We start from the raw sequence: 50654 nt of genomic DNA on the forward strand, positions 1-50654 counted from the left end.
TATTGGTTCTGGGTCCTCAACTAACAACTAACAACTAACAACTAACAACTAACAATGTAAATGTCACAACAATAAGGAGTTTAAATGGACGTGTATATTCAACAGTGTCAACACTGCCGGTCGCGGAATCTGCGCAATATCCTCGTCCGAGATGACGCTCAGCGGGTCTATGTCCAGTGCCGTCAGTGCGACCAGCTGGTGGCGCGCTATATCATCGCCCCAGGCGGATATTTTCACGAAGGCAAGGATTATGAGAGCTTCTTGCGGACCAGGATGCTCGACGGCGGCTTCTTGTCGGGACGCGATTTAAAGGCTGCGTTCCAGGACGTATCTGACAGCTGCGCGAAGGGCTTCGATGAGGCCGTTAGACGTGGTCAAAAAAAATATGGTGATCCATTGCCCTAGCCCTTGTGGCATAGGCTACTAAGGAGAACAATACAAACCATCCGTTTTGCCAGCTGATGCGTAAGAATCGGAATTGTTTTAGGAGACCCGCCATGAAAACCATTGCCCTATTTGCCAGCGCCACCCTGTTAAGTGCCTGTAGCCAGTTGCCGGTCAGTATCTATGCCGACACCCCGATCCAGTTTGATCCGATGAGTTTCTTCAACAATCAGATCCATGCCGAAGGCTTTGTGCGCGATCGCAGCGGCGAAGTCAGCCGCACCTTCACCGCCCAAATCAGTGCCACTTGGGACGAACAGGGCGGAGTGCTCGATGAACTCTTTACTTGGAGCGATGGCGAGATCCAGACACGCGTTTGGCAGTTCCGCAAGACCGGCGAGCAAACCTATGTCGGCACCGCGGCCGATGTCATCGGAGACGCCCAGATGGAGTTTGCCGGCAATGCCATCCATATGAATTATGTCCTCGATGTTCCCCTGGCCTCGGGTAAAAACATCGGCATTCGCATGGACGACTGGCTCTATCAGGTCAGTGACAACTCCATCGTCAATGTGACCTCAATGTCAAAATTTGGTTTTTCGGTCGGCGAAGTGGTACTGACCATGCGCGTGATCGACTAGGTTTTTAAGATTAGCCATAAAAAAACCGCGTAATACGCGGTTTTTTTACTTCTGAGTAAGCCTCAACCCTAGAGGTGTTCGACTTTCTCAATCTCATATTCGACCACGCCGCCGGGCACCTTAACGACAACCGTATCGCCTTCTTCCTTGCCGATCAACGCTCGAGCAATCGGTGAGTTCAAGGAGATCTTGTTGACCTTAACGTTGGCCTCATCATCACCGACGATCTTATAGGTCACGCCCTGATCGGTTTCAACATTAAGCAGACTTACCGTAGTGCCGAAGATTATTTTTCCGGTGACCGGTATATCGTGCACATTGATCACCTGGGAGCCGGATAGCTTACCTTCGATATCTTGAATCCGCCCTTCGATAAAGCCCTGCTGCTCACGCGCGGCATGGTATTCAGCGTTTTCTTTCAAGTCACCGTGCGCGCGGGCTTCGGCGATAGCAATAATTACCGCGGGCCGACGCACAGATTTTAATTCTTTGAGCTCGTTTTGAAGCGCCAATTCACCTTCAACGGTCATTGGATATCGTTGCATGCGATGTTCCTTTCTCATTTAAAAAGGGCGCCAGGCGCCCTTTGATCGTCTGTACTTGACCGTTATTATGACTGACTGAGCATGGCATGCAAGTCTTGCAGGCGGTTTACAGACGGCTCTTGCTGCAACTGGATGGCCATCACGGAGGCCTCGGCACCGGCCAAGGTCGTGGTGTAATAAACCTTATGTTGCAGTGCACCCTTACGGATCTCGCCACTGTCGACCAGCGACTGCCGGCCTTCGGTGGTATTGATCACAAAGGCAACTTCATCATTTTTGATCAGATCGACCAGATGCGGACGGCCTTCCTTGAACTTATTCACCGCCGAGGTCGGCAAACCCTGATCGCTAAAGAACTGCGCCGTACCCCGGGTAGCAACCACATCAAAACCCAGTTCGGTCAGGCTACGCGCCATCACCAACGCCGCGGCCTTATCTTTATTCTTGACCGAAATAATCACCTTACCCGAGGTCGGTAACACCGCACCGGCACCAACAGCAGCCTTAGCAAAGGCTTCAGCAAAGGTCTTGCCGGTGCCCATGACTTCGCCGGTCGATTTCATTTCCGGGCTTAACACCGGATCGACACCGTGGAATTTATTAAACGGCATGACCGCTTCTTTGACCGAGAAATAGCTCGGAATAATCTCTTCGGTAAAGCCCAATTCCAACAGAGTTTTACCGGTCATCACCTGGGCGCCGATCTTGGCCAATGACACACCGATGGCCTTGGACACGAAAGGCACGGTGCGCGAGGCACGCGGGTTCACTTCGATGATATAGAGTTTTTCATCCTGCCAGGCCATCTGGACGTTCATCAAGCCGATTACATTAAGCTCCAGCGCCATCGCCTTGACCTGCTCACGGATCATGTTTTGCGCAGGCATCGGCAGGCTATAGGGCGGCAGCGAACAGGCCGAGTCACCGGAATGGACGCCCGCCTGTTCGATATGTTGCATGATAGCGCCGATAACAACACGTTCGCCGTCGCTGACACAGTCGATGTCCATTTCGATAGCATCATCGAGGAAGCGATCGAGCAGCACCGGCGAGTCATTCGACACCTTGACCGCGTCATTCATATAGCGGCGCAAGTCTTTTTCCTGGTAGACGATTTCCATGGCTCGGCCGCCCAAGACATAGGACGGTCGCACTACCAGGGGATAACCAATGCGGTTAGCGATCAACACGGCCTCATCGAGGCTACGCGCGGTACCGTTCTCCGGCTGCAACAGATTCAGCCGTTCAACCATCACCTGGAAGCGCTCACGGTCCTCGGCTCGGTCGATGGCATCCGGGCTGGTGCCAATAATGGGCACACCGGCCGCTTCGAGGGCACGCGCCAATTTCAATGGTGTCTGGCCACCGTACTGGACGATGACACCCTTGGGTTTTTCCAGATCGATGATCTCGAGTAAATCTTCCAAGGTGACGGGCTCAAAGTAGAGCCGATCGGAGGTGTCGTAATCGGTCGAGACAGTTTCCGGATTACAGTTCACCATAATGGTTTCGTAACCGTCTTCACGCGCCGACAGGGCAGCGTGCACACAGCAATAATCGAATTCGATGCCCTGGCCGATACGGTTCGGACCACCGCCGATGACCATGATTTTCTCGCGATCGGTCACCGCCGCTTCGCATTCTTCATCGTAGGTCGAATACATATAGGCGGTATCCGATTTAAATTCCGCGGCACAGGTATCCACCCGCTTATAGACCGGGCGCACGTTTTGGGCCCAGCGCTTCTTGCGCAGTTCCTGTTCACTGACACCGAGCAGATGAGCCAGACGCAGGTCCGAGAAGCCCTTGCGTTTCAGGCTGCGCATCAGCGCCTCATCGAGGTCTTTCAGGCCTTTGCTGCTGAGGGCTTTTTCATCGGCGAGCAAATCTTCGATCTGTACCAGGAACCAAGGATCGATGCCGGTCAGCTCATTAATATCGGTCACCGACATGCCCGAACGGAAGGCATCGGCGACGTACCAGATTCGGTCAGGACCGGCTTCGCGCAATTCGCGCACGATAATTTCATTGGCATTGTCTGCGTTCAGGTCAACATAGCTGTCAAAACCACAGGCGCCCACTTCCAGACCGCGTAACGCTTTCTGCAAGGATTCTTGAAAATTACGGCCAATCGCCATGACTTCACCGACCGACTTCATCTGAGTCGTTAAGCGATCATTAGCCTGGGGGAACTTCTCGAAGGCAAAGCGCGGTATCTTGGTGACGACGTAGTCAATGCTCGGCTCAAACGAGGCCGGGGTGACGCCACCGGTGATTTCGTTCTGCAACTCGTCGAGCGTATAGCCGACTGCCAGCTTGGCGGCGACCCGAGCAATCGGGAAGCCAGTGGCCTTCGAAGCCAGGGCGGACGAGCGCGACACACGTGGGTTCATTTCGATGATCACCATGCGGCCGGTCGCCGGATCGATGCCGAACTGGACGTTCGAACCGCCAGTCTCGACGCCAATTTCACGCAGCACCGCCAGTGAGGCGTTACGCATGATTTGATATTCTTTGTCGGTTAGCGTTTGCGCCGGCGCAACGGTAATGGAGTCGCCGGTATGAATGCCCATCGGGTCAAAGTTTTCGATGGCGCAAATAATGATGCAGTTATCATTTTTGTCGCGCACCACTTCCATCTCGAATTCTTTCCAGCCAATCAGGCTTTCGTCGATCAGCAATTCATTGGTCGGCGACAGGTCGAGCCCGCGGCGACAGATCTCTTCAAATTCTTCTTTGTTGTAGGCAATACCGCCGCCACTGCCGCCCATGGTAAAGCTCGGACGAATGATCGACGGAAAGCCCAGGCGTTCGGCGATCACAATGGCTTCTTCGAGCGTGTGCGCGATGCCGGATCGGGGGGTATCGAGGCCAATTGACTTCATCGCCTTATCGAAGCGACTGCGATCTTCGGCCTTATCGATGGTGTCGGCATTGGCACCGATCATTTCCACACCGTATTTGGCGAGAACGCCGTGCTTCTCCAGATCGAGTGCGCAATTGAGCGCCGTCTGGCCACCCATGGTCGGCAACACTGCATCCGGACGTTCTTTTTCGATGATTTTTTCCACGACCTGCCAGGTGATCGGCTCTATGTAGGTGGCATCGGCCATGGTCGGGTCGGTCATGATGGTGGCCGGATTCGAGTTGACCAGGATGACCCGATAACCCTCTTCGCGTAACGCCTTACATGCTTGTGCACCGGAATAGTCAAACTCACAGGCCTGGCCAATCACAATGGGCCCAGCGCCGAGGATCAGAATGCTTTTTAGGTCAGTACGTTTTGGCATGGTTTCTCACAAATTCTGAATGCTAGTGTATGCAACTGCCCCAGCAATTGGGGCAGTGTCGGGTCACCTTAGGACTGGCGTTGGCTCATATAATCAATAAATTGATCAAACAAGGGCGCGCAATCGTGTGGACCGGGACTTGCTTCCGGATGGCCTTGGAAGCTAAAGGCAGCCTTGTCAGTATGCCGTATGCCCTGCAGTGACTGGTCAAACAAGGACCGGTGCGTGGCCACCAAATGGCCTGGCAAACTGCTTTCTTCGATGGCAAAACCGTGGTTTTGACTGGTGATCATCACCGTCTGGTCGGCCAGTACCGCGACCGGATGGTTGGCACCGTGATGACCAAACTTCATCTTGCCGGTTTGCGCACCGCAAGCCAGGCCCAACAACTGATGGCCCAAACAGATCCCGAAGACCGGGATATTGGTAGTTAAAATCTCAGCAATGGCGCGAATGGCATAGTCGCACGGTTCCGGATCGCCCGGCCCGTTGGACAAAAATACGCCATCAGGGGCGAGCGCCAGAACATCGGCAGCCGGCGTTTGCGCCGGGACCACGGTGATGCGGCAACCGCGATCAGCAAGCATGCGCAGAATGTTGCGTTTGACCCCGAAATCATAGGCGACGACGTGAAACTTGCTGGTATCGGGTTGGGTATGACCAACGCCTAATTGCCAGCTGCCTTCGGTCCACTGATAGGGCGCCTTAACACTGACTACCTTGGCCAAATCCATGCCTTTCAAGCCGGCAAAACCCTTGGCCAACGCTAAGGCGCGATCGACGTCGATGTTCTCACCGGCCATGATGCAACCGTTTAGAGCACCCTTTTCGCGCAGAATTCGGGTCAGACGACGAGTGTCAATATTACCGATAGACACTATATTGCGTGCTTTCAGGTAGTCGGCGAGCGATTGCTCACTGCGGAAGCTGCTGTGCATCAGCGGTACGTCGCGAATCACTAGACCCGACGCCCAGACCTGATCGGACTCTTCATCTTCCGAGTTCACGCCGGTATTGCCGACATGGGGATGGGTCAGGGTGACGATTTGCTGGGCATAGGATGGATCCGTGAGGATCTCTTGGTAGCCGGTCATGGAGGTATTAAATACCACTTCACCAATGGCTTCACCAACGGCACCAAAGCCGATACCGTTGAAAATACTTCCGTCTTCGAGCGCGAGTATGGCAGGCGTACTCAAGATCCGTTCTCCTATCAGTTGCATGAATGGACGATTGAGAAATTGACCCGTTAGACCGGTTTTACCTCACCCCAATTCGTAAAAAAGCGAGATGAAGATAACTTCATCCCGCTTCGTTATTTGCCGTTGCAGCATAACGCCACGACAAGCTAATTTTTTGGTGCGGTCAGGGTGTAGTTTCTGCTGGTCAAACGTCTCAGCTGGGTGCATTTGCAGCCCAAAATTTCGCGGATATTACAGGATTTTGGCACTTTTTGTCCATTAAATTTTTACGGTATTTAGGTAACGGGCCCTTCTCACACTGCACAGAGCAAATAGTTACCTTTAAGTGGCTCGCCTAATGGACCGATTTAACACCAGGAACGGTGGCCAGACAGAGCATTTTGGCAACCGATCGAGCCACCATTAAATCCTGCTCACCTGTGGCACGGCCTTTAAAAAGCTGGCATTATCAAACTTACATAAGGCCGCCCAACAGGCATTGCCATGTCACAAACTAGCCAATTGATTGACACGCTCAAAAAAATTCTACGTGAGCGCAAAATTACCTATGCCGATGTCGCAACCCACCTAAATCTCAGCGAAGCCAATGTTAAGCGCATGTTTTCCAAACGGCACTTCACCCTCAATCGACTCGAAGCTATCTGCTCACTGGCCAATGCCGATCTGGGTTACCTGATTACCCGGATGCATGAGGGCTCGATGATCATCGACGAGTTAACGCTGGAAGCCGAACAAGATCTGATCGCCAACATCAAGTTATTGTTGATGGCCCAATTACTGATCAACCGCTGGACATTGGACGATATAGTGTCTATCTATAATTTTGACGAACACGAGGCCACTCGCCTGCTGGCAAAACTTGATCGGCTCGGCTTTATCGAACTGCTGCCAGGCAATCGGGTCCGCACACTGGTGTCGCGCAACTTTAAGTGGATTCAGAACGGACCGGTACATAAATACTTCGAAAATCATGTCGCCGGGGAGTTCTTCAACTGCACTTTCAACCCCAAGGCCGGCGAACTACTGGTCTTCATGGCTGGCATGCTAACTCGTCAATCGAACCGCCATATGCAAAACAGCATGCGCCGGCTGGCGCGCGAGTTTGATGACCTCTGTAAGGAAGATGGCAAACTGCCAGTCAGTGAAACCTATGGCTCTGGAATAGTGTTGGCGTTGCGGCCTTGGGAGCTGAGTGTCTTTGCCGAGTATCGCCGAGTACCCAACACCAAAAAATTCTAATGCCGCTACTATCTGGAATGGAATCGACAATGCGCCTTTCGGCCTTACTTTGAGGGGCTTGAACATATTTTGCTGCTGGTCAAATAGGACAAGCTGGGATTAGACGGTGGTATCGAGATTAAAGCCCACAGCTTGTTGCTGCTGGGTCATGTAGGCCGCAGTTTGGGCCATTTGCTTACCGGCCTGACTGATATCTGTGAACACGTCCAACGGTAAGCGCTCGGTGTCAGTGCTAGTGCGCAGCACGTCATCGTTTACCGCCGCGCTGTTGGCTTCGGTTATGGCGACGTCTTCTCTGTTTAATTCGGCCTGCTCGCCACGCTCTTCAGCAGCCTTGATACTTTGTTCGCGATCAACCTGGCGGATCTCAACTTGCGCATCGTGCACCATTTGAGACGCTATGACAGCCACGCGGCGGTCTTGAATCGATGGCTCGGCCGGCGCTAAAGCCGCCCGATGAACCTGCTCGGCTTTTTGCAGTGTCGCTTCTGGGTCGCCCATCACTCGACCGACATTGATGGGCACCTCACCGGCGACAGCATAACGCTTGCCATCTGGGCCAAATTCAAATGTAAAGGCCATGGCGCCGGTGTGCTGACCGCCCACTGATTTATGAGCCTGCTCATGCGCCCGAACTTCGCGATCGAGGCTTGCCAATTCGCGCACCAGATCGACCTCGCCTTCCAGCTTAATACGATCGTGCTCGGCTTGGTGCGACGCCTCTTTAGTTCGCTCCTCTTGGTGCGCTGCCTTGTCTCGATTGTCGACAGAGACCGCGTCAACAGCCTCCCGAGACAGGCTGGGCTGCGCTTCAACCGAACCATTGGTCTTGGATCCGCTCGCCAAGGCGGCCGCAGAGGCCAAGGCCTGTTCTGATTCGAGCCGGCCGGGCTGACTGATAAGCGCGGCCCGCGAGCCCGCCGTGGCGGCAGCCTCGTCAACGGGTGCAAAAACCGCCGCATCATTTTCCCGCCGCAGACGCAGCTGGTTCGCCGGGTCCGCAGACGGGGCAAAAGTCGGGGTTATCGCATTTGGGAACACGCCACTTATGGTCGACATCGAGTCTTTGGTTACCTTTTTACACTTTTATATCAACAAGCGTCCCTAAGGTCTCGCTCGCTGTTTGAATAATTTTGCTACTGCCTTGCACCTGGATTTTTGCCAGAATTTGTTCAACCATAGGAGCGGCCCCCTGTTGCGGGCCACCCTCGATGGGTGCCACACTGGCTTGACCAATCCGCTCGGCGCTTTGGTTCAGCTGATCGTAACCACGCTGAACTCCAACAACTCCGGCATTCATTACTGACGCTATCATATCGCCACCCTATCGCTTTTGACGTAAACCAAGCTAAAAACTAAATAGGTGTCTTTTTGATATAGATTCAGCCCTGGTTATATGTTAACCAATAGCGCGAATTTTGCTGTTACTTTTTGTTAATAAATCTCTTAGACGTCGCACATGCAATTGCTCGCCATCTGGGTTTGCGGGTAGGTTTCAAATTTGATTCCGCCAAATGACGTAAAATTGACTTTTTATTAGCATTTATATGTCAAAAAACCGATCATCGAGCCAGGCTGCTGGGGCTGCTTCACCCACCCCTAAAAATGGCATAGTACCCAGCAGAGGAGCCGGGATGCGACTGATAAGACTCTGAATGTTGGCGTCTAAGCTCGTCATCTGCGGATCAATGCAGTTAGCGACCCAGCCGGCAAGCCTTAGGCCATCGCGCTGAATCGCCTCAATCGTGAGCAAGCTATGATTCAGGCACCCTAGCCGCATACCCACGACCAGAATTACATCAAGATTCAACTCTATAGCCACGTCGGCCAATGTCTCCCGATTATTAAGTGGCACCCGCCAGCCGCCAGCACCCTCGATCAACGTCAGCTGGGCCTGCTGAGTCATTAGCGTGCCACGACAAAAGCCCGCCAAACGCTGCGCCGTGAGCCGGCGCTGCTCCATGTCGGCGGCTAGATGCGGCGCCAGAGCGGCGCGCAACAAGACGGGATTAACCTGCTCATAGGGTAGCTTAAGGGTCGACACCGCCAGCAGGCGCCGGGCATCATCATTCGACCAGTGCCCGTCGATCAGGTCGGCACCCGCCGCCAAGGGCTTCAGACCGAGAGTGGTCAAGCCACGCTGTTGCCCAGCCCGAAGCAGTGCCTCGGTGATATGGGTCTTACCGACGTCGGTATCGGTGCCGGCAATAAAATAACGTTTTTTCATAGGGCTTTTCGCACAATTAGGTAAAAGACATCCCAGGTCGCCGGGTAACGGCCATCAGCACAAATAAATTCTTCATAGGCACGCAACATCGGGCGTAAATGGCCAACCGCTGGTGTATGTTGTCGTTCTACATGGTGCGCGCCGAGGGCTTTGAGCTCTCGCACCAGATTCAGTGGGGCATCATAGCGCACCTCCAGCTGTTCTTCGTGCCAGAGGGTAAGAGTCAGCGATGACGCCGCGATGGCCGCCTGCCAATCGCTGGCCGGCAGGAATCGATTTACATGTGTTGCCTGATCCACTTGCGCCCAGGCTTGACGCAATTCAGCCAAGGTTTTCGGTCCGAGTGTACTCAGGGCTAAATAGCCACCCGGCTTGAGGACCTGGGCCAGCCGGTTGATAAAGGCGTCCGGCCGATCCAACCATTGTACCGCCAAACTGGAGACCGCCAAATCGACACTGTTGTCGGCTAGGGGCGGATTTTCCAGATCGGCCTGCACCGGGCTCACCTGTGCCACCCGCTGTCGAGCGCGCGCCAACATCGGTTCAGCCAGATCCAGCGCGGTCAATAGGCTCGGTTGGAAACGTTGAGCTAAGCTCGGCAGGCAATAGCCGGTCCCAGTCCCCAGATCGACCACATGGCCCGCTTGGCGTAGCGGTAATTCACTTACCTGAGCCATAAGTTGATCTGCGACCCGACGCTGCAGGTGAGCGGCACCGTCGTAATGCTCAGCGGCTCGACCAAAAACCTGGGCGACGGCGCGCTTATCCATGCTCTTTTATCCAGTCTGCAACCCGACGCGGCGCACTCAGCGGCAAGCTGTGATGACCCGCCATGGCCGTGACGCTACTGGCCTTGCCGGCCCAGACTTGGCGCGCGCTGCCGAACGGCACCAACAGGTCGTCGTGCGCCAACAACAGATGCACTGGGCATGCGATGGGCTGCTGACGGAGGTCTATTTCATAAAGCCAATGCAAACTGGCAAGCTGATCGCCGGCCAACAAAAAAGGCATCATAAACCCGCTCCGAACGGGATCGACCAGCTGAGCAAAACGACCCCGAGTGGCCACTGGATTGATCCTGTATCGAGCCATAAAGGCGTCCGCCACGCCCGAGTCCAGGCCAGCGGCCCCGGCAAATTGGAGATTGGCGTTAAGCACAAAGACGGCCTTGACCTTGGCGCTTAGGCTGGCTAACTCACAGGCCAACATCCCACCCAAGGACCAACCGACCAGAGTAACTCCCTCGTCCAAGGCGGCAACTTGCTCGGTCAACCAGTCGGCACGACTCAGTGCTGTATCGGCAAATGACAGCACCCTTTCGTCAGTATCTGCACCTAACTCAGCACGTAATTCGTCAAATATTTGACTATTCGCATGCCAACCCGGTAACCAGACACGATTCATGTAACGTCCGCCAATGCATTAAGCAGTTGATCGACCTGCGCCAGGCTGTGACTAGCACTCAGGGTCACGCGTAATCGGGCGGTATTGACCGGCACCGTCGGGGGGCGGATAGCGGTGACCAGCAAGCCCCGCGCTCTTAGCTGCGCGCTTAACTGCAGCGCGGCTTCATTGGCACCGACCAAAATGGGTTGAATCGCTGTTGCGGAGGGCATCAGCTGGTAACCCAGATGCCTGACCCCTTGACGCAAGTGCCCGATCAGCGTTTGTAGGTGCGCTCGCTCAGCGTCGGCGCCATGCACCAGCGTTAAGGCCATGCGCGTGGCCGCCGCCAAGGCCGGCGGTGTTGCCGTGGTATAGATATAGGGTCGGGCCGTCTGCAATAGATAGTCGATGGTGGTTTTGTCGCCAGCGACGAAAGCACCCGAGGTGCCAAAAGCTTTGCCCAGGGTTCCGACCAATAGCGGAACGTCGGCACTGGTTAAGCCCACGGCATTAACCAAGCCAGATCCATGCGGGCCCAGCACGCCAATGCCGTGCGCGTCATCGACCAACAGCCAAGCGGCATGTTCTGCGCAGAGGCGGGAGACATCCAGCAAGGGCGCACAATCGCCGTCCATCGAAAAAACCCCATCGCTGACCACCAGTTTCTTACCCATGGCCAGGCCGAGCTGACGTCTGAGGTGGGCCATATCATTGTGCCGAAAGCGCAGCATCTTGGCTTGCGAGAGCAGCGCGCCATCGATCAGCGAAGCGTGATTCAGGCGGTCCTGCACGATGGTGTCGCGCCGTGACATCAGCGCCGACATAACGCCGACGTTGGCCATATAGCCGGAACTGAAGACCAGGGCCGCCTCCCGACCGGTAAAGGCTGCCAATTCCTGTTCGAGCAGTTCGTGTTCGCGGTGGTGGCCACTGACCAGATGCGAGGAACCCGAGCCGACGCCATACTGGTCAATCCCTTCTTTCATCGCCTGGGCGATCGCCGGATGATTGGCCAGGCCGAGGTAGTCGTTACTGCAAAAGGACAACAGCCTCTGGCCATCGACTGTCGGGGTAATGCTTTGCGCGGACTGCAATTGCAGCCGGCTGCGCATCAGATGATCGGCTTGTCGGGCAGCCAGATGGACCGCCATATCGGAAAAATTTTTCAATGCAGTTGTCGCGGCCTTGCTGGGCAAGTGCGCTCCGGTTGGAAATTAAGGGGCGATTGTGTCAGCTGCGCTGCGCAATCGATGGCCGTGGCTCTGGGCTATGTCTAGGGGCTATGTCTAGGGACTATGTCTAAGGCCCAAGGCCTAAGGCTCAGACCAGCGTGGCGTCGTAAAAGCGGGCGTTGTTGCGTTTTGGACAGGTCGCCGGGTCGAACTGTTCAACCGCGTCTTGTGCGCCCATATTACGCTGTTCAGGGACGATACCCAGCTTAACGAACAGGGCCTTATCAAGATTCGCTTCGGGGTTGGCCGTAGTCAGTAAGGTTTCGCCATAAAAGATCGAGTTGGCTCCGGCGAAAAACGCCATCGCCTGCATTTCTTCGCTCATCTGTTCGCGTCCGGCTGAGAGGCGAACGTGTGACGCTGGCATCAAGATGCGCGCAACGGCTATGGCTCGTAAGAACTCAATCGGGTCGAGATCTTCAACCTCTGCCATCGGGGTGCCTTCGACCTTAACCAGCATATTGACTGGCACACTCTCAGGGTGCGGATTGAGATTCGACAACTGAATAAACAGCCCGGCGCGATCGGACAGGCCCTCGCCCATGCCCAGGATGCCACCAGAACAGATCTTCATGCCCGAAGAACGCACATTCTGCAGGGTCTCTAGGCGTTCGGAATAACTCCGAGTAGTGATGATTTCGCCATAGTATTCCGGCGAAGTATCGAGATTGTGGTTGTAATAATCGAGACCGGCACCGGCTAATGCCTCGGCCTGCTTGCCTTCGAGCATGCCTAGGGTCATGCAGGTTTCCAGACCGAGCTCCTTGACGCTCTTGACCATATCGAGAATAACAGGAAAATCCTTCTCGCTCGGTGAGCGGTAGGCCGCGCCCATACAAAAGCGGCTCGCGCCGGCGGCCTTGGCGGCCTTGGCCTGCTGAATCACCTTCTCCACCGCGATCAATTTTTCTTTCGCCAGACCGGTATTGTAGTGACCCGACTGCGGACAATATTTGCAATCTTCAGGGCAAGCTCCGGTCTTGATCGAGAGTAGGGTGCTGATTTGAACTTCATTGGGATTGAAATGGGCGCGATGTAAGGTGGCCGCCTGAAACATTAGATCGTTAAAGGGCAATTCAAACAGCTTAACAACTTCGGCAGTTGTCCAGTCATAACGGAATTCGGGGGCAAGGGAGGCAGACATCGGCGTTCTCAAAATCAATGGAATGGCGCCGATAGTAGCGCCATGGCGGCCAAAGTCAATTTACTATATCGACTAACCTTACATCTGGTTAAAAAACAAACAGCTTTGAATTGACTGGGGTAGCCCGTTCACGCGTCCGTCGCCATGACCCCATGCCGAGCGCGAAATGGCCTCAGCCCTGCTCCAAACCCTCGATCAACAGCGCCAGATGGTCGGCCAACTCACGCACCCGCTTAGGCTGGGCACGGCTGGGGGGGAAGAGGATTTGCAAGGGCGCCGGGGGAGGGGCGAAGTCGGCCAACAGTTCAATCAGACGCCCGGCTAGAATATCCGGCCTGACATCCAGTTCTGACTTCAGACTGATGCCGAAACCGGCCAGGGCCCATTGATGGACCAAGGCGCCATCGTTGGCAATTCGATCGCCGCGCACGGTCACAATCTGTTGCAGCGCGTTGGCACCAAAGCGCCAAACATTGTCCAAATTGGCACCAAAGCGCATCACCAGGCAATTGTGTTTTTTGAGATCGACCGGCTTTTTGGGCATCCCGTGTTTTGCCAGATAGGCGGGCGCAGCACAGACCAGTCGCCGCTGCAGGCCCAGGCTTCTAACGCGCAAGGAGCTGTCGGTAACCGAACCAAAGCGCAATGCAATATCCAAACCCTGACCGACAAAATCGACATAGCCGTCCGACAGCACCAATTCGATGGAAATGGCTGGGTGTTTGGCTAAAAAACTGCTGATAGCGGCGGATACATGGGTCCGTCCAATATCACTAGGAGCGCTAATCCGTATCGGCCCGGACAGGGTTTGAGCACCCAAACGGATGCGCGTTTCCAGGTCCTCAACTTCGCCCAGTACCATTTTAGCGCCCTCTAAGAGGGTGCGCCCTTCGTCGGTCAGGCTAATGGCCCGGGTCGTGCGATTCAGCAGCACCACACCAAAATGGGTTTCCAGCGCAGCCAGCCGCTCAGATACCGTTGTCGAGGACAGGCCCACTTCTCGACCGGCCGCAGCCAAGCCGCCTTTTTCGACAATCTTTAAAAACAGCGCGATGTTAGCAAGCAGCATTGTACGACCATGGCGGATTATAATTACGGGTAGCGCTAGTTTATCCGCTTAATCCGATCGGATACAGTTTAGACTTCGTTCTCATACGGGCTGACCCCATGACCCAAATCACCATTGTCGCTAATATCTATGCCAATCTCGGTCAGATCCCCCTCGTTCAAGCCGAATTGGAAAAATTGATTGCCATCACCCTCGGCGAACCGGGCTGCATCCGCTATGAGTTGCATCGCGACAATAACGATCCGGCGCACTTCATGTTTTATGAGACCTGGGCGACCCGCGAGTTATGGCAGGCCCATATGAATAGGCCTCATTTGGCAGCCTATATGCAGGCCACTGACGGTGCTGTAAGCGAATTTACCTTGAATGAGATGACCAGCATTGGCTGATCATTTTAGTATTTTGAAAACCGGAGATTTACCCATGAAAGCCGTAGCCCTGACTCACTATCTGCCTATTGAAAACCCGCAAGCCTTCCTCGACGTGGAACTGCCCAAGCCTACTGCCTTAGGGACTGATTTACTGGTCTCAGTGTACGCCGTGTCGATCAACCCAGTGGATACCAAAGTCCGCAGCCCTAAGGACATAGTAGAGGATATTCCGCGCGTGCTCGGTTGGGATGCCAGCGGCATCGTTGAAGCCGTCGGCCCCGACGTTACTCTGTTCAAGGTCGGCGATGAGGTCTACTACGCCGGTGATATTACCCGGTCCGGCTCCAATGCCGAGTTTCAGCTGGTCGATGAACGCATCGTGGGCTTCAAGCCCAAGAGTCTCAGCTTTGCTGAAGCCGCCGCGCTACCCTTGACCACCATTACCGCTTATGAGGCCTTTTTCGAGCGCTTAGGGATCGACCGCGATGGCGCCAACAAGGGCGAATCGGTGTTAATCATCGGTGCCGGCGGTGGGGTCGGCTCAATCGCGATCCAGCTGGCCAAGGCCGCGGGATTGGTCATCATTGCCACCGCGTCGCGCCCTGAGACGGCAACTTGGGTCACCGAGCTCGGTGCCGACCATGTTGTCAATCATAACCAACCGATGGTCGAGCAAGTGCGTGCTCTGGGCTTCCACCAAGTCGATCACATTGCGATATTGAACGATATGCGCCATTGGGATACGGCTGTTGAACTGATCCGCCCGCAAGGCGGCATCGTGACCATTGATGGCACTGACCAGCCGATGGCGATGGCTGGTATGAAGTCCAAGTCGGCCAGCTTACATTGGGAGTTTATGTTCGCACGCGCCATGCATCAGACGCCGGATATGATTGAGCAGCATCGCTTGCTAACCTATGTGGCCAACGAGGTCGATGCCGGCCGCATTCGCACCACAGTGAGTGAAATCTTAGCGCCTATTAACGCAGAAAATATCCGCGCCGCCCATGCCCTAATTGAGACAGGAACGGCAAAGGGTAAAATAGTGGTTGAGGGCTTCTAAAAAGCGCGTCCAGCGAAGGTAAAAAGAGCCTGAAATCGGCTCTAAATGGCATTTTCGATGCGCCAAAAAAAAGCCCCATTGCCGACAGCAATGGGGCTTTTCTACCACTAGGGTTTACTTCGTAATGACGGTGTCGATCACATGAATAACACCATTGGAGGTTGCAATGTCGGTCGCGATGACCAGTGAACCATTGACATAAACAGAACCGCCCATGACTTTAATGGTGAGTGTACTGCCAGTAATGGTAGTGACCTCGTCCAGACCGACTACATCTGCTGCGAGAAACTTACCGGATACCACGTGGAAGCCCAAAACGCCGGTTAAGGCTTCCTTATCGGCGACCAAACCATTTAACGTAGCCGCCGGAATTTTGGCGAAAGCGGCATCATTTGGCGCGAAAACAGTGAATGGCCCTTTGCCTTTCAAGGTCGCTACCAGATCGGCGGCCTGCACTGCAGTTACTAGGGTGGTAAAGCTACCTGCGGCGACCGCGGTATCCACTATGTCTTTTTTGGCACCATGGTGGTCCGCGCTTACAAAACTCGCAACGGCAAGCGATGCGGTTACGACTGCTGATAAGAAAATGTTTGTCAATTTCATTATGATTTTTCCTGTTTTGATTAAAGGCGAAATTAATACGCAGGAAAATATTAAATTGGATTAATAAAAATAACTAAATAGTCCATTAACAAGATTTATAATCCGATTTTAATTTAGCGTCGTGGCGACCAAACGCATCGAATACAATTACTATTGATTCGACTATTATTGAGGAGTTTTGCGGAGGGGGCTGATCAGTCATAGATTCTTGGTTGCGAGATGCCCACCTATGTTTAGTAGGCTGTAGCCCATTCGGGGTACTATTTTCTGAGCAGTGTTGCCGGGCCAACTCGGCCGTCAAAAACAATATTTTTCGGTCTGAAAACCAATACTCATCATCGACCTACCTTTCCAAAATGCACCTTTATCATAATAGAAGTTCAAAAATACTCATCTACCTTTGCTTTGTAAATACCACTTTACCGTCGAAATACATCAGCAAGATGCTCCGTTTCGGGTTAACGTCTTGGCGGAACCTGAAAGGATTGTAGATAGGTGAGTTTAATTATCGAAATAGTTCCATGAGTGGGGTTTTATCGCAGCGTCGGCGCACCCATAGGTCGGGTACGCCGTGGGACCCGTTTAAACGAGCGCCAGTCTTAAAATTTCTCGGCTTACGTCGGGCGTAATATCCCCGTGCTCTCCAAGCTGAACCATGCCATGTTGCGTGAGACTCTCAATCAGGCCATCAATATGGGTTTCATCCAGATTGACGTCCATTAATCGGGTTGGCAGTTGCATCGCCACAAAGAACTCTTCGGTAAGTTCAATTGCTCTTTGGATGCGGACCGCCTCCGTGCCATCGGTTAGTTGCCAAACGCGCTCGGCATATTGCAACAGTTTGTCCCGCTTTGCCTCGGTGCGTATTTTTAGTATCGCCGGGAGCACGATAGATAGGGTGCGTGCATGGTCGATGCCATAGGCGCCGGTTAACTCGTGGCCAATCATATGGGTGGCCCAATCTTGTGGCACACCGGCACCGATGAGTCCGTTGAGTGCCATACTGGCCGCCCACATAATATTTGCCCGCACCGCTAAATCATTCTTGGTGTCCGCGGCCAATGCTTTTGGACCTTCCTCAATAAGAGTTTGCAGCAAACCTTCGGCGAAGCGATCCTGCACCTTGGCATTGACGCTGTAGGTCAGGTATTGCTCAACGGTATGCACAAAAGCATCGACAACACCGTTGCTGATTTGACGATCTGACAAGGACAAGGTAACCGCCGGATCCAACACCGCGAACGCTGGGCGCACCAAATCATTGCGGAATGGCAGTTTGTGTCCATCACGGGTCACCACTGCGGCGGTGTTAGATTCCGATCCAGTTGCCGGTAGCGTCAACACGCAACCAATGGGCAATGCGCTCTTTATTTCCGCCCCTTGGGCAATAATATCCCATGGGTCTGCCCCATCATACAAAGCCGCGGCAGCGATGAACTTGGTACCATCAATAACCGAACCGCCCCCCACAGCAAGCAAATAGTCGATGTCATGCTGTTCAATCAACGCCTGCGCCTTCATCAGCGTGGCATAACTTGGGTTCGGTTCAATACCGGCAAACTCAAACCAGCTATGCTCTGCTAAGGCCGCAACCACTTGGTCGTAAACACCATTGGTTTTAATCGACCCGCCGCCATAGGTAACTAACACCTTGGCATCTTTGGGGATGGCGTTGCTGAGCGCTTTAATTTGACCTTCGCCAAAATAAATATGGGTCGCGTTTTGAAAACTGAAGTTAAGCATCTGATTGTCCTGTATTGCTGCATTAATGTCTTAGTGCGTAACGGCTGGGGGTGCTGAATTCAGCCTCTGCCCACCGTTGTTACGTTGGATGTTGCCACGGGCTAGGTCACGCATAGATCTGGGGCGGTATAATTCGCGCCATTATACATCCTATTGGCCTAGGCCTAAGTTACTTATGTTTATACCACCACACCCACAACTAATACTAATTTGCTACTCCGACGCGACGCAGACCCAATCATTGGCAAGCCCGCCTAAAAAAACTACCATCAGCCCACTGGCGACTCCAATCTGAAATAGGGTAGTAGAGTTGCCCCGAACCTTGGTGAAGATGCCGTCGAATGACCATGTTGAGCTCCCTGATCAAATCGTTACGTCACGCCCTGCCGTTACTCTGCCCCGCTTGCTTGCAAGCGCAGCCCGATAGCGCTTTGTGCTCGGTCTGCCAGTCTTATCTAGCCCGTGTCGAATACCCATGCCCCAGCTGTGGTGCGCCGGGTAACAGTTTTGAAGTCTGTGGTGCTTGCCAAAAAAAACCGCCATCTTGGGATTCATTGCATTGCGCCTGGCATTTTGAGGGCTTGTCTCGCCATCTGATTCATCAGTTCAAATACCAACACAATATAGCGGCTGGGCGCGCGTTGGTCAGGCTCTGGCTGACACAGCAGAGCGCGCTGTTCAAACCCGATGCGCTATTGGCCGTGCCCATGCATTATCGCAAGCAGCAGCAGAAGGGTTTTAATCAGGCCGAGTGGCTCGCGCGACAAATCGGTGAGCATTGGTCCATGCCACAGTGGCGCGGGGTTCGTCGAATCAAGGCGACAACCGCGCTGGAGGGCTTGGATAAGCGTCAGCGCCGGACAATGCTCAGCGGTGCCTTTGCGCTGACGGATAGGCCGCCACGATCCGTGGCTCTGGTCGATGATGTGATCACCTCAGGGTCCACCGCCGCCGAATTGACGGCCCTACTAAAGAACAACGGCTGCCAGTTTGTCAGCATCTGGATCCTGGCCCGAACTCCCCTCTAGGGTCGGGCGCCGCTCGGCTGGCGGATATTAGATCCTTCATCCACATTCCGGAGTACACTGGTTCTTTTTGTCGGATGCGCGGTATGAGCGAAGCCCAACACCCCTATGCCTTGCTGTCCCAGGACCGTCTGATCGACTGGCTGGAGTCGCTTGATATAGATACCGACTACCGAATCTACCCGCTAAACAGCTATGAGAATCGCGTCTATCGGGTCGGCATTGAAGACAGCCAGCCAATTGTGGTTAAGGTCTATCGGCCCGGGCGCTGGAATGAAGCGCAAATTCGGGAAGAGCTGGCCTACACCCAGCAGTTATCTGATGACGATATCTCGGTTGTGCCTGCGCTTGAGGTCAAGGGCGATATATTGCATGAGCGCGATGGCTTTTTCTTTACGTGTTTCCCAATGCGCGCCGGTCACGCATTAGAACTGGACGACCCCGGCAAGCTTTATCGAATCGGCCAGATGCTCGGTCGAATGCACAACTGTGGCCAGCTGGATGCCTTCATCACCCGGCCGCACCTGTCGCTGATCGAGCCAATCGTCCAGGCGCAGCAGTTCTTCTCAGCCAGCGATCTCATCCCAGACAGTATTCGCGCCAACTATTTATCCACGCTTGCCGCGCTCGAAGGCTTAATGCGCCCGTTCCAGGCGGTGCTGGAGACAACCGATCAGTTCAGAATTCACGGCGATTTCCATGCCGGCAATATCCTAACGCGAGACGAGAACATACTCTTGGTGGATTTTGACGACACGGTCATGGGGCCGGCCATGCAGGATATTTGGAAGTTGCTGTCCGGTCCGGAAACCGAACAGCAGCAGCAACTCAACGAACTGGAGCAGGGCTACCAACAGTTCCGCGCCTTTCCGCGCACCGAGGTCAAGTTGATCGAGGCTTTACGCACCACCCATATGGTCCGCCACAACCTATGGATTGCACGCCGCTGGTCCGATCCGGCCTTTCCGTTTGCCTTCCCCTGGTTGGGCACCGAACGCTATTGGGGCGAACATCTGTTGCAGCTGCGCGAGCAGTGGGCCAATCTGCAAGACATTAAGTTATAGGCCTCTGTGTGCTTCCCGGTAACTGAATCTGATGACGATCTGTTAGAGCAACTGACGATACAACTTCTCGGTCAGGCTCTTGAGCAGGGCCGCCTCCTCGGCGGTCATATCGAGTTCACAGACGATGGCTTCCGGCACCTTGAGGGCCTGCTCAGACAGAGCTCGGCCCTGCTCGGCGAGGACGATTAGTTTCTGTCGCGAGTCCTCCTGCGAACGAGTCCTGAGGATCAATGCTTTCTGCTCTAAGCGCTGTAAGATCGGCGTCAGGGTCCCGGCATCGAAGCGAGTTCGCTCGACTAAGCGCTTGATCATCACCCCGTCTTCCTGCCACAGGGCAAGCATGACCAGATACTGTGGATAGGTCAGATCCAACTCGGCCAACAAGGGCCGATAGGCACGGATCAGCGCATTAGTCGCCGAGTAGAGCGAATGGCAAATCTGGTTTTCCAATTTCAACAAACTATGATCGGTCACACTAATCTCCTCCAGGGTGGAAATATTTTGCGCACAAAGCATTGACAAGTCAAGGCCGGACGGCCATTCTTTTGCACACAAACTAAATACCTTAGGGAATGAATGCTATGACCACCGCGCTACTCATCTTGGCTCTGCTCGTGACCGGCAATGTTGGCCGTATCTATTACCAAAACGCTCAAGAGCCCGAACTAGGGGTTGAACAGGGCCGGCTCCAGCCGATCGATAAAAAGCCCAATAACGTCTCGACCCAGACCGACGATGCGGCCAAGAAGGTCGAACCCCTTGCCGCCAAAGAGAGCCCCGCGGCCACCCTGAGCGCCCTTAAAAAAGCCATTGACCTCTATGGCGGCGGCGAAATAAAGCGCGCGACCGACGATTATCTGTATGTGGTATTCACCACCGGTAAAATGCGCTTTCACGATGACGCCGAATTCTGGCTCGACAACAGTACCCAACAGGTCCATTTTCGCTCGGCCAGCCGCGCCGGTTACTCAGACATGGGGCTGAATCGTCGACGCTTTGAACGTATCACCGAACTGTATGCGGCCCAATAGGTCAGAGCCTGGATATAAATCTGCCCTTGCTAATGGAGAAGCTATGAAAGTGTTTGATTTGATTGTGATCGGTTCCGGAGCCGCTGGCCTGACCAGCGCCTTTACGGCCTTGGGCTTTGGCAAGAAGGTATTGATCGTCGAGAAGCACCGCAGCGGCGGCGAGTGCACCTGGTCCGGCTGCATCCCCAGCAAGGGTCTGATCAACCAGGCCAAGGATGTCTATAGTGCCAAAAAATATGCTGACATCAGTGTCGATAGCGCCGCCCTACTGACCAAGGTGCGGGCGATCAGTGAGGCCATCTATAGCCATGAGACACCAGAGGTATTGGAGAAAGCCGGCGCGGTGTTTGTACAGGGTGAAGCCGCCTTTATTAGCGCTAAGGTTATCGAGGTTGGCGGCGGGCAATACCAGGGTAAAAAAATTATCATCGCCACCGGCTCATCACCGGCGGTGCCGCCGATCACCGGCCTGTCCTCTGTGCCCTACCTGACCAATGACAACTTCTTCGAACAGGACAAGCTGCCCGACTCTATCTTGGTGCTCGGCGCCGGCGCCATCGGAATGGAATTGGCCCAGGCGATGAATCGACTCGACGTTCGGGTCACCGTGGTTGAGATGATGCCCGAGGTCATGTTCCGTGAGGAGCCGGAAATGGCCGCCCTGATCCGTGAGAAGCTCAGCGCCGAAGGGGTGGTATTTCATCTCGGCACCAAGGCGATCGCGGTCGAAAACTCGCCGACTGGCGTGCGTTTAACCGTCAGCCGGGACGAGCACAAAGAGGTTCTCGAGGCGGAAAAAATTCTCGTAGCCCTGGGCCGGTCACCCAATATCGACGGTCTGAATTTAGCGGCGGTCGACATTAAAACGCAACGCGGGGTTGTCGTCGATCAGTATCTGCAGACTACGGCCAAGGGCGTCTATGCCTGTGGCGATGTCGCCGGACCCTATCTGCTCAGCCATATGGCCAACTATCAGGCCAAGCTGGCCACCTTGAATGCGCTGTTGCCGATCCGCCGCAAGGTTAACTATGAGCATGTCGCCTGGGCGACCTTTACCGATCCGGAATTTGCCCGCGCCGGCATGACCGAAGCCGAAGCCCGGGCCGCCCAAGGCGACTCGATTCGAGTCTATCATTATGATTTTAATAAATTAGATCGGGCCAAAACCAAGGCCGGTGATATGGGCCGGATCAAACTGATCACCAGCCGACACGGCAAGGTCTTGGGTGCTCATATTATCGGCGAACGGGCTGGTGAAATGATTGCTCAGGTTCAGCTGGTGAAAACCCTCGGCCTCAACTTCGCCAAGGTGCAGGGGGTCATACATCCCTACCCAACCTACTCCGATGCGTTGCGGCAAATCGCTCAACAGGTCTTTCTCGACAACCTCTTGTTGAATCCGGTAGTGAAATTTTTTCGCACGCTGGTCGGCAAAGGCGCCAAATCTAAGACGGGTTAAACTTGCCCTACCTACGGCCTTGCGGCCTAAGGTTCAAACCATAAAAAAAACCGGCCAGGCCGGTTTTTTTTTATGCTCGGTACAGACCGAGCCTACAATCTACTTCAGTGGGCTAAACGCTCGTTGAGCCCTGCTGGGTTTAGCCCTTTATGGCGCGCACTCGGAAACTGCGACCCTTGAGCTTGCCGTCGGTGATTGACTGTAGCGCTTGGCCAGCAACCTTACGGCGCACGGCCACATAGGCGCAGTTATCAAAGATATGGATCTTACCGACATCGGTACCGGCCAGACCGTCGTTACCGGTTAGGGCACCCAAGATATCACCCGCTCGAACCTTCTGTTTTTTACCGCCATCGATTTGCAAGGTCGACATCTTCGGCACCATGGCCGCCACCTCCAAATAGTCGGCACCCGGTCGAGCTTCAGCATCGGCAATCGGGTCGATTTCCAGATCGAGTAACGCGACGCGATGCGCTTCCTGGGCGTTGAAGAACGACATCGCCAGACCCTTACTACCGGCCCGACCGGTTCGGCCGACCCGGTGGGTATGGACTTCGCGTTCACGCGCTATATGGAAGTTGACCACGGCATCGAGCGAGTCGATATCCAGACCCCGAGCGGCGACATCGGTTGCGATTAGGATTGAGGTGCTCTTATTGGCAAAGCGCACGAGGACCTGATCGCGCTGCCATTGCTCTAAGTCTCCGTGCAATGCGGTGGCACTGTAACCCTGACTGAACAGCGCGTCCGCGACCTCGTCGGTTTCTTTTTTGGTGTTACAGAACACGATGGTCGATTCCGGCTGATAGCGTCCCAACACCAGCTTCAACACCAGCAGCCGGTCATCATGATCGGTGACCTGGAAAAACTTCTGCTCGATAGTCAGCTCGTCATGGGTCGAGGCCACCTCGATCATCTGCGGGGAAATCATGATCCGGGCGGCAATCTTTTTGATCTGCTGCGCAAAGGTGGCACTGAACAACAGGGTTTGACGTTGATCGGGCACTTCACCGATGATCGCATCGAGGGCTTCCTGAAAGCCCATATCGAGCATTCGATCGGCTTCATCGAGCACCAGCATATTAACGTCTTCTAAGCGCAGCGAACCCTTGCGGACATGTTCCTCAACGCGTCCTGGGGTACCGACGATAATGTGGGCACCGTGTTCGAGCGAGCCCAATTGCGGACCAAAGGGCATGCCGCCACAAAGGGTTAGAACCTTAATGTTGTGAATGCCTCGACCCAACCGACGAATATCATTGGCAACCTGATCGGCCAATTCACGGGTCGGGCAGAGTACTAAGGATTGAATCCGAAAGCGCTTTACATCGAGCTTTTGCAGCAAACCCAGGCCAAAGGCGGCGGTTTTACCGGAGCCGGTCTTCGCCTGACCGATAACATCCTGATTTTTCAAAATCAGCGGTAGGCTCTGAGCTTGAATGGGCGTCATCGTTTTAAAACCGAGCGATTCTAGGTTGGATTCTAACTCGGGCTTTAACTTTAACGTTGAAAATAGCGGCTGATTCAAGGGAGGACCTAATAATTAAGCAAAAAGTAGCCCTATTCTAGCAGATTGTCGATTTGTTGCAGATATTTGAATTTACGCCACCGCGCGCAATTCGATCGGGGAAAAGACTACCCAGGCGTAAGCGACTGAGCACTATTCGACCTTAAGCGAGAGGCCTTGGGCTTAGACCCGCGCGGCGCTGTCTCGTTCTATATCTGCCAACAGCTGCAAGAAAATCTCCTGCCCCAACGACCACACACCCAGATTCGACTGACCATTGATGTGACCATAGGCGCCTATATCAATCAGGCTCGCCCCCAGCCGATCGACATAATCGAGGACATGCTCGGGCGAACCATAGGGATCATTGGAACTGGTGATGACCACACTGGGAGCTCTTAGGGTTGGTATGGTGATGGTGTCGAAGCCTACCGCCTGGGACGGGAAGCTCGGCCCGCAGCAGTCGGGGACGGCGACTAAAAAGGCACCCGCTAGGTGTTTATGGCTGTCGGTGCCCAGCCAATGAGTGAATAACCAGCAACCCAGGCTGTGCGCAATAATCACAAAGGGTTCCGAGACCGCCTCTAGGGTATGAACCAGCTCGCTATTCCAGACCTGGCAGTCCGGTTGATCCCAGTCGCTGTGCTCTACCCAGAGAGAATTGTCGAGGCTACTAAACCAGCGGCGCTGCCAATGATCGCTGCCAGAATTGCCGATACCGGCGAGATAGACGTATTTCATAAAATATCCTTATAGCTGTGTGCATGCGCACTGCAATGAATCGCCAGATTCATCCCGCTAACCGGTCCAATATAATCCCTTTATACTTTTATTGGCCATAGCGTCGTACCATGGTCTAATCCTGATCAGGCCCAATAATGGGCAACAATAAGCCTAGGATTGAGATGCGACATTTCATGATAGGCCCATGAAAATGTTTGCAACAAGTCTATTTTAATTAACCCCAAAAAAATCAACCGCAACTAAATTGCGGTTAAAAAGGGTTGGACGATGGCGAGCGCCCGCACGCCAGGCCTTTATCGCCAGAACGGTTTCGCGGCTTCGAGCATGACAGCACGGCGTTCCAAGCCTATATCCTTAAGCAGATAATCAGGCAGCCGGGCCAAATAACGTCGAACCCGGCGCTTTTCCTGCCAGCGACCTAGGACCAGCCAAACATCGATTAGAGTATAGGTGCCCGATTTCGCGATGACTTCATTCTTCCCTTGCGATATTGAGTCCATTTTTGATCTCCGCCTTTTAATCAATTTGCCGATCTGGCAGTCGCTAAAATAGATTTTATTGACTAGGCTGACAAACGATCAATGCTGCCATTCAGTTAAGGAAAACTTAAGTGTCTAGAGCAAAACTGCCACTACAGGGCCTTTACTGTTTCTATCTGGCTGCTGAAATCGGCAGTTTTAAAGCGGCGGCAGAACAGATGTCAGTCTCGGCTGCCGCTATGAGTCAACAGATTCGACAATTGGAAGACCGGCTATCGGTCAAACTCTTTATCCGCCAGCATCGCCAGGTGCGTCTAACGCCCGCTGGACTGTCGTTACACCACTATGTGCGCCATGGTTTTGGTGCGTTACAGGAGGGTTTACACGCACTCGATGCCGACCCGGATCCGACCACCCTGACCCTGTCGGTGGTGCCGTCCTTTGCGCAGCGCTGGCTGGTACCTCGCCTGGGGTCTTTTACCGAACTACAACCGGACCTATCTGTCTTAATGACCTCAAGTGTTGCCTTGGTCGATTTTCAATTGGACCGGGTAGATCTTTGTGTGCGCTTTGGCCCGGGCCGGTATTCAGGCTTACAATCAGAGTTTTTAATGTCCGATCATATCTATCCCGTTTGCCATCCACTCTATCTGGAACAAAACCCGATCGGATCCCTAGCAGATTTGGCCAAAGTCCAGCTGATCGAAGATGTTTGGCCGGACATGAACTGGAACTACTGGTTGGAATTGGCCGGTATAACGGTTCCTAAGGTGAAGGTGGCCATGCGTTACCCAGGCGCCCATGTGGTATTGGAAGGCGCCCTGGCGGTGCAGGGTGTCGCGTTGGTACGCCACAGCCTGGCCTGGAAATATATTCAACAGGGTTTGCTGACCCGAATCGGTCAAATCGAGGTGTGCTCTGCCTACAGTTATTACCTGGTCGCACCGCCGGCGCATTTCAAACGCGACAAAATTCGCCAATTTAGTGATTGGTTGCACGTCGAGGCGACCGACTTTTGGCAGGCCAGTCAGCTCGAGATGGGTAACAACCGTTGCATTCGCCAAGCTATCGGCCCAATCCCCTGACAACAGAATTACCTCTGTAAAGGCAGGTATTTTAGGGCAGATCCATCACCGAACTATTTCATGAAAATGTGGACAGCGAATTCAGCCAAAGAGCTAAGGGTTTCTGGCCGGTCACTGCGCTAGACTTTAAGCCGCTTTTAATAGACCCTGCGGTTCATATCAATATACCAGCGCGGACTCTTAAGCCCCATGGCAACTTCCACACACTCACTCTCTGGCCTGGCAATGCTCAGCGCCATTGTCGCCGCCGTTGGTATGGGCACTATCGGTGTTTTTTCCCGCATGGCCGAGCTCAGCCCAGAGATCGTGACCTTTTACCGATTATTTCTAGGTGCCCTCTTTATGGGCGCTTGGTTAGTGGTGAGCCGACAGTCGATCCGCATTGGTGACGGCGATGGAAGGCGCTTGCTGTTAAGCGGTGCCTTTCTGGCCGGTTTTATTCTCTGTTATATCCAGGCAATGAATCTCACGGCCATGGCCAACGCCATCTTGGTAATTTATTTAGCGCCCATTGCGGCGACCCTGTTCAGTCGTTTGTTTTTCCACGAGATGCTCAAACCTCAACAATGGTTAGCGATGGCGCTGGCGCTGCTCGGTTTTATACTGATGCAAGACGCCCCAGACGGCAACTCAGCCTCGACGCTTGGGCTGGCCTATGCCGGATTGGCGATGCTGTTCTATGCCGGTTTTATTATCGTGAATCGTCGCTGCAGCGAGCACACCCCGGCGGCCAGCCGAGCCTTTTGGCAACTCGCCACCGGCGCACTGCTAACCCTGCTGGTCAGCCTCGCCAGCCAGCAGAGCTTGGTGGTCGAGGCCGGCAAGATCCCCTGGCTCCTGGCGATCGGCTTTATTCCCGGCTTCGTCGCACTCTATTGTGCCGTGTTGGCACTACAACGGCTGCCGACGGCAGTCTATGGCACCCTAAGTTATTTCGAACCGGTCGCGGTGATCGTTTTTGGTTGGTTATTTTTTGCCGAAACTCTGTCGGCTGGTCAGTTCTTGGGCTGTGTGCTTATCCTCGGCAGCGGCATCGGTCCGGCGCTCATGGCTGCCGTCACTGCACGCCCGATCGCCGTCAAATAGGCCAATCACCTGCTAAGAATGGCTTCCCGGTTGGAGTTTGGACGCCCAGATGGCTAACTTATGGCGCATGGTTTGTTGCGATACCTGTTCTTCGGGAATCGGTTGCATCAGCTTGTCGTGCACTAAGAGCCGATACAGATAGAGAATCTTATCGGCCTGCGAATCGGTTGCCTCGAATTCCACGACACCGCGCTCCACGCCGTATTTCATGCCCTCTTCGAGCGCTTTTTTGACCAGTTCCTTTTCGTCTTTAAGTTTTTTCATTACCACCTCCGGCCATGCTTTTGTTGTTATCGTGCTCTGCCTGCTAGCATAGACCAATTTAGTGAGTCGAAGCCACAACGCTCGGTAAAGCAGCGGCCATTAAAAAGCCCGCCGAGGCGGGCTGAGTGGTTCGGCCTGAACTCAATCAGACTTTGCTTTTACCCTTCTTAGCCACTGGCACTGCAGGGGTTTCGGTAAAGGCGTCGGCGATCTGTACACGCTCATAGCTCTCAACATAGTTACGCCCGTAGTAGGAGTCGATCAAGATCTGCCTCAGCTCGCTGATCAATGGGTAACGCGGATTGGCGCCGGTACACTGATCATCAAAGGCCTCCTCGGCCAATTGATCGACCTTGGCCATAAAGTCGGTCTCGTTGACCCCGGCCTCGCGAATGGACAGCGGAATATTAAGCTGTTGCTTCAATTCGTCCAACCAGACCAACATCGCTTCGACCCGATCAACCGTATGCTCTTGCGTAAAGCCGAGGTGAGCGGCCACTTCGCCATAACGGCGCAGGGCGTTGGGACGGTCATATTGCGAAAAGGCCGCCTGCTTAGTGGGCAAGTTTGTCGCATTGAAACGAATGGTATTGGTCAGCAACAGCGCATTGGCTAGGCCGTGTGGAATATGAAATTCGGCGCCGAGCTTGTGCGCCATGGAGTGGCAGATGCCCAAGAAGGCGTTGGCAAAGGCGATGCCGGCAATGGTGGCGGCATTGTGAACCTTCTCCCGGGCCACCGGATCGTGTGCGCCATTTTTATAGGAACTTGGCAGGTATTCCTTCAATATTTTTAACGCTTGCAGCGCCTGACCGTCGGAGTATTCATTGGCCAAGACCGACACGTAGGCTTCCATGGCGTGCGTCACGGCATCATAGCCGCCAAAGGCGGTCAGGCTCTTCGGCATATTCATCACTAGGTTGGCGTCCACCACGGCCATATTGGGCGTCAGCTCATAGTCGGCCAAAGGATATTTTTTACCCGTTGCATCATCGGTGACCACGGCAAAGGGGGTGACCTCCGAGCCGGTGCCAGACGTAGTGGTGATGGCAACCAGTTCGGCCTTAATGCCCATTTTCGGAAACTTGTAGATGCGCTTGCGAATATCCATAAAGCGCAACGCCAGGTCTTCGAAGGCGACATCGGGATGCTCATACATCACCCACATGACTTTGGCGGCATCCATTGGCGACCCGCCCCCTAAAGCAATAATGACATCGGGTTGGAACGAATTCAGAACCGCCGCACCCTTGCGCACCAGGCTCAGAGTCGGGTCGGCTTCAACCTCATAAAAGACCTCGACTTCCATGCCCTTATTGCGCAACAAAGAGCGTAGCTCTTCGACATGAGGCGTGTTATTAAACAAGAATTTGTCGGTTACAATACAAGCGCGTTTCTTGCCGACCAGATCGTCCATGGCAATCGCCATCGCGCCGCGACGGAAGTAAATCGATTTGGGTAATTTGTGCCACAACATATTTTCCGCCCTCTTTGCCACGGTTTTTTTGTTGATCAAATGCTTGGGGCCAACGTTTTCGGAAATTGAATTACCACCCCAAGAACCGCAACCCAGGGTCAACGACGGTGCTAGGGCAAAGTTGTATAGATCGCCGATGCCGCCGTGCGAGGTCGGCATATTCAATAGGATGCGCGCGGTCTTCATCTTGTCGCCAAAATAGCGAATGCGATCGGTGTTTTCATCCTGATCGGTATAGAGACAAGAGGTATGTCCGATGCCGCCCATCTCCACCATAATAACGGCCTTAGCCACTGCATCTTCGAAGGTGGACGCGCGGAACATGCCCAGCGTCGGCGACAGTTTTTCGTGCGCAAATTCTTCATCGGCGGTCAATTCGGCACCTTCACCGATCAGCACTTTAGTAGAAGGTGGCACGGTGACACCGGACATCTCGGCAATTTTAAGCGCCGACTGGCCGACTATATTGGCGTTCAAGGCCCCATCGATCAACAGCACCTTACGTACCTTATCGGCTTCGCTGGCGCTGAGAATATAGCCACCGTATTTGGCAAAGCGCGCCTTCACGGCATCGTAGACCGAATCCATGACAATCACGGCCTGTTCCGATGCACAGACCACACCGTTGTCGAAGGTCTTCGACATCAGAATGGAGGACACCGCCCGTTTAATATCGGCCGTCTCATCGATCACCACCGGCGTGTTCCCGGCGCCGACACCGATCGCGGGCTTGCCGGATGAGTATGCGGCCTTGACCATACCCGGGCCACCGGTCGCGAGGATAAGATTTACGTCCGGATGTTTCATTAAGGCATTGGACAGCTCTACCGAGGGCTGTTCTATGTAGCCGATAATATCGGCCGGCGCACCGGCCGCGACGGCCGCATCGAGGACCAACTTGGCCGCGTAATTGGTCGCCTTGCAGGCGCGTGGGTGGGGCGAGAAAATTATACCGTTGCGGGTCTTTATGGATATCAGTGCCTTAAAGATCGCGGTGGACGTTGGATTGGTGGTCGGCACGATTCCGCAAATAATGCCAATGGGTTCGGCGATGGTCAGGGTGCCAAACTCGACGTCTTCTTCGATAACGCCGCAGGTCTTGTCGTCTTTATACTTGTTATAAATATATTCAGAGGCGAAGTGATTTTTAATCACCTTATCTTCGATCACACCCATGCCGGATTCTTCAGCGGCCATCTTGGCCAAGGGGATGCGGGCATCGGAGGCGGCTAAGGCTGCCGCGCGGAAAATCGTGTCAACCTGTGATTGACTGAAGCCGGCATAGGCATGCTGGGCGACCTTCACTCGAGCAACTAGGGCATCGAGCTGCGCAAGGGCGGGATTTCGGTGTTGAGTCATGATTTTACCTCTAGCATATTAAGTTCGGTTATCTAACAAAGGGCTGGGCGCCGGACCTTTAATGATGCACAGGGTCGGAATGCTGAAGGTGAGCGCTGTGCTTTTAACGGTTTCTGGGCTATCTGAAACCACAGTTAAAAACGACAATTTCTTGGTCCTTTTGAGATACGAGCGAAGTGTAATAAAATTACGAAACTGGGAATTGATGTGAATCATTTTACGGTCAGTTGGAATGTTCAACATTAGGCTCAAGACCCTCTATCTGTAAGGTTAGTTGGGTTATTAGACATTTCAAGCCATGAAACTGGTGGGATAAATTTTGGTACTTTACCTACAAATCGAATTATTTGGGATCGAGGTCACCAACGAGTCAATGACCTGCGGCACTGGGCCGTCGGACCGAAAGGGTTAATAGTAGGTTCAGTTTAAATCTGTATCGTATGCTGGTTAATCCAAAAGGAAGCTCAACCATGATGTGTCGTTCGACCCCCATGCAGGCTGCTGCGTTTACCGTTCTCTTGGCTACTGGTGCTGCGCAATGGGCCAGTGCCCAGACCGAGCCCTTTAGTGTTGAGCTGCAAGTTAATGCCGAAGATCGCGATCCGGATACGGCATGCGCTATCGCCTATGACGACGCCGCGGGCCAAGCCCAAGAACGGATCGATGCGTATTACCGCGCGACCGAAGCGGATCAATCTTACCGGGCTATATTGGTCCGCCAAACTCAGACGCGCTCGCTGACGGCGCAGGGCAGCGCCCTTTGCGAAGTCGATAGTTATTGGCAGGCTTTGAACCGCGATGTAGACACGCTAAATGCCAATGAGTCCGATGCCTCGGCCAGCGCTAGTGAAGCCGACCGGACGATTGATTCAAACGGACCATTAATAGGTAGCGAGCAGTATATTGACGGGGTCTACACCAGTACCTGCGAGAACACGCGCAATGGCGATCTATGTTGGCAGCGCATTGTTAAACAGGCACAGGCCGACCTGTTTGACAGCCTTACCGGCAAGGGCATCGACCTAGCCTTGAATGCCTTACAGTATCTGGATTTTGCCGGACGCCAGCGCGATGAACAGAATCGCCGGCAGCTCGACATGACTGCCGACGGGCGCTTTTTCTTTCGCGTCGTTGATGTCGACTTGACGCCAACACCCTCGAGCGCGATCCGCATCGATCGAAAAAACAGTCCGATGGTTCCGCGCACCAGCCCGTCATCCTCAACAGCCAAAATGGCCATCGCGAAAAAAACCGGTAGCGCGTCCGATCTGACATTGAGGGTGTTTTACAGCGCCGATGGCAACGATCTGGCTCAGACCGATCACCTAGCCATCAGCGCTAACCGCTGGGGACTTGGCCTATGGAACCAGGACCAGATCGGCTTTGCGATCTTTTCCGGCTATGACCGATTGGGCCTGGGCGACAACGCGAATCGGGTCAAGACCGTTGCAGGAGGCTACGAGACCTTTGGCGTGGGCATGGGCTTTCGGCTCTGGCCCGGGCGCGCCTTAAGTGTTGAAAATATGCTCTACTATGTCGATGCCCAGCCCTATCGTGCGTTGATCGATCCGGGCTGTACCAGCTGCACGGCCCGGTTGTACCAGTCGGACGACTATGTCCAGGCAACGGTGAATATAAAGACCAACTCCGATGGCCTCAACATTGGTTGGATCTTTACCTGGAAGCTGCTCCAGCCCGGCAGCGACATCGATTCCCTCTCCTCCGGCCTCTACTTGGAGCTGCAATTTTAACCGAGCGGGCCGAACATCGGTTGAGGTACTGTTGCGGCGGGCCCTTTACCAGTAGACTGGCGCTCCCCCCAGTCCGGTAGCCAAGCGAAATGTCGAACGAATCTAAGGCCGTCGCCTTTGCCATGGCGGCCATCTTGCTCTGGTCCACGGTCGCCACGGCCTTTAAAATTGCTCTACAGTATCATTCGGTTATTGGTCTACTCGCTGGTGCGTCGCTCACTTCGGTCTTGGTATTGATGGCGATCTTGTTCGCCCAGGGTAAACTGCTACGGGCTATCCGATCCTTTCCGAGCAATTTGCTCAACGCCCTCCTGCTTGGCAGTCTCAACCCGGTACTTTATTATCTGGTGCTGTTCGAGGCGTATCGGCGCTTACCAGCGCAGGTCGCCCAACCGGTCAATTACACCTGGGCCATCACCCTGGCCTTACTTAGTGTACCGATCTTAAAACACCGACTCACCCGGCGCGACCTCTGGGGCCTCTTGCTGGGCTATTCTGGCGTGGTGGTGATCTCTATCGCCGGCAAAGAAGTCACCGGCAGTCTAGACTATTGGGGACTTGCACTGGCGATCTTCTCGACCCTATTGTGGGCCGGATTTTGGCTGCTCAATACGAAAAAAAACAACCTCGATCCGATTATCGGCCTGTTCCATAATTTCCTCGTTAGCCTGCCAATTTTAGGACTGTTGATCTGGTTCGTGCCGCCACCGCCGGTTCAATGGGGGCTAATGTCGATCACCAGTCTAGTCTATGTCGGCCTGTTTGAGATGGGCATTACCTTTGTATTCTGGCAGATGGCGCTGATGCGAACCGGCAATGCCGCTCGCCTAGGCACGCTGATTTTTTTGTCGCCCCTAATCAGCCTATTCTTAATTCATCTGGTGTTGAAAGAGCCACTGCAACTGGCCACCTTTTTAGGTCTGGCACTTATTATTGCTGGGGTCATCAGCTCGCGCAAAAAGCCCTAAGGCCTAGCGCATTGACCCCCTAATTCAACTAGGAGCTCGGCAATCAGACCATGACCTATTCATTGATGCTCGACACGCCCCGCCTCACCTTGGTCGGCACCCATGACATCGATCTGCTTCAGCTGACCGACTATTTTCAAAGCAATCATCACCATTTGGTGATGAGCGGCGGCTTTATTCCGACCACCGAGACCGAAATTCGAGCCGTATTCGACAGCTGGCACAGCAACATTGCCCGCGACACCGAAGTGCGCCTATTTATGATCTTAGACGAACAGCTTATCGGTATTATCGGTATCAGTCAGATCGTCCGGAGTGCCTTTCAGGCCGCTTATCTGGGCTACAATATAGCCGAAGTTGAACAGGGCAAGGGCTATATGACCGAAGCGCTGACAGGCGCTATCGAACTGGCCTTTGGCCCGCTCAACCTGCATCGCCTGATGGCCAATTATCGACCGGCTAATCTCGCCAGCGGGCGCGTCTTGGCAAAACTAAACTTTGTTCGAGAAGGCTATGCGAGCGACTACCTGATGGTCAACGGTCACTGGGAAGATCATATCCTGATGGCCCTAACCAATCCGCATTGGACAGCGAACCGAATCTGAACCGATGACGTTTGAGCCGATAAACCTAAGCACAGGGGCCGACCAGCTCGGTCGCCCTTCCGTAAGGAATCGCCCATTATGACATCACCTATTACAACCACGACTAATGCAACAAAGCCGATGTCGGCCCTAATTGGTCACCGCGGATTACCCAGCCAGGCACCAGAAAATACCGCCGCCAGCCTCAAGGCAGCCTTTGAGCAGGGTATCGACTGGATAGAGGTGGATGTCACCATGGCCGGTGATGGCTCGTTGGTGATTTTGCATGATGCCGACTTACGGCGCTTTGGCCAGCCGGATCGGACCTTGGCGTCACTCGACCGGGCAGCCTTACTCCAGGTCGATGCCGGCGGCTGGTTCCACGCCGAATTCGCGGGCGAGCCCATTCTCTTTATGACGCAGCTCTTAACGTTGGTGCGGCGCTATCGACTCGGACTAAATTTGGAACTAAAGATCAATCCCGACCTCGCGATGCCGGAGCAGGTCGATGCCGTAATCGAGGCCTTGCGCCCGGCTGCACTGGACCCTAGCAAACTGGTGGTGTCGAGTTTCGATCATCGGGCCCTTACTCGCTTACGTCAGCGCTGGCCGGAGGTGGCCATCGGCATCCTCTTTGGCGCGTTACCCGTGGACCTGCCGGCGGTCCTTATCGCCCTCAAACCGGTGTCGATCCATTGCGATCAAGCCTTACTGACGGCACCACTCGCGGCGAAAATCGTGCCGCTTTATCCGCTCTATTGCTATACGGTGAACGACAGCGTGACCCTAGCAACGTTACTCTCTTGGGGCGTGAGCGGCGTCTTTAGCGATCGCGCCGGTGCCGAGGAGCTGCGTCAGGTAGTGCTTGATCGCACTCTGACTAGATAAGGTCCTGCCCCAACCTAAGGTAAACACGCAACTCGACGAATAGGTCGAGCCTGTTCAAATAAGCGGCGCGGGCCCTGACAATGGTTGGTTAATTGGTCTGGCCTGTTATGATCTGCGCCATTATCACATGGCACAACGGACGGAAAGCTCAGATGACCTTGCAAATATTGCGCAATGCCCGTGTTTTTGCACCGGAAGCGCTCGGCGTGACGGACCTGCTCATCGGTGGCAATAAGATACTGGCCATGGCAGCCAACCTTGAGTTGAATTCTAATCTGGCCATCACCGAATTAGATTGCGCAGGGCAGATCGTCTGTCCCGGCTTTGTCGACACCCTAACCCATGTTACCGGCGGGGGCGGTGAAGGTGGCTTTGCCACCCGCACGCCAGAAATGCAGCTCAGCGACGCCATTCGCGGCGGTGTGACCACGGTCACCGGTGCCTTAGGCACCGACGCGGTGTGTCGCACCCATTTGGAACTGGTTGCCAAGGTAAAGGCCCTCAAAGAGGAGGGGCTCTCCGCCTACTTCTACACTGGCAATTACCACTTCCCGGTTAAGACCCTAACCGGCTCGATACAGCAAGATATAATGCTAATCGAGGAATGCATTGGCATCGGCGAGATTGCCATTGCCGATCATCGCGGCAGTCAGATGAGTTGGGCAGAGCTTGCCCGGGTCGCAGCTGAGGCGCGCGTCGGCGGCATGTGCTCGCTCAAGGCCGGCATCGTTAGCGTGCACGTCGGTGGCAGTGCCGATGGCCTGAAAACCCTATTCGATGTCGCCGAACACACCAACATACCGCTCAGTCAGTTTTACCCGACCCATATCAATCGCAGTGCCGAATTGCTTCAATCCGGCATTGGCTTTAACAAGGCCGGCGGTACCATAGACTTTACCGCCAGTTCGACCCCGGAAATTGCCGCCCAAGGCGAGGTGCGCTGCGCCACCGCCTTAGCCTTGGCTCTGGCGCAGGGTGCCCACTCCGATCGCATCACCTTCAGCACCGACGGCCACGCAAGCCTGCCGGAGTTCAATGCCGACGGTGACTTAGTCAGCATTAAGGTTGGCAGTATGGATTCCCTGCTGCAAGAGCTGCATTATGCGGTTCATCAGGAAAAACTCAGTTTTGAACTGGTATTAAAAGCCATCACCAGTAATCCAGCACGTATACTCAAGCTGCACCAGAAGGGTCGACTCCGCCAAGGCGGCGATGCCGATCTATTAATCTTGAATCCAGACACTCTGGCCTTAAATGCCGTTATGGCAAACGGTCAGTGGTTTATGGTCAACGGCCAAATTACCCGCAAAGGTACTTTCGAAGCTTAATTAGGAGCCGAACTTGTCACAAAAAATTGGCTTTATCCTGTTGCCCGGCTATTCCTCGATGAGCTATGTCTCCGCGATGGAACCTTTGTTGATGTGCAATGAGTTAATGGGCGAAACCCGTTTTGAAACTTTCACGGTGGCCTTGGCCGATAACCGCTCACTGTCGAGCTTGGGCAATCCGATCGATACCCACTATTCGCTCGGTGATGCCCCTGAGGCAGACGCGTGGATAGTGGCCGGCATGTCACCGGCGCGCCACCCCAAGACACCGGGTCTGGACGAATTCTTACTCACTCGGTCTACCACCGCGGCGCTGGGCGGCCTAGCTTCGGGCAGCTATACCCTTGCCAAGGCCGGCCTGTTAAATGGTTATCGTGGCGTCGTACATTGGCTCACACTGGAAGAGTTGGTCAAGGAACATAAGTCGATCTTGCTGGCCAATGAACAGTTCTGTATCGATCGCGATCGTCTGACCTGTCGGGGCGGCAGCGCCAGCCTCGATTTGATGCTGATGTGGATCGCCAAGCAGGTCGGAGCCGACACCGCAGAGGCCATTTCCAAATATTTTGTCAATGAGCGACTCGGCATCCCCAGTAATGCCATGCATCAGGAACTGAGCGAGCGGACCCGTGCCGAGCAACCGAAAATGGCCGAAGCCTTGGAGTTGATGGAAAACAATATCGAAGAGCCCCTGACCACCGATGATATCGCCTTCCACGTCAAAATCAGCCGGCGTCAGCTAGAGCGTCTATTCAAGAAACACCTCAGCGCCGTGCCGAGCCGATACTACTTACAGATCCGCTTAGAAGAGGCCCGCTCGCGACTATTTAATGGCAACGAGAGCATCGCCGACATTGGCCTGGGATGCGGCTTTTCCTCCGGTGCGCATTTTTCCACAGCTTACCGAAATCAGTATGGTTTAACACCGTCAGAAGATCGCAGCCTGAATCATAAGATGCAGCTCGCCAAATAGGCAATTAGCTCTGAACTCATTGGGTCATATGCCTTCCCATCATCACGAGACTGGCGCGCGCAAATCATCCCGCTCTGAACTGGCCTAGCCATTGAAATGCCGCACGATCGGCATACACTGGACAGACCTCATGCCATCAACCTATCTAACGGAACTAGGGCACTGGGATTATCCTCAAAAGGATCCGCTTATGAATAAACGCGCTAGCCAACGTACTGCTCAAAAATTGCCGATCCGGCTACATTTTTTTGGCGATCAAACCGATGTCAGCGAATCCCAAGATATTTCAGCGGGCGGTTTTTATGTTTGCACCGACTCGGTGCGCCAGTTGGCCAAGGGGGTCGTTGCTCTGGTCTTTATCGGCAATAACCGTCAACCGGTGCTGGCCGAGGTGGTGCGCATCGAGGACAGCGGTGCCGCTTTTGCCCTATTCAATGAGACACCCGACTGAGCCCTGTTTCATCGGCGCGACAAGTGCTTTCAGATAATCCCTTTTTTACTGCGTTAGCCTGTAATACTCTGTCGCCTTAGCAAAAGCTTTTTGCGGCATTTTTTCCTAGAATAGGGGTTCGGTTAAATCAGTCTGAACCCTGGAACAACCTTCACTAGATAAGAGACGACACAGATGACCCCTATTACGCGCGACCAATTCGACGATGTTATGATGCCCAACTATGCACCCGGCAAAATCATTCCGGTGCGTGGCGCTGGCTCACACGTCTGGGATCAGGCCGGCCGAGAGTATGTCGATTTCGCCGGTGGCATCGCAGTCAATGTTTTGGGCCATGCCCATCCCGCCCTAGTCGAGGCACTGACCACCCAGGGCCAGGCACTGTGGCATCTATCCAACGTTATGACCAATGAGCCGGCCATCGAACTCGCACGGAAATTGACCGAACTGACCTTCGCCGACAAGGTGTTTTTCTGCAGCAGCGGTGCCGAAGCCAATGAGGCCGCGTTAAAACTCGCTCGTCGCCATGCCTTTGTGCATTTCGGTCCAGACAAGCATGAAATTATTTCGACCCTGGGTTCGTTCCACGGTCGCACCCTCTTTACTGTGTCCGTCGGCGGGCAGGCAAAATACAAGGAAGGCTTTGAGCCCACCCCTGGCGGCATCAGCCACGTTCCGTTCAATGACCTTGAAGCCCTGCGCGGACAAATTTCGGCGCGTACCGCCGCGGTGATACTCGAGCCGATCCAGGGCGAGGGCGGTGTTACTCCGGCCACTCAGGCTTACCTGGAAGGTGCCCGTCAACTTTGTGACGAACACAATGCGTTGTTAATTTTCGATGAAGTTCAGTGCGGCGTCGGCCGTACCGGTAAGATGTATGCCTACCAACAGTTTGGTGTCATACCGGATATCCTATCGTCGGCCAAGGCATTGGGCGGGGGCTTCCCAATCGGGGCCATGCTCTGCACCGATGCCGTGGCACCGAGCTTGGCGTTTGGCACGCACGGTTCAACCTATGGCGGCAACCCGCTCGCCTGTGCCGTGTCCCTGGCCGTTTTGGACGAATTGACCAAACCGAGTGTCTTAGACAACGTCACGCACAAAGCCGAACGTTTCCGCGCCGGACTCGCAGCCATTAACGCGCAATTCGGTCTCTTTCAGGAAGTACGCGGCATGGGCCTACTGATTGGTATCGAACTGACCCCGCAATGGCACGGTCGAGCCAAAGACATAGTCGGCGCGGCGTTAGAGGAAGGCTTGATGATGCTCGTGGCCGGGCCAAATGTACTGCGTTTTGCCCCCTCGCTGATTATTCCAGATGCCGACATCGATAAGGGTCTGGCGCATTTGACAGCAGCCATTGCGAATCTAACCGGTCACTGATGCGCCGCTTAAGCTGAGTTATTTTGGCATTATTGCCCTGACCCATTGTAGATCCCGTAAGGGATCTTGTTATCTATAAGGAACGATCATGCTGTTGGTGCGACCCTCGACCTTTAGCGATTTGGCCGGTATCGAACGGCTACTCGACGATACCGACGCCCGTGTTACCACTTTACCGAAAGAGCGGGATAAGCTGTCAGAAAAAATCAGCGAATCGGACGATGGTTTTCGCGGTGATACAGATGGGGAAGGCCCGTCTTCCTTTTTGTTTGTACTGCAAGATACAGACAGCAACGAATTGTATGGCACCTCGGGTATAGACGCCGAAGCAGGCTGCGGTTATCCGTTTTTCAATTACCGTCTCGATGAAATCGTACATGCCTCACATCACCTAAATATCAGCTCCAAGGTGCCGGTCCTTTTCTTGTCCCATGAGTTGACCGGCCGGACGCTGTTGCGCTCCTTTACCATCGATCCGGCGCTGACAAAATCTGACGGCTTTGATCTGCTGTCGCGTGCGCGTTTAATGTATATTGCCGCCAACAGCGATCGTTTTCATCAGGAGGTAATCGCAGAAATACAGGGCATCTTCGACGAGAAGGGTGCTTGCCCTTTTTGGGATGCGGTCGGGCGGAAATTTTTCGATATGGATTTTTTAACCGCCGATTATTACTGTTCAATGAAATCCAAAACCTTTATGTCCGAATTGATTCCGCAACATCCGGTCTATGTGCCCCTGTTGCCACCCGAAGCCTCGGCGACCATTGGCCAGAATCACCCCGCGGCCAACCGCACTTGTCAGTTGCTGTATCGTGAGGGCTTTCATAGGTCCAAGTTTATCGATCCGTTCGATGGTGGTCCGGTTTTAAAAGCGCAGTTGCGTTATACCCATACTATTAGCAACATCCGTTTTAAGACGGCGCGCCCGTCCGATGTGGTCGGCGGGATGAAATATCTAATCAGTAACCAATCCAATCAAGACTTTCGTTGTGTTATCGGCACCCTAGTCGACGGCATCGGCGATTCCATTCGCATCTCCCTGGATGTGGCCGATGCACTCAATGTCCAAGCCGGCGACGACATCGCTTACTCGCCGTTATAAGGAGCCGCCCAGTGTATATTCGACCTATTCAGCGAACCGATCTGGACAGCCTGTGTTTGATGGCCAAGCATTCCGGAGTCGGTGTCACATCCTTGCCCGACAACCGTCAAAAGATGGCGGCCAAACTTGACCAGGCCTTGGCGTCATTCGAAAAAAGTCTACCGCTAACCGAGCGGGTGTATCTATTTGCCCTGGTCGATGAGAGCACTGAAGAGCTGGCCGGCATCTGCGCCCTAGAGTCGAGCATTGGCCATGGTGATGTCTGGTATAACTATCATGTCGGCAAATCAGTCCATGCCTCGCGCGAAATCGGCGTGCACAAGATAACCCAGACACTGTACCTGAGTAATGACCTGACCGGTTGTTCGGAAATTGCCACCCTGTTTTTAATGCCCAATTTTCGCAACAATCAAAACGGTCATTTATTGAGTCGCAGTCGCTATCTCTTTTTGGCTGAGTTTCCAGAATTATTTGGTGACGAGATCATTGCCGAGATGCGCGGTTACAGCGACGAAGACGGCAACTCTCCATTTTGGGAAAGCCTCGGTCGTCATTTTTTTCAGATGGAATTTTCTGATGCCGATTATCTAACCGGCCTTGGCAACAAAGTTTTTATCGCCGAACTGATGCCGAAGTTTCCGATCCACGTGCCCATGTTAACGGCAGAAGCCCAAGCCGTGATCGGAAGAGTTCACCCCCAAACAGAGCCGGCCTTGGCCATGCTGAAATCTGAAGGATTTGAGTTTAACCACTATATCGATATTTTTGATGGCGGCCCCAGCGTCGGCACCAAGATCAAAAATATTCGCGCCGTGCGCGAGAGCAAAACCTACCAAGTTGGCATTTCGGATCAAACCCCGGCACCGGATTTTGGCGTCAAACACGGGCTGCTGATGGTCAGCAACCGTCAGTTGGGCGAATATCGAGTCTTGTTGGTCGACCAAGGTGCTGCCGGTGACGATACCCTATGGCTGAAACCCGCCCAGGCCAACATTCTGCATGTCCGCGCAGGCGACACCGTCCGCGCCGTGTCTTTGCGTCCCAAGGAGTTATAAAGATGACAGACAAAAGTCTTTTAATCGACGGCCACTGGATTCAGGGCCAAGGCGAGCATTTTGAATCCCTCAACCCGGTCACCCAAGCCTCGGTCTGGCACGGCAACGCGGCCAGTGGCGCCGATGTCGATGCGGCCATTGGGGCAGCACGTCAGGCGTTCCGCAGTTGGCAACATACCAGTCTGGAGACGCGCGTGGCGATCTGCCGCCGCTTCGCCGCCTTACTCAAAGAGCAGCAAGAACGGCTGGCCTTTATCATCGGCAGCGAAACTGGCAAGCCGCTGTGGGAGTCGCGCACGGAAGTCGGGGCGATGATTGGTAAGATCGACATCTCGATCACCGCCTATCAGGAACGAACCGGCACCAAAGTTACCGCCCTGCCCGATGGTGAGGCAGTGCTGCGGCATCGACCGCACGGCGTGGTGGCCGTGTTCGGGCCCTATAATTTCCCCGGCCACCTGCCCAATGGTCATATAGTCCCGGCCCTGATCGCCGGCAATTGCGTGGTCTTTAAGCCGAGCGAGCAAGCGCCAAAAATGGCGCAAGAAACCGCCAAGCTTTGGCAGCAAGCGGGTCTGCCCGCCGGTGTGCTCAATCTGTTACAGGGTGCCGCTCCGACCGGCATCGCCTTGGCCAATCACGACGGTCTAGACGGCCTGTTTTTTACCGGTTCCTCCTTGACCGGCGAGCGCATCCATCAACAGTATGGCGGCCAAACCGGCAAAATTCTGGCTCTAGAGATGGGCGGCAACAATGCCCTGATTGTCGATGAGGACATCGATGAAGCTGGCGCCCTGCACCATATTCTGTTCTCTGCCTTCGTCTCGGCCGGGCAGCGTTGCACCTGCGCTCGCCGGCTGATGATCGCCAATGGCGCGCAAGGCGATGCCTTCCTAGAAAAACTGATCGATGCCACATTAAAACTGGCTGTAGGACATTTTGATGCCGACGAACAACCCTATATGGGCTCGGTGGTGTCCTTGCACGCCGCCGAGCAACTGCTCGCGGCGCAGCAGCATCTGGTCGCTCAAGGCGGTCATATCCTGCTCGAAATGACCGCGCTTGAACCAGGCACCGCTCTGCTCTCACCGGGCATCATCGACCTGACCGATGCCCACGATGTGCCCGATACCGAATACTTTGGACCGCTGCTGTCGGTCTATCGGTACGATAGCTTTGCTGAGGCCATCGAGCTGGCCAATTCAACTCGTTACGGCCTGTCCGCTGGTCTCTTGTCGAATTCGCGTGAGCGCTATGACCTATTTCTACGCGAAATTCGTGCCGGCATCGTCAACTGGAACAAACCCACCACCGGGGCCAGTTCGGCAGCACCGTTCGGCGGTGTCGGCGCCTCGGGCAATCACCGCGCCAGTGCCTATTATGCGGCCGATTACTGCGCCTACCCGGTAGCCTCAATGGAAAGCCCTGACATGTCGGCGCCGGCGACCCTCTCGCCCGGCATGAACCTATGAACGCGTTTGAAATGAACTTCGATGGACTGGTCGGGCCGACCCACAATTACGCCGGCCTGTCGTATGGCAATATCGCGTCCCAGTCTAATGCCACCGGGATTTCCAACCCCAAGGAAGCGGCCAAGCAGGGTTTGCTGAAAATGAAGGCCTTAGCCGATATGGGTTATCGACAGGGTCTTTTGTTGCCCCATGAGCGACCGGCCATCGGTTCATTAAGGGCCTTGGGTTACCAGGGCAGCGATGCCGCTGTTGTGCGCCAGGTCGGGCGCGACAATCCTACCCTGCTCAGTGCTGTGTCATCGGGCTCGTGCATGTGGACGGCCAATGCCGGCACCATCTCGCCGAGCGCCGACACCGCCGATGGCCGGGTGCACTTCACCGCCGCAAACCTCAATGCCAAGTTCCATCGTTCGATCGAACATCCCACCACGTCGCGTATGTTGCAGGCCATATTTCACGATTCGCGCCACTTCGCGCACCACCCGGCCTTACCGGCGATCGCCAGTTTTGGCGATGAGGGCGCGGCCAACCACACGCGTTTTTGCGCCGAATACGGTGCGCCCGGCGTTGAACTGTTTGTCTACGGCAAGGAGGCCTTTAACGAGACCCGCCCGGCGCCGGTCAAGTTCCCTGCACGCCAAACGCTCGAGGCCAGTCAGGCCGTGGCGCGCTTGCATGGCCTGGGTGACGCTCAATGCGTCTTCGCTCAACAGCGTCCTGAAACCATCGATGCAGGGGTGTTTCACAATGATGTCATTGCCGTGGGCAATGGCAATGTGCTGTTTTATCACGAAACCGCCTTTGTCGATACCGCCCAGGTATTGGCCGAACTCGACGCCAAGCTGATCGGCGCCAAGCTGATCTCGGTCTGTGTGCCCAGCGCCGAGGTTAGCCTGCACGATGCTGTACGCTCGTACCTCTTTAACAGCCAGCTGCTGACGCAGTCCGATGGCAGCATGACGCTAATTGTCCCGGCGGAGTGTCGTTCAATAACCAGCGTGGCAGATTATTTGACGCGCTTGTTGGCCGACCCGGCCAATCCGATTCAAACCGTTCAGGTGTTTGACCTGAAGCAGTCGATGAATAATGGCGGCGGACCCGCCTGTTTGCGCCTGCGCGTGGCGCTTACAGAGGCCGAGTATCAGGCCATTCATCCGGGCGTTATTATCACACCGACCCTCTATCAACAACTCAACAGCTGGGTCGACCGACACTACCGAGATCGCCTAGTCGGCGCCGATCTGGCCGATCCATTGCTGATCACGGAAAGCCGCACGGCCCTTGATGAATTAACCCGCCTAACGGGTCTGGGCAGTATTTACTCCTTTCAACGCTAAGGCTTTAGGCCCTCATCACTAGGCCGCGAGGGTCCTATGATGCGGCCTTAAACCGCTTCGTCTGGGGCACACAGCCCCTCCTGCCCACGCTCAGATTCCACTGATGCGACAAAAATTCTCACCGACTAAATTAAATGAGCAGCTTTAAATTTCGATTAGGCGCTTTGGCATATTTCTAACTACACTTCAGTTGATGATGAGTAATCTGCAACTGCATCCAAGTCTTCACCTCCAGCAGACCAGCCTACTCTATAGTTGAAGGGGTCTTTCTTGAGTAACCAACTGACACTGCCCCACTTTGGCAAATGGTCTATTTTGTCCCTCCTAGCTGGATTACTTATTACCGCTTTAACGGTTAATGAAGTAAACAAACGCAATGAACAACTCATAGTCGAGGCCTTGGATAGCATTGCCCTGGACGCCATCGAGCAGATGAGAGGCCGTATCAATCTCTATCAGTATGGCCTGACCGCGGCCCGCGGCGCGATCCTGATGGTCGGCAGCGAAAATCTGAAGCGTGATTTGTTTCGCACCTTTATCAATTCGCGCGCGGTCGACACTGAGTTTCCCGGTGCCCGCGGTTTCGGTTTTATCCAACGCGTTAGCCAGGCCGACCTGCCAGACTTTGTTGCCTTTGCCCAAGCCGACGGTTGGCCGGACTATACCCTCAAGGAACTGAGCCCCAATCGGGCCGAACGGTTTATGATTCTGTATATCGAGCCGGTTGAACGCAACGTTCAGGCCGTGGGTCTGGATATTGGCTCGGAAAAACACCGCCGCGCAGCCGCGCAGGGCGCGATCGATACCGGCCTAGCGCAACTGACCTCGCCCATCACCCTGGTCCAGGCCAGTGGTCAGTCACAGCAATCGTTCCTGTTTTTGCTGCCGGTTTTTGCTCAGGGGGTGACGCCGGTCACCCGGGCAGAACGCAATGCTTTGGCCATCGGCTGGACCTACAATGCGCTGTTGATGGATGAGGTTTTGGCCGACCTGGATTTAACTACTGACCATATTCACTTGGAGCTGTTTGATGTCACCGATCCCAATCATCGGGTACAATTTTATAATAATGACCGCAGCGCCACTCAGGATTTGCATCGCCGTACGTCCACTCACCCAATGTTTGGCCGCAGCTGGGAGGCTCAATTTTCGGTGCAACCGGGCTTTATCGACGCCCTAACGTTAACCAATGTTGGCCAGATTGCCATTCTCGGCCTGATCATAAGCCTGCTGGCCACCGGCCTGGTTATGTCCACCCAGGCCTCGCGCAGAAACAAACAGCTGTTGATTGATCAACAGAGTCGCTTGGCCGCCATCGTTGAAAGCTCGGAAGACGCAATTATCAGCAACAACGATCAGGGCGTCATCACCAGCTGGAACAATGGCGCCCAACGCATATTCGGCTTCACCGCAAGCGAGGCGATCGGTCAGAATGTCGTTGCGCTGATTGTGCCGGCGCCGTTGCAGGCGGACGAGACGGCGCAGGGAAAGAAGGTGCAAGCCAACGAGGCCGTGCCAGTCTATGAAACCCATTATCAAGCTAAGTCGGCACCCTATCCCATGCCGGTTGCCGTCACCCTATCTGCGTTGATCGATAGCCAAGGTCTAGCACAGGGGGTGTCACGCACCATTCGGGATATTTCCGGTCAAAAGGCGGCTGAGGCGGCTATCGTGGAACTCAACATCCGTCTTGAAAGCCAAATATTGGAACGGACTGAAGCGCTGGCCGAACTCAATACCCTATTTGTCAACGTACTCAGGGCCTCGTCCGAGGTGGCTATTATCGCCACCGACCTAAACGGCCTGGTAACCGTATTTAACAGTGGTGCCGAACGACTTTTGACCTACAAACCCGGTGATGTGATCGGGCAATTGAGCCCACTGGTGTTTCACAGCCAGGCCGAAATCGACCGGCACGCAGACGAAATTTGGCACCACTTTAACGAGCGGGTGAGCGGATTTAATACCCTGGTGTTCAAAGCCAAACGCTTCGGCTCGGAAACGCATCACTGGACCTATATTGCGTGCGATGGCGCCCAAGTGCCTGTTTCTGTAGCGGTCACCGGTATCTTCAATGAAACCGAAGAGCTTGTCGGTTATCTCTGTATCGCAACGGATATCTCGCGCCAACTCGAGCATGAGCGGGATATTCTGGCGGCCCGAGACCAGCTCGAAATGGCGGCTAGCATTGCCAACCTGGGCATCTGGACATGGACCTTGGCCGACGATGGCCTGCAATGGAACGACTTCATGTATAGCCTCTACTATGACCGGCCAAAAAGCGACAAAAACGCGAGTCTGGACTTCGACCATTGGCAAAAATGCATCCACCCAGATGATCTTGAGCCAACGTCGAGCAGCCTGGCGGCGGCCATAAGCGGGACCGGACATTATGATCTGGTATTCCGCATCATCCTACCCGATGGGCGGATCCGATTCGTCCAAGCCGGTGCGCGAGTGGAACGAAACTCCAGTGGCGAGGCGATCCGAGTCACGGGCTTCAACCTCGATGTCACCTCGCAACGGGAACTGGAGGCCGTGTTGCGCAGCGCCAAAGAACAGTCGGACGCCGCCAGTGCCGCCAAATCGACCTTTTTAGCCAACATGAGTCATGAAATTCGCACGCCAATGAATGCGGTACTGGGCATGTTGCATTTGGTGCAGCAGAGCGATCTGACGGTCCACCAGCAAGACTATATCGCCAAGGCCCAGAAGGCGTCGAAATCATTGCTCGGGTTGCTCAATGACATACTCGACTATTCTAAAATCGAAGCCGGCAAGCTGGAGTTGGATCCCCATTCCTTTGCAATTGAAGAACTGATGCAAGATCTTGCGATTGTCCTATCCGGCACTCAGGGCAATAGCGATGTCGAACTGCTCTTCGATTTGGACCCCAAATTGCCCAAACATGTCTTTGCTGACAAGTTACGGTTGAAACAGGTTCTGATCAATCTCGCGACCAATGCCCTGAAGTTCACCCGCCAGGGAGAGGTCGTGGTGCAGATCAAGGAGCAGTCCCGCACCGCCCAAGAGTCCACCATTGCGATCAGCATTCGCGATACCGGGATCGGCATCAGTCCGGAACAGATTGAGCGTATTTTTGAAGGCTTTGTGCAGGCTGAGAATTCTACCACCCGACGCTATGGCGGCACCGGACTGGGTTTGGTGATCACTAAAAATCTCGTCACGATGATGGGAGGCGAACTCCTTGTCGACAGTATGCCGGATCGGGGTAGCTGCTTCTATTTTGGGCTAACGATGCCCGTTGTGACCCTTGTATCGGCCGATGACCGTTGGCAGTTTCCAGACCAGTCGTTAAACCTTTTGATCGTCGACGATAACCGGATTGCGCGCGAAATAATGACCGCAGCGGTCACGTCATTGGGCTGGTGGCCAACGGCGGTCGAATCGGCTCAGGATGTCCTGGATAGGTTCCAGCCAGGCTCCGGCCTCGATACCAATTTTGATGTCATGTTATTGGACTGGCGTATGCCCAACCTAGATGGCGGAGCCTTAATCAAGGCGTTGTTGGCCTTGCCGGACAATATCACCGTTCCGAAAATTGTCGTGGTTACCGCGCATGGTGAAGACTTGACCGAAACCGACATCGGCTTCATGCAGCCACCCATGATCGGCTACCTGACCAAGCCGGTCACCCCACAGCAAATCAAGGTGGCCATCTATAAGGGCCTCCCCAAACTGGGCCAACGGCCCCGCGCGGAGACGGCCCCTGTCGTTGTGGCTCAAAAACGTCTCGAGCATCTCAAGCTGTTGGTCGTTGAGGATAATGAATTGAATCGTCAGGTTGCTCAAGAGCTGCTAGCCATGGAAGGTGCCCAGGTTGATTTAGCCGAAGGCGGTATCGTCGGCGTCGCCACCGTGTTGGCCGGCCAAGTGGCTTACGATTTAGTTTTGATGGATTTGCAGATGCCCGATATAGACGGTTTGGAGGCCACGCGCCGGATTCGCAGCCACGGCGCCTTCCGCGATCTACCGATCCTGGCGATGACCGCCAATGTATCGGCAGAGGATCGATTAGCCTGCGCGGCGGCCGGTATGAACGGTCATCTCGGCAAACCGATCGACATCGATAGGGTCGTCGCCAGTATCATCCAAGCTCTGGCCGGTGCCAATCAGCCCAGTAAAATCGATGCAGATGCGATAGTGGCCTCCCCGGCGGATTCGCCTATCATCGAAAAAATCGAAAGTATCATGAAACGCTTTGGCGACAATATGCCGTTATTTATCAGCCTGCTGCCGACCTTCAATGACGTCTCAGCTAAATTGATCAGCGACCTTGAGCGGGCCATTGCACATCAGGACCCAAGCGCGGCCGCTGCGGCCTTGCACACCCTGAAGGGCAGCGGCGCCAACATGGGTGCCTCAGCGTTCCTAAAAAAGATTCGAGACGCCGAAGCGTTACTCAAGGCGGCGCCTTATGAGCCCCTAGTCAAGGCCCTGCCAAGCAATTTAGCGCAACAGTTGCGCCAGATATTGACCCAAAGCAGTGCGTTGCTGCAACAGGCGACCGCCGAAAAAGCACCATTGGCAACGCCGATGCTGACCGGAACTGCCCTGCCTTCTGCGGATTTTAAAGCCGCATTGGTTGAACTAAAGGCGCAGCTGGCTATTGGCAGCCTAACGGCGCTGACGCTATTTGATCAATTACCTCTAGAGTCGTTACCGCGTGGTTTGAGTCAGCATAAGATGCTCGGCTTAAAACCGTTGTTGATCGAACTGAATTATCCCGCGGCAATTCGCACGCTAGACGAACTGTTGGTGGGCCTCTGATGATAGAGACCTTGTTTAAGGGCCTGTCAACCCAGACGGCCAAACCTAGGTTATTGATCGTCGACGATCAACCGATCAATATTCATGTGATCAATGAAATATTCAAACAGGATATGGATGTATTGATGGCCACCAATGGCCCTAGCGCGATCGAGCTGTGTAAAAGTCAGACACCGGATCTGGTGCTATTGGACGTCATGATGCCTGGCATGACCGGCTACGATGTCTGCCGAGCCCTTAAGGCGGAGGCCTCAACTCAGGACATTCCGGTTATTTTTCTAACCTCTTTAGCCGAAGAACGCGATGAAATCTTCGGCTTCCAACTGGGTGCCGTTGATTTTATCAACAAGCCGATCAGCCCTATCGTTGTCAAATCGCGAGTCGACACCCAGCTGCGGCTAAAGCTGCAATCGGATCAGTTGCGTTCAATCGGCCTAACCGACGGCATGACCGGTATAGCGAACCGCCGGAGATTCGATGAAACACTCGACCAGCAATGGCGTGCCTGTGAACGAGACCGGGCAGCCCTGTCGCTTATTATTCTCGATGTCGATTTTTTTAAGGACTATAACGACCACTGTGGTCACCTGATGGGTGATCAATGTCTAAAGGCTATCGCTCAGGCGCTGGCGGTAACGGTCCGCCGTCCCACAGATTTGCTCGCCCGCTTCGGAGGCGAAGAATTCGCCTGCATCTTGCCTAGGACCGACGGTGCCGGTGCGCTTAATCGTGCGCAACAATTGCTCAAGGTCGTATGCGATCTTAAGATTGAACACCTGACTTCAAGGGTCAGCCCGGTGGTGACCATCAGCGCGGGCGCGGCAACATTAACACCGGATCGTTTTAAGACCGTGTTTGAACTGATTAGCCTCGCCGACAAGGCCCTATATCGGGCTAAGGAGGGGGGTCGCAACCAGGTACAGGTCATAATAGGGCCAGAGCCACCTGAAACTTAAACCCGGGCGGCGCCCGGAATCTCGAGGGAGCCGCAATGCCTTTCTATTGTGGCAGGGTCTCCCTATACTCAAGGCTCAACTTAAAATAAAAAGAGCCCATGATATGAATCGAACCTATCAACGAGGCTGGGGTTCTTGGTGGCTATCGGCCGTTCTCTTTGGTACCACCTTGCTCGGTGCCGGCTTATATTACCAAGCGCACCAAAACCTTAGCCAACTGCAGGATAGTGAGGCCATCAGCCAGACTGAATTGGCCGGACTGGAGCAACAGAACAGTGATTTGGCCGGCCAAATTGCTCAGCTCACCGAGCAGTTCGATCAACTTACGCGAGACAATGCCCGGCTGAGCAGCACTGAACAACAACTCAATCGCACCGCCAGCCAGACCACTCGACTCAACCAGTCCTTAGGTGACCAGATCGGTGCGCTTAAGAATTCGATTCGAGGAATGTCCGATCAAATAACACAACAGAAAGCCTTAGCCGCCACAGCTCGTGCGGAAAACTTAGATGCCGCGGCACTGGCCGAATCCGAGCAGGCCGATCTTCGGGCCCTAGTGACTCAAGCCCAGGCTAGGCAGGCAGAACTTGAGACCCAGCTAGCCGAAGCCGACATTGCACTAGCCGATGTGCAAGAAGAGTTGCTCGAAGCGCGTGCGCAACAAGCCAATACGCAGGCCCAACTGGTCGAAACTCAGGCCCGTTTAACGAGCCAGAGCGCACAATTTCAGACCGCTCAGGCAGAGCTAACCCTGTTAAAGGATGAGTTGAACAAGGCCGCCACCACCGCCGAACTCTTTCAAGCGGCGCGCCAACAGTTGGCGTTAAAACAGGCTGAGAACGAAACTTACAGTGAAACCATTGCGCGTCTGCAGACCGAAATGTCCGCCGAAGCCG

The 50654-nt window shown here is 54.4% G+C and carries 45 protein-coding genes and 1 pseudogene; 27 read left to right on the plus strand and 19 right to left on the minus strand.

All coding sequences use genetic code 11. The features are described 5' to 3' along the window. Positions 1–84 precede the first annotated feature (84 nt). Both AC4FIC_RS08015 and AC4FIC_RS08020 read left to right on the plus strand, forming a co-directional pair. A complete protein-coding gene (locus AC4FIC_RS08015; RefSeq protein ID WP_100258344.1) occupies positions 85–405 on the plus strand; it encodes a hypothetical protein in 321 nt (106 codons plus the stop codon). Positions 406–497: 92 nt separating this feature from the next. After that, the gene (locus AC4FIC_RS08020; RefSeq protein ID WP_158524409.1) at positions 498–1025 is read left to right on the plus strand and encodes a DUF3833 domain-containing protein; all 528 of its coding nucleotides are present in this window, start codon (positions 498–500) and stop codon (positions 1023–1025) included. A gap of 68 nt (positions 1026–1093) precedes the next feature. Here AC4FIC_RS08020 and greA read toward each other — a convergent pair whose 3' ends face one another. From greA to carA, 3 genes are all read right to left on the minus strand, one after another. Then, a complete protein-coding gene (gene greA / locus AC4FIC_RS08025) occupies positions 1094–1570 on the minus strand; it encodes a transcription elongation factor GreA (protein WP_100258346.1) in 477 nt (158 codons plus the stop codon). A gap of 65 nt (positions 1571–1635) precedes the next feature. Then, entirely contained in the window at positions 1636–4860 is a 3225-nt protein-coding gene (gene carB / locus AC4FIC_RS08030) for a carbamoyl-phosphate synthase large subunit (RefSeq protein WP_100258347.1), read from the minus strand. 68 nt (positions 4861–4928) lie between these two features. Continuing rightward, positions 4929–6059, minus strand: coding sequence for a glutamine-hydrolyzing carbamoyl-phosphate synthase small subunit (gene carA / locus AC4FIC_RS08035; protein ID WP_100258348.1), 1131 nt, complete (start codon positions 6057–6059; stop codon positions 4929–4931). 486 nt (positions 6060–6545) lie between these two features. Here carA and AC4FIC_RS08040 point away from each other — a divergent pair, with 486 nt between their 5' ends. Further along, positions 6546–7301 (plus strand): helix-turn-helix domain-containing protein, encoded by a 756-nt coding sequence (locus AC4FIC_RS08040; protein ID WP_100258349.1) that lies wholly within the window; start codon positions 6546–6548, stop codon positions 7299–7301. A gap of 99 nt (positions 7302–7400) precedes the next feature. Here the strand turns inward: AC4FIC_RS08040 and AC4FIC_RS08045 are convergent, their stop codons facing one another. The 8 genes from AC4FIC_RS08045 to AC4FIC_RS08080 all read right to left on the minus strand — a co-directional run bounded on the left by AC4FIC_RS08045 (position 7401) and on the right by AC4FIC_RS08080 (position 14359). Next, positions 7401–8360 carry a putative metalloprotease CJM1_0395 family protein gene (locus tag AC4FIC_RS08045; protein ID WP_100258350.1) on the minus strand — a complete coding sequence of 320 codons (960 nt, stop codon included), beginning with the start codon at positions 8358–8360 and terminating at the stop codon, positions 7401–7403. Positions 8361–8379: 19 nt separating this feature from the next. After that, positions 8380–8616: a hypothetical protein gene (locus AC4FIC_RS08050; protein WP_476196017.1), complete on the minus strand. Its 237-nt coding sequence runs from the start codon at positions 8614–8616 to the stop codon at positions 8380–8382. 228 nt (positions 8617–8844) lie between these two features. Continuing rightward, positions 8845–9528, minus strand: coding sequence for a dethiobiotin synthase (gene bioD / locus AC4FIC_RS08055; RefSeq protein WP_100258352.1), 684 nt, complete (start codon positions 9526–9528; stop codon positions 8845–8847). Then, positions 9525–10298 carry a malonyl-ACP O-methyltransferase BioC gene (gene bioC / locus AC4FIC_RS08060; protein ID WP_100258353.1) on the minus strand — a complete coding sequence of 258 codons (774 nt, stop codon included), beginning with the start codon at positions 10296–10298 and terminating at the stop codon, positions 9525–9527. Before bioC ends, bioD begins: the two co-directional genes overlap by 4 nt. Beyond that, complete coding sequence (locus AC4FIC_RS08065) at positions 10291–10932, minus strand: alpha/beta fold hydrolase (protein ID WP_100258354.1); 642 nt, start codon at positions 10930–10932, stop codon at positions 10291–10293. The genes bioC and AC4FIC_RS08065 overlap by 8 nt, the downstream gene beginning before the upstream one ends. Then, a complete protein-coding gene (bioF, locus tag AC4FIC_RS08070) occupies positions 10929–12083 on the minus strand; it encodes an 8-amino-7-oxononanoate synthase (protein ID WP_273286226.1) in 1155 nt (384 codons plus the stop codon). Before bioF ends, AC4FIC_RS08065 begins: the two co-directional genes overlap by 4 nt. Before the next feature lie 151 nt (positions 12084–12234). Continuing rightward, on the minus strand, positions 12235–13290 hold the full coding sequence (bioB, locus tag AC4FIC_RS08075; protein ID WP_100258355.1) for a biotin synthase BioB: 1056 nt from the start codon (positions 13288–13290) through the stop codon (positions 12235–12237). Between the two features lie 172 nt (positions 13291–13462). After that, positions 13463–14359, minus strand: coding sequence for a LysR family transcriptional regulator (locus tag AC4FIC_RS08080; protein WP_273286224.1), 897 nt, complete (start codon positions 14357–14359; stop codon positions 13463–13465). Between the two features lie 98 nt (positions 14360–14457). Between AC4FIC_RS08080 and AC4FIC_RS08085 the strand changes: the two genes are divergently transcribed. Together AC4FIC_RS08085 and AC4FIC_RS08090 are read left to right on the plus strand one after the other, a co-directional pair. Beyond that, positions 14458–14748: a putative quinol monooxygenase gene (locus tag AC4FIC_RS08085; RefSeq protein WP_100258357.1), complete on the plus strand. Its 291-nt coding sequence runs from the start codon at positions 14458–14460 to the stop codon at positions 14746–14748. A gap of 34 nt (positions 14749–14782) precedes the next feature. Continuing rightward, on the plus strand, positions 14783–15793 hold the full coding sequence (locus tag AC4FIC_RS08090; protein WP_100258358.1) for a zinc-binding alcohol dehydrogenase family protein: 1011 nt from the start codon (positions 14783–14785) through the stop codon (positions 15791–15793). 114 nt (positions 15794–15907) lie between these two features. Here the strand turns inward: AC4FIC_RS08090 and AC4FIC_RS08095 are convergent, their stop codons facing one another. Beyond that, positions 15908–16396 carry a fasciclin domain-containing protein gene (locus AC4FIC_RS08095; RefSeq protein WP_100258359.1) on the minus strand — a complete coding sequence of 163 codons (489 nt, stop codon included), beginning with the start codon at positions 16394–16396 and terminating at the stop codon, positions 15908–15910. Positions 16397–16978: 582 nt separating this feature from the next. Beyond that, positions 16979–18139, minus strand: a complete 1161-nt coding sequence (locus tag AC4FIC_RS08100) for an iron-containing alcohol dehydrogenase (protein WP_100258360.1) — start codon at positions 18137–18139, stop codon at positions 16979–16981. Positions 18140–18480: 341 nt separating this feature from the next. On the opposite strand from AC4FIC_RS08100, the gene AC4FIC_RS08105 reads away from it, so the two are divergent. Together AC4FIC_RS08105 and AC4FIC_RS08110 are read left to right on the plus strand one after the other, a co-directional pair. Next, the gene (locus tag AC4FIC_RS08105; RefSeq protein WP_273286219.1) at positions 18481–19167 is read left to right on the plus strand and encodes a ComF family protein; all 687 of its coding nucleotides are present in this window, start codon (positions 18481–18483) and stop codon (positions 19165–19167) included. Positions 19168–19250: 83 nt separating this feature from the next. Beyond that, positions 19251–20228, plus strand: coding sequence for a serine/threonine protein kinase (locus AC4FIC_RS08110; protein ID WP_158524410.1), 978 nt, complete (start codon positions 19251–19253; stop codon positions 20226–20228). Positions 20229–20270: 42 nt separating this feature from the next. Here the strand turns inward: AC4FIC_RS08110 and AC4FIC_RS08115 are convergent, their stop codons facing one another. Next, positions 20271–20702: a MarR family winged helix-turn-helix transcriptional regulator gene (locus tag AC4FIC_RS08115; RefSeq protein ID WP_227003704.1), complete on the minus strand. Its 432-nt coding sequence runs from the start codon at positions 20700–20702 to the stop codon at positions 20271–20273. Positions 20703–20809: 107 nt separating this feature from the next. Here AC4FIC_RS08115 and AC4FIC_RS08120 point away from each other — a divergent pair, with 107 nt between their 5' ends. Then, positions 20810–21259 carry a DUF1499 domain-containing protein gene (locus tag AC4FIC_RS08120; RefSeq protein WP_100258364.1) on the plus strand — a complete coding sequence of 150 codons (450 nt, stop codon included), beginning with the start codon at positions 20810–20812 and terminating at the stop codon, positions 21257–21259. 43 nt (positions 21260–21302) lie between these two features. Beyond that, complete coding sequence (locus tag AC4FIC_RS08125) at positions 21303–22718, plus strand: dihydrolipoyl dehydrogenase family protein (protein ID WP_100258365.1); 1416 nt, start codon at positions 21303–21305, stop codon at positions 22716–22718. A gap of 139 nt (positions 22719–22857) precedes the next feature. Here AC4FIC_RS08125 and dbpA read toward each other — a convergent pair whose 3' ends face one another. The 3 genes from dbpA to AC4FIC_RS08140 all read right to left on the minus strand — a co-directional run bounded on the left by dbpA (position 22858) and on the right by AC4FIC_RS08140 (position 25469). Beyond that, entirely contained in the window at positions 22858–24246 is a 1389-nt protein-coding gene (dbpA, locus tag AC4FIC_RS08130) for an ATP-dependent RNA helicase DbpA (RefSeq protein WP_100258366.1), read from the minus strand. A gap of 162 nt (positions 24247–24408) precedes the next feature. Further along, positions 24409–24966, minus strand: coding sequence for an RBBP9/YdeN family alpha/beta hydrolase (locus AC4FIC_RS08135; protein ID WP_100258367.1), 558 nt, complete (start codon positions 24964–24966; stop codon positions 24409–24411). Between the two features lie 296 nt (positions 24967–25262). Next, complete coding sequence (locus AC4FIC_RS08140; protein WP_100258368.1) at positions 25263–25469, minus strand: DUF1127 domain-containing protein; 207 nt, start codon at positions 25467–25469, stop codon at positions 25263–25265. 110 nt (positions 25470–25579) lie between these two features. On the opposite strand from AC4FIC_RS08140, the gene AC4FIC_RS08145 reads away from it, so the two are divergent. Both AC4FIC_RS08145 and AC4FIC_RS08150 read left to right on the plus strand, forming a co-directional pair. Beyond that, a complete protein-coding gene (locus AC4FIC_RS08145) occupies positions 25580–26533 on the plus strand; it encodes a LysR substrate-binding domain-containing protein (RefSeq protein ID WP_227003705.1) in 954 nt (317 codons plus the stop codon). 189 nt (positions 26534–26722) lie between these two features. Then, entirely contained in the window at positions 26723–27619 is an 897-nt protein-coding gene (locus tag AC4FIC_RS08150) for a DMT family transporter (protein WP_476196019.1), read from the plus strand. Positions 27620–27631: 12 nt separating this feature from the next. On the opposite strand, the gene AC4FIC_RS08155 is transcribed toward AC4FIC_RS08150, so the two are convergent. Together AC4FIC_RS08155 and adhE are read right to left on the minus strand one after the other, a co-directional pair. After that, complete coding sequence (locus AC4FIC_RS08155) at positions 27632–27883, minus strand: DUF5062 family protein (protein ID WP_100258370.1); 252 nt, start codon at positions 27881–27883, stop codon at positions 27632–27634. A 145-nt stretch (positions 27884–28028) separates the two neighbouring features. Beyond that, entirely contained in the window at positions 28029–30719 is a 2691-nt protein-coding gene (gene adhE / locus AC4FIC_RS08160) for a bifunctional acetaldehyde-CoA/alcohol dehydrogenase (RefSeq protein ID WP_100258371.1), read from the minus strand. A gap of 470 nt (positions 30720–31189) precedes the next feature. Here adhE and AC4FIC_RS08165 point away from each other — a divergent pair, with 470 nt between their 5' ends. The 16 genes and pseudogenes from AC4FIC_RS08165 to AC4FIC_RS08240 all read left to right on the plus strand — a co-directional run. After that, positions 31190–32470: a hypothetical protein gene (locus AC4FIC_RS08165; RefSeq protein ID WP_287439028.1), complete on the plus strand. Its 1281-nt coding sequence runs from the start codon at positions 31190–31192 to the stop codon at positions 32468–32470. A gap of 89 nt (positions 32471–32559) precedes the next feature. Then, a pseudogene (locus tag AC4FIC_RS08170) lies at positions 32560–32973 on the plus strand (EamA family transporter); the annotation flags it as partial. Between the two features lie 3 nt (positions 32974–32976). Then, positions 32977–33438, plus strand: coding sequence for an EamA family transporter (locus AC4FIC_RS08175; protein WP_405124676.1), 462 nt, complete (start codon positions 32977–32979; stop codon positions 33436–33438). A gap of 50 nt (positions 33439–33488) precedes the next feature. Next, positions 33489–34043 (plus strand): GNAT family N-acetyltransferase, encoded by a 555-nt coding sequence (locus AC4FIC_RS08180; protein ID WP_100258374.1) that lies wholly within the window; start codon positions 33489–33491, stop codon positions 34041–34043. A 78-nt stretch (positions 34044–34121) separates the two neighbouring features. Further along, positions 34122–34910 (plus strand): glycerophosphodiester phosphodiesterase family protein, encoded by a 789-nt coding sequence (locus AC4FIC_RS08185; RefSeq protein WP_287439026.1) that lies wholly within the window; start codon positions 34122–34124, stop codon positions 34908–34910. Positions 34911–35062: 152 nt separating this feature from the next. Then, positions 35063–36238, plus strand: coding sequence for a beta-aspartyl-peptidase (iadA, locus tag AC4FIC_RS08190; RefSeq protein ID WP_100258811.1), 1176 nt, complete (start codon positions 35063–35065; stop codon positions 36236–36238). A gap of 13 nt (positions 36239–36251) precedes the next feature. Next, positions 36252–37211, plus strand: a complete 960-nt coding sequence (locus AC4FIC_RS08195; protein ID WP_100258376.1) for a GlxA family transcriptional regulator — start codon at positions 36252–36254, stop codon at positions 37209–37211. 190 nt (positions 37212–37401) lie between these two features. Further along, entirely contained in the window at positions 37402–37662 is a 261-nt protein-coding gene (locus AC4FIC_RS08200; protein ID WP_100258377.1) for a PilZ domain-containing protein, read from the plus strand. A gap of 174 nt (positions 37663–37836) precedes the next feature. Next, a complete protein-coding gene (locus AC4FIC_RS08205) occupies positions 37837–39045 on the plus strand; it encodes an aspartate aminotransferase family protein (protein ID WP_100258378.1) in 1209 nt (402 codons plus the stop codon). Between the two features lie 88 nt (positions 39046–39133). Continuing rightward, the gene (locus AC4FIC_RS08210; RefSeq protein WP_100258379.1) at positions 39134–40147 is read left to right on the plus strand and encodes an arginine N-succinyltransferase; all 1014 of its coding nucleotides are present in this window, start codon (positions 39134–39136) and stop codon (positions 40145–40147) included. A gap of 11 nt (positions 40148–40158) precedes the next feature. Next, positions 40159–41202: an arginine N-succinyltransferase gene (gene astA / locus AC4FIC_RS08215; protein ID WP_273286199.1), complete on the plus strand. Its 1044-nt coding sequence runs from the start codon at positions 40159–40161 to the stop codon at positions 41200–41202. Between the two features lie 2 nt (positions 41203–41204). Continuing rightward, positions 41205–42674 (plus strand): succinylglutamate-semialdehyde dehydrogenase, encoded by a 1470-nt coding sequence (gene astD, locus AC4FIC_RS08220; RefSeq protein ID WP_476194980.1) that lies wholly within the window; start codon positions 41205–41207, stop codon positions 42672–42674. After that, a complete protein-coding gene (astB, locus tag AC4FIC_RS08225; protein ID WP_476194243.1) occupies positions 42671–44011 on the plus strand; it encodes an N-succinylarginine dihydrolase in 1341 nt (446 codons plus the stop codon). Before astD ends, astB begins: the two co-directional genes overlap by 4 nt. 270 nt (positions 44012–44281) lie before the next feature. Then, a complete protein-coding gene (locus tag AC4FIC_RS08230; RefSeq protein WP_100258383.1) occupies positions 44282–48802 on the plus strand; it encodes a CHASE domain-containing protein in 4521 nt (1506 codons plus the stop codon). Then, complete coding sequence (locus AC4FIC_RS08235; protein ID WP_100258384.1) at positions 48802–49758, plus strand: diguanylate cyclase; 957 nt, start codon at positions 48802–48804, stop codon at positions 49756–49758. The genes AC4FIC_RS08230 and AC4FIC_RS08235 overlap by 1 nt, the downstream gene beginning before the upstream one ends. 103 nt (positions 49759–49861) lie before the next feature. Beyond that, a partial coding sequence (locus AC4FIC_RS08240; RefSeq protein WP_490359394.1) for a hypothetical protein occupies positions 49862–50654 on the plus strand: 793 nt, incomplete at its 3' end.

The sequence above is a fragment of the Reinekea sp. genome, from assembly GCF_982785585.1.

Excerpts from the sequence above, each read along its gene's own strand:
- AC4FIC_RS08015 (WP_100258344.1), top strand. The coding sequence starts at position 85 with ATGGACGTGTATATTCAACAGTGTCAACACTGCCGGTCGCGGAATCTG.
- AC4FIC_RS08020 (WP_158524409.1), top strand. The coding sequence starts at position 498 with ATGAAAACCATTGCCCTATTTGCCAGCGCCACCCTGTTAAGTGCCTGT.
- greA (WP_100258346.1), bottom strand. The coding sequence starts at position 1,570 with ATGCAACGATATCCAATGACCGTTGAAGGTGAATTGGCGCTTCAAAAC.
- carB (WP_100258347.1), bottom strand. The coding sequence starts at position 4,860 with ATGCCAAAACGTACTGACCTAAAAAGCATTCTGATCCTCGGCGCTGGG.
- AC4FIC_RS08040 (WP_100258349.1), top strand. The coding sequence starts at position 6,546 with ATGTCACAAACTAGCCAATTGATTGACACGCTCAAAAAAATTCTACGT.
- AC4FIC_RS08045 (WP_100258350.1), bottom strand. The coding sequence starts at position 8,360 with ATGTCGACCATAAGTGGCGTGTTCCCAAATGCGATAACCCCGACTTTT.
- AC4FIC_RS08050 (WP_476196017.1), bottom strand. The coding sequence starts at position 8,616 with ATGATAGCGTCAGTAATGAATGCCGGAGTTGTTGGAGTTCAGCGTGGT.
- bioD (WP_100258352.1), bottom strand. The coding sequence starts at position 9,528 with ATGAAAAAACGTTATTTTATTGCCGGCACCGATACCGACGTCGGTAAG.
- bioC (WP_100258353.1), bottom strand. The coding sequence starts at position 10,298 with ATGGATAAGCGCGCCGTCGCCCAGGTTTTTGGTCGAGCCGCTGAGCAT.
- AC4FIC_RS08065 (WP_100258354.1), bottom strand. The coding sequence starts at position 10,932 with ATGAATCGTGTCTGGTTACCGGGTTGGCATGCGAATAGTCAAATATTT.
- bioB (WP_100258355.1), bottom strand. The coding sequence starts at position 13,290 with ATGTCTGCCTCCCTTGCCCCCGAATTCCGTTATGACTGGACAACTGCC.
- AC4FIC_RS08080 (WP_273286224.1), bottom strand. The coding sequence starts at position 14,359 with ATGCTGCTTGCTAACATCGCGCTGTTTTTAAAGATTGTCGAAAAAGGC.
- AC4FIC_RS08085 (WP_100258357.1), top strand. The coding sequence starts at position 14,458 with ATGACCCAAATCACCATTGTCGCTAATATCTATGCCAATCTCGGTCAG.
- AC4FIC_RS08090 (WP_100258358.1), top strand. The coding sequence starts at position 14,783 with ATGAAAGCCGTAGCCCTGACTCACTATCTGCCTATTGAAAACCCGCAA.
- AC4FIC_RS08095 (WP_100258359.1), bottom strand. The coding sequence starts at position 16,396 with ATGAAATTGACAAACATTTTCTTATCAGCAGTCGTAACCGCATCGCTT.
- AC4FIC_RS08100 (WP_100258360.1), bottom strand. The coding sequence starts at position 18,139 with ATGCTTAACTTCAGTTTTCAAAACGCGACCCATATTTATTTTGGCGAA.
- AC4FIC_RS08105 (WP_273286219.1), top strand. The coding sequence starts at position 18,481 with ATGACCATGTTGAGCTCCCTGATCAAATCGTTACGTCACGCCCTGCCG.
- AC4FIC_RS08110 (WP_158524410.1), top strand. The coding sequence starts at position 19,251 with ATGAGCGAAGCCCAACACCCCTATGCCTTGCTGTCCCAGGACCGTCTG.
- AC4FIC_RS08120 (WP_100258364.1), top strand. The coding sequence starts at position 20,810 with ATGACCACCGCGCTACTCATCTTGGCTCTGCTCGTGACCGGCAATGTT.
- AC4FIC_RS08125 (WP_100258365.1), top strand. The coding sequence starts at position 21,303 with ATGAAAGTGTTTGATTTGATTGTGATCGGTTCCGGAGCCGCTGGCCTG.
- AC4FIC_RS08135 (WP_100258367.1), bottom strand. The coding sequence starts at position 24,966 with ATGAAATACGTCTATCTCGCCGGTATCGGCAATTCTGGCAGCGATCAT.
- AC4FIC_RS08140 (WP_100258368.1), bottom strand. The coding sequence starts at position 25,469 with ATGGACTCAATATCGCAAGGGAAGAATGAAGTCATCGCGAAATCGGGC.
- AC4FIC_RS08150 (WP_476196019.1), top strand. The coding sequence starts at position 26,723 with ATGGCAACTTCCACACACTCACTCTCTGGCCTGGCAATGCTCAGCGCC.
- AC4FIC_RS08155 (WP_100258370.1), bottom strand. The coding sequence starts at position 27,883 with ATGAAAAAACTTAAAGACGAAAAGGAACTGGTCAAAAAAGCGCTCGAA.
- adhE (WP_100258371.1), bottom strand. The coding sequence starts at position 30,719 with ATGACTCAACACCGAAATCCCGCCCTTGCGCAGCTCGATGCCCTAGTT.
- AC4FIC_RS08165 (WP_287439028.1), top strand. The coding sequence starts at position 31,190 with ATGATGTGTCGTTCGACCCCCATGCAGGCTGCTGCGTTTACCGTTCTC.
- AC4FIC_RS08180 (WP_100258374.1), top strand. The coding sequence starts at position 33,489 with ATGACCTATTCATTGATGCTCGACACGCCCCGCCTCACCTTGGTCGGC.
- AC4FIC_RS08185 (WP_287439026.1), top strand. The coding sequence starts at position 34,122 with ATGACATCACCTATTACAACCACGACTAATGCAACAAAGCCGATGTCG.
- iadA (WP_100258811.1), top strand. The coding sequence starts at position 35,063 with ATGACCTTGCAAATATTGCGCAATGCCCGTGTTTTTGCACCGGAAGCG.
- AC4FIC_RS08200 (WP_100258377.1), top strand. The coding sequence starts at position 37,402 with ATGAATAAACGCGCTAGCCAACGTACTGCTCAAAAATTGCCGATCCGG.
- AC4FIC_RS08205 (WP_100258378.1), top strand. The coding sequence starts at position 37,837 with ATGACCCCTATTACGCGCGACCAATTCGACGATGTTATGATGCCCAAC.
- AC4FIC_RS08210 (WP_100258379.1), top strand. The coding sequence starts at position 39,134 with ATGCTGTTGGTGCGACCCTCGACCTTTAGCGATTTGGCCGGTATCGAA.
- astD (WP_476194980.1), top strand. The coding sequence starts at position 41,205 with ATGACAGACAAAAGTCTTTTAATCGACGGCCACTGGATTCAGGGCCAA.
- astB (WP_476194243.1), top strand. The coding sequence starts at position 42,671 with ATGAACGCGTTTGAAATGAACTTCGATGGACTGGTCGGGCCGACCCAC.
- AC4FIC_RS08235 (WP_100258384.1), top strand. The coding sequence starts at position 48,802 with ATGATAGAGACCTTGTTTAAGGGCCTGTCAACCCAGACGGCCAAACCT.